This window comes from Nocardia sp. BMG111209 (assembly GCF_000381925.1).
In the GTDB taxonomy this organism is placed as follows: Bacteria; Actinomycetota; Actinomycetes; order Mycobacteriales; family Mycobacteriaceae; genus Nocardia.
This window is the reverse complement of the sequence record NZ_KB907308.1, coordinates 689,048-746,318: the sequence shown is the minus strand read 5'-3', so window position 1 is coordinate 746,318 and position 57,271 is coordinate 689,048. Positions and strand designations below refer to the sequence as shown.

50 protein-coding genes (1 of these 50 only partly in view) are annotated in these 57,271 nt (G+C 70.4%); 31 read left to right on the top strand and 19 right to left on the bottom strand.

All coding sequences use genetic code 11. The features are described 5' to 3' along the window. Both G361_RS0127000 and G361_RS0126995 read right to left on the bottom strand, forming a co-directional pair. A protein-coding gene (locus G361_RS0127000) for an electron transfer flavoprotein subunit alpha/FixB family protein (protein WP_019930247.1) crosses the window boundary here: on the bottom strand, positions 1-649 show its 5' portion. 311 nt of this gene lie to the left of the window's left edge; only the first 649 of its 960 coding nucleotides appear in the window; the start codon lies at positions 647-649; its stop codon lies off the left edge, out of view. 41 nt (positions 650-690) lie between these two features. Further along, positions 691-1,476 carry an electron transfer flavoprotein subunit beta/FixA family protein gene (locus tag G361_RS0126995; RefSeq protein ID WP_019930246.1) on the bottom strand — a complete coding sequence of 262 codons (786 nt, stop codon included), beginning with the start codon at positions 1,474-1,476 and terminating at the stop codon, positions 691-693. A 201-nt stretch (positions 1,477-1,677) separates the two neighbouring features. On the opposite strand from G361_RS0126995, the gene G361_RS0126990 reads away from it, so the two are divergent. The 11 genes from G361_RS0126990 (at position 1,678) to G361_RS45040 (ending at position 14,259) form a co-directional block, all read left to right on the top strand. Then, complete coding sequence (locus G361_RS0126990; RefSeq protein WP_036495547.1) at positions 1,678-2,469, top strand: bifunctional 2-polyprenyl-6-hydroxyphenol methylase/3-demethylubiquinol 3-O-methyltransferase UbiG; 792 nt, start codon at positions 1,678-1,680, stop codon at positions 2,467-2,469. Next, a complete protein-coding gene (locus G361_RS0126985; protein WP_019930244.1) occupies positions 2,466-4,109 on the top strand; it encodes a glycoside hydrolase family 57 protein in 1,644 nt (547 codons plus the stop codon). Before G361_RS0126990 ends, G361_RS0126985 begins: the two co-directional genes overlap by 4 nt. Then, positions 4,106-5,368, top strand: a complete 1,263-nt coding sequence (locus G361_RS0126980) for a glycosyltransferase family 4 protein (RefSeq protein ID WP_019930243.1) — start codon at positions 4,106-4,108, stop codon at positions 5,366-5,368. Before G361_RS0126985 ends, G361_RS0126980 begins: the two co-directional genes overlap by 4 nt. Positions 5,369-5,564: 196 nt before the next feature. Beyond that, positions 5,565-8,159: an MFS transporter gene (locus G361_RS0126975; protein ID WP_019930242.1), complete on the top strand. Its 2,595-nt coding sequence runs from the start codon at positions 5,565-5,567 to the stop codon at positions 8,157-8,159. Further along, positions 8,156-8,980, top strand: a complete 825-nt coding sequence (locus tag G361_RS0126970; protein ID WP_019930241.1) for a YceI family protein — start codon at positions 8,156-8,158, stop codon at positions 8,978-8,980. The genes G361_RS0126975 and G361_RS0126970 overlap by 4 nt, the downstream gene beginning before the upstream one ends. Before the next feature lie 46 nt (positions 8,981-9,026). Further along, complete coding sequence (locus tag G361_RS0126965) at positions 9,027-9,650, top strand: PadR family transcriptional regulator (protein WP_063711884.1); 624 nt, start codon at positions 9,027-9,029, stop codon at positions 9,648-9,650. A 58-nt stretch (positions 9,651-9,708) separates the two neighbouring features. Further along, positions 9,709-10,695 (top strand): ATP-binding cassette domain-containing protein, encoded by a 987-nt coding sequence (locus G361_RS0126960; RefSeq protein ID WP_019930239.1) that lies wholly within the window; start codon positions 9,709-9,711, stop codon positions 10,693-10,695. Next, entirely contained in the window at positions 10,692-11,453 is a 762-nt protein-coding gene (locus G361_RS0126955; protein ID WP_019930238.1) for an ABC transporter permease, read from the top strand. The genes G361_RS0126960 and G361_RS0126955 overlap by 4 nt, the downstream gene beginning before the upstream one ends. A 179-nt stretch (positions 11,454-11,632) precedes the next feature. Next, complete coding sequence (locus G361_RS0126950; RefSeq protein ID WP_026343565.1) at positions 11,633-12,484, top strand: GNAT family N-acyltransferase; 852 nt, start codon at positions 11,633-11,635, stop codon at positions 12,482-12,484. Positions 12,485-12,513: 29 nt separating this feature from the next. Continuing rightward, positions 12,514-13,467: a 1-acyl-sn-glycerol-3-phosphate acyltransferase gene (locus G361_RS0126945; RefSeq protein ID WP_231387104.1), complete on the top strand. Its 954-nt coding sequence runs from the start codon at positions 12,514-12,516 to the stop codon at positions 13,465-13,467. Positions 13,468-13,743: 276 nt separating this feature from the next. Continuing rightward, positions 13,744-14,259, top strand: coding sequence for a hypothetical protein (locus G361_RS45040; protein WP_019930235.1), 516 nt, complete (start codon positions 13,744-13,746; stop codon positions 14,257-14,259). A gap of 110 nt (positions 14,260-14,369) precedes the next feature. Here G361_RS45040 and G361_RS0126935 read toward each other — a convergent pair whose 3' ends face one another. After that, entirely contained in the window at positions 14,370-14,780 is a 411-nt protein-coding gene (locus G361_RS0126935) for an ATP-binding protein (RefSeq protein ID WP_026343563.1), read from the bottom strand. A gap of 203 nt (positions 14,781-14,983) precedes the next feature. On the opposite strand from G361_RS0126935, the gene G361_RS0126930 reads away from it, so the two are divergent. Further along, positions 14,984-15,349 carry an STAS domain-containing protein gene (locus G361_RS0126930; RefSeq protein ID WP_081635673.1) on the top strand — a complete coding sequence of 122 codons (366 nt, stop codon included), beginning with the start codon at positions 14,984-14,986 and terminating at the stop codon, positions 15,347-15,349. 51 nt (positions 15,350-15,400) lie between these two features. Here the strand turns inward: G361_RS0126930 and G361_RS0126925 are convergent, their stop codons facing one another. From G361_RS0126925 to G361_RS45035, 5 genes are all read right to left on the bottom strand, one after another. Beyond that, on the bottom strand, positions 15,401-15,844 hold the full coding sequence (locus G361_RS0126925; protein ID WP_019930232.1) for a response regulator: 444 nt from the start codon (positions 15,842-15,844) through the stop codon (positions 15,401-15,403). Beyond that, positions 15,841-17,472, bottom strand: coding sequence for a CHASE3 domain-containing protein (locus G361_RS0126920; RefSeq protein WP_019930231.1), 1,632 nt, complete (start codon positions 17,470-17,472; stop codon positions 15,841-15,843). The genes G361_RS0126925 and G361_RS0126920 overlap by 4 nt, the downstream gene beginning before the upstream one ends. Next, complete coding sequence (locus tag G361_RS0126915) at positions 17,469-18,704, bottom strand: PP2C family protein-serine/threonine phosphatase (RefSeq protein ID WP_019930230.1); 1,236 nt, start codon at positions 18,702-18,704, stop codon at positions 17,469-17,471. The genes G361_RS0126920 and G361_RS0126915 overlap by 4 nt, the downstream gene beginning before the upstream one ends. A gap of 246 nt (positions 18,705-18,950) precedes the next feature. Continuing rightward, positions 18,951-19,274, bottom strand: coding sequence for a hypothetical protein (locus G361_RS0126910; RefSeq protein WP_019930229.1), 324 nt, complete (start codon positions 19,272-19,274; stop codon positions 18,951-18,953). Then, positions 19,271-19,531: a hypothetical protein gene (locus tag G361_RS45035; protein WP_019930228.1), complete on the bottom strand. Its 261-nt coding sequence runs from the start codon at positions 19,529-19,531 to the stop codon at positions 19,271-19,273. Before G361_RS45035 ends, G361_RS0126910 begins: the two co-directional genes overlap by 4 nt. Positions 19,532-19,761: 230 nt before the next feature. Here G361_RS45035 and G361_RS0126900 point away from each other — a divergent pair, with 230 nt between their 5' ends. Both G361_RS0126900 and G361_RS0126895 read left to right on the top strand, forming a co-directional pair. Then, positions 19,762-20,601, top strand: coding sequence for a SigB/SigF/SigG family RNA polymerase sigma factor (locus tag G361_RS0126900; protein ID WP_019930227.1), 840 nt, complete (start codon positions 19,762-19,764; stop codon positions 20,599-20,601). A 129-nt stretch (positions 20,602-20,730) separates the two neighbouring features. Continuing rightward, positions 20,731-22,695, top strand: coding sequence for a potassium transporter Kup (locus tag G361_RS0126895; RefSeq protein WP_026343561.1), 1,965 nt, complete (start codon positions 20,731-20,733; stop codon positions 22,693-22,695). Positions 22,696-22,819: 124 nt separating this feature from the next. Here G361_RS0126895 and G361_RS0126890 read toward each other — a convergent pair whose 3' ends face one another. The 4 genes from G361_RS0126890 to G361_RS0126875 are packed head-to-tail and all read right to left on the bottom strand — an operon-like array spanning position 22,820 to position 27,061. After that, entirely contained in the window at positions 22,820-24,223 is a 1,404-nt protein-coding gene (locus G361_RS0126890) for an MmgE/PrpD family protein (protein ID WP_019930225.1), read from the bottom strand. Then, positions 24,220-25,041, bottom strand: a complete 822-nt coding sequence (locus G361_RS0126885) for a cyclase family protein (protein WP_019930224.1) — start codon at positions 25,039-25,041, stop codon at positions 24,220-24,222. Before G361_RS0126885 ends, G361_RS0126890 begins: the two co-directional genes overlap by 4 nt. Then, a complete protein-coding gene (locus G361_RS0126880; RefSeq protein ID WP_019930223.1) occupies positions 25,038-25,877 on the bottom strand; it encodes a CoA ester lyase in 840 nt (279 codons plus the stop codon). Before G361_RS0126880 ends, G361_RS0126885 begins: the two co-directional genes overlap by 4 nt. Further along, a complete protein-coding gene (locus G361_RS0126875) occupies positions 25,874-27,061 on the bottom strand; it encodes a CaiB/BaiF CoA-transferase family protein (protein WP_019930222.1) in 1,188 nt (395 codons plus the stop codon). Before G361_RS0126875 ends, G361_RS0126880 begins: the two co-directional genes overlap by 4 nt. A 222-nt stretch (positions 27,062-27,283) precedes the next feature. Between G361_RS0126875 and G361_RS0126870 the strand changes: the two genes are divergently transcribed. From G361_RS0126870 to G361_RS0126830, 9 genes are all read left to right on the top strand, one after another. After that, on the top strand, positions 27,284-28,534 hold the full coding sequence (locus G361_RS0126870; protein ID WP_019930221.1) for an ABC transporter substrate-binding protein: 1,251 nt from the start codon (positions 27,284-27,286) through the stop codon (positions 28,532-28,534). Then, positions 28,531-29,550 (top strand): branched-chain amino acid ABC transporter permease, encoded by a 1,020-nt coding sequence (locus G361_RS0126865; RefSeq protein WP_196814643.1) that lies wholly within the window; start codon positions 28,531-28,533, stop codon positions 29,548-29,550. Before G361_RS0126870 ends, G361_RS0126865 begins: the two co-directional genes overlap by 4 nt. 71 nt (positions 29,551-29,621) lie before the next feature. Further along, on the top strand, positions 29,622-30,683 hold the full coding sequence (locus tag G361_RS0126860; protein ID WP_019930219.1) for a branched-chain amino acid ABC transporter permease: 1,062 nt from the start codon (positions 29,622-29,624) through the stop codon (positions 30,681-30,683). Then, positions 30,680-31,414 carry an ABC transporter ATP-binding protein gene (locus G361_RS0126855; RefSeq protein ID WP_196814642.1) on the top strand — a complete coding sequence of 245 codons (735 nt, stop codon included), beginning with the start codon at positions 30,680-30,682 and terminating at the stop codon, positions 31,412-31,414. Before G361_RS0126860 ends, G361_RS0126855 begins: the two co-directional genes overlap by 4 nt. Further along, on the top strand, positions 31,401-32,102 hold the full coding sequence (locus G361_RS0126850; RefSeq protein ID WP_019930217.1) for an ABC transporter ATP-binding protein: 702 nt from the start codon (positions 31,401-31,403) through the stop codon (positions 32,100-32,102). The genes G361_RS0126855 and G361_RS0126850 overlap by 14 nt, the downstream gene beginning before the upstream one ends. Positions 32,103-32,299: 197 nt before the next feature. Further along, positions 32,300-33,613, top strand: a complete 1,314-nt coding sequence (locus G361_RS0126845) for an MmgE/PrpD family protein (RefSeq protein ID WP_196814641.1) — start codon at positions 32,300-32,302, stop codon at positions 33,611-33,613. Further along, the gene (locus tag G361_RS0126840) at positions 33,613-34,245 is read left to right on the top strand and encodes an aspartate/glutamate racemase family protein (protein ID WP_019930215.1); all 633 of its coding nucleotides are present in this window, start codon (positions 33,613-33,615) and stop codon (positions 34,243-34,245) included. Before G361_RS0126845 ends, G361_RS0126840 begins: the two co-directional genes overlap by 1 nt. Beyond that, complete coding sequence (locus G361_RS0126835; protein WP_026343560.1) at positions 34,245-35,609, top strand: FAD-binding protein; 1,365 nt, start codon at positions 34,245-34,247, stop codon at positions 35,607-35,609. The genes G361_RS0126840 and G361_RS0126835 overlap by 1 nt, the downstream gene beginning before the upstream one ends. 26 nt (positions 35,610-35,635) lie before the next feature. Next, positions 35,636-37,105, top strand: a complete 1,470-nt coding sequence (locus G361_RS0126830; protein ID WP_019930213.1) for a dihydroorotase family protein — start codon at positions 35,636-35,638, stop codon at positions 37,103-37,105. A gap of 96 nt (positions 37,106-37,201) precedes the next feature. Here G361_RS0126830 and G361_RS0126825 read toward each other — a convergent pair whose 3' ends face one another. Then, on the bottom strand, positions 37,202-38,254 hold the full coding sequence (locus tag G361_RS0126825; RefSeq protein WP_155981793.1) for an NAD(P)/FAD-dependent oxidoreductase: 1,053 nt from the start codon (positions 38,252-38,254) through the stop codon (positions 37,202-37,204). A 416-nt stretch (positions 38,255-38,670) separates the two neighbouring features. Between G361_RS0126825 and G361_RS0126815 the strand changes: the two genes are divergently transcribed. Further along, on the top strand, positions 38,671-39,111 hold the full coding sequence (locus tag G361_RS0126815) for a VOC family protein (protein WP_019930210.1): 441 nt from the start codon (positions 38,671-38,673) through the stop codon (positions 39,109-39,111). A gap of 24 nt (positions 39,112-39,135) precedes the next feature. Further along, positions 39,136-40,575, top strand: a complete 1,440-nt coding sequence (locus tag G361_RS0126810) for an NAD(P)/FAD-dependent oxidoreductase (RefSeq protein WP_019930209.1) — start codon at positions 39,136-39,138, stop codon at positions 40,573-40,575. A 34-nt stretch (positions 40,576-40,609) separates the two neighbouring features. Here G361_RS0126810 and G361_RS0126805 read toward each other — a convergent pair whose 3' ends face one another. Then, positions 40,610-41,431, bottom strand: a complete 822-nt coding sequence (locus tag G361_RS0126805) for an IclR family transcriptional regulator (RefSeq protein ID WP_019930208.1) — start codon at positions 41,429-41,431, stop codon at positions 40,610-40,612. A gap of 141 nt (positions 41,432-41,572) precedes the next feature. Continuing rightward, positions 41,573-42,769: an arylsulfotransferase family protein gene (locus G361_RS0126800; protein ID WP_231387103.1), complete on the bottom strand. Its 1,197-nt coding sequence runs from the start codon at positions 42,767-42,769 to the stop codon at positions 41,573-41,575. 111 nt (positions 42,770-42,880) lie between these two features. Between G361_RS0126800 and G361_RS0126795 the strand changes: the two genes are divergently transcribed. Then, complete coding sequence (locus tag G361_RS0126795) at positions 42,881-43,294, top strand: low affinity iron permease family protein (RefSeq protein WP_036495546.1); 414 nt, start codon at positions 42,881-42,883, stop codon at positions 43,292-43,294. A 105-nt stretch (positions 43,295-43,399) separates the two neighbouring features. Beyond that, complete coding sequence (locus G361_RS0126790) at positions 43,400-44,140, top strand: SDR family oxidoreductase (protein ID WP_019930205.1); 741 nt, start codon at positions 43,400-43,402, stop codon at positions 44,138-44,140. Between the two features lie 14 nt (positions 44,141-44,154). Here the strand turns inward: G361_RS0126790 and G361_RS0126785 are convergent, their stop codons facing one another. The 3 genes from G361_RS0126785 to G361_RS0126775 all read right to left on the bottom strand — a co-directional run bounded on the left by G361_RS0126785 (position 44,155) and on the right by G361_RS0126775 (position 47,836). After that, positions 44,155-45,501, bottom strand: coding sequence for an LLM class flavin-dependent oxidoreductase (locus G361_RS0126785; RefSeq protein ID WP_026343558.1), 1,347 nt, complete (start codon positions 45,499-45,501; stop codon positions 44,155-44,157). A gap of 78 nt (positions 45,502-45,579) precedes the next feature. Then, on the bottom strand, positions 45,580-46,677 hold the full coding sequence (locus tag G361_RS0126780; RefSeq protein ID WP_019930203.1) for an ROK family protein: 1,098 nt from the start codon (positions 46,675-46,677) through the stop codon (positions 45,580-45,582). A gap of 91 nt (positions 46,678-46,768) precedes the next feature. Next, positions 46,769-47,836: an NAD(P)-dependent alcohol dehydrogenase gene (locus G361_RS0126775; protein WP_026343556.1), complete on the bottom strand. Its 1,068-nt coding sequence runs from the start codon at positions 47,834-47,836 to the stop codon at positions 46,769-46,771. 85 nt (positions 47,837-47,921) lie between these two features. Between G361_RS0126775 and G361_RS0126770 the strand changes: the two genes are divergently transcribed. From G361_RS0126770 to G361_RS0126760, 3 genes are all read left to right on the top strand, one after another. Beyond that, on the top strand, positions 47,922-48,335 hold the full coding sequence (locus G361_RS0126770) for a secondary thiamine-phosphate synthase enzyme YjbQ (RefSeq protein WP_026343555.1): 414 nt from the start codon (positions 47,922-47,924) through the stop codon (positions 48,333-48,335). A 139-nt stretch (positions 48,336-48,474) separates the two neighbouring features. Then, positions 48,475-53,016, top strand: coding sequence for a HAMP domain-containing protein (locus G361_RS0126765; RefSeq protein WP_019930200.1), 4,542 nt, complete (start codon positions 48,475-48,477; stop codon positions 53,014-53,016). Then, positions 53,013-55,391, top strand: coding sequence for a SpoIIE family protein phosphatase (locus G361_RS0126760; RefSeq protein WP_019930199.1), 2,379 nt, complete (start codon positions 53,013-53,015; stop codon positions 55,389-55,391). Before G361_RS0126765 ends, G361_RS0126760 begins: the two co-directional genes overlap by 4 nt. Before the next feature lie 5 nt (positions 55,392-55,396). On the opposite strand, the gene G361_RS0126755 is transcribed toward G361_RS0126760, so the two are convergent. Then, entirely contained in the window at positions 55,397-56,329 is a 933-nt protein-coding gene (locus G361_RS0126755) for a sensor histidine kinase (protein ID WP_019930198.1), read from the bottom strand. Positions 56,330-56,498: 169 nt separating this feature from the next. Here G361_RS0126755 and G361_RS45030 point away from each other — a divergent pair, with 169 nt between their 5' ends. Next, the gene (locus G361_RS45030) at positions 56,499-57,266 is read left to right on the top strand and encodes an IclR family transcriptional regulator (RefSeq protein ID WP_019930197.1); all 768 of its coding nucleotides are present in this window, start codon (positions 56,499-56,501) and stop codon (positions 57,264-57,266) included. Positions 57,267-57,271: the final 5 nt, after the last annotated feature.

The following is a 57,271-nucleotide window of genomic DNA, read 5'->3' as shown; positions in this document are numbered from 1 at the left end:
CCTTGTGGAAGTTGTCCTCGCTGCCGACGCCGCGGCCACCGGAGACCACGATCGCGGCCTCGGTGAGCTCCGGGCGGCCGCCGGCCACCACGGGCTGCTTGTTGACGACCTTGGTGACGCCCTCTTCCTGGGCGGGCACCTCGACGGTCACCTTCTCGCCGGCGCCGGCCTCGGCCACGGCCTCGATCGCGCCGGGGCGCACCGAGATCACCGGCACGTCGCCGGTGGCCTTGGCGTCCACGGTGAACGCGCCACCGAAGATGGAGTGCTTCGCGCTGCCGTCGGCGTTCACCGCGATGACGTCGACCAGCAGGCCGGAGCCGATGCGCGCGGCCAGGCGACCGGACACCTCCTTGCCCTCGGCGGTGGCGGCGACCAGCACGGCGGCGGGGGAGGCGGACTCCACCAGGCCGGCCAGCACGTCGACCTTCGGGGTGACGAGGAAGCCCTCGACATCGTCGGATTCGGCGATGTAGATCTTCTCGGCGCCCGCGGCGGCCAGCGCGTCGGCCAGCTTGTCGCCGGTGCCGGCCGCGCCGGTCACGACCGCGGCGGCGGAGCCGAGGGTGCGGGCGGCGGTGAGCAGCTGGTTGGTGATCTTCTTGAGGGCGCCGTCGGCGTGCTCGACGAGCACGAGTACTTCAGCCATTTCTGTTCTCCTGGAAGTTCGTCGAAGTCGGTGAGCCGGTGTCAGATGATCTTCTGGGACACCAGGTACTGAGCGATCTGACTGCCGCCCTCACCCTCGTCCGCGGTCTTCTGGCCGGCGGTGCGCGGCGGTTTCGGGGTCACGCCGGTGACCGCGCTGCCCGCGTTGGCCACACCCACGGTCGACGGGTCGATGCCCAGATCGGCCAGGGTGAACACCTGAACTTCCTTCTTCTTCGCGGCCATGATGCCCTTGAAGGACGGGAACCGCGGCTCGTTGATCTTCTCGTTGACCGACACGATCGCGGGCAGCGTGGCCTCGAGGCTGAACACGCCCTCGTCGGTCTCGCGCTCGCCGGTGACCTTGTCGCCGTCGACGGTCAGCTTGCGCAGGTGGGTCAGCTGCGGAATGCCCAGGTACTCCGCGATGATGGCGGGCACCGCGCCGCCGCGGCCGTCGGTGGCCTCGTTACCGGCGATGACCAGTTCGACGCCCTCGACCTGGCCCAGCGCGCCGGCCAGCACCCACGCGGTCTGCACCACGTCGGAACCGTGGATGGCGTCGTCCTTGATGTGGATCGCCTTGTCGGCGCCCATCGACAGCGCCTTGCGGATGGCCTCGGCGGCCCGCTCCGGACCCAGGGCGAGGACCGTGACCTCGCCGCCCTGCGCTTCCTTGATCTGCAGCGCGGATTCGACGGACCGCTCGTTGATCTCGTCGAGAATGGCGTCGGCGGCCTCGCGATCGAGGGTGTAGTCACCATCGGTGAGCTTGCGCTCGGACCAGGTATCGGGCACTTGCTTGATCAGTACGACGATGTTCGGCATTGGTCTGCGTCGACCTCCTGTTCGGTGTGCACGTGGATGGGGTCGCACGATCGGTGTCGCCGTACGTCCACGGTGTGGCTGATTCAGCTCTCTGCGGACATTACCCCACGCTAAGTTACTCATGGGTAACTTAGCGCGTGATGTTCGGCATGACCGGGTCGGGGGGCAGATATGGTAAGCGCAACCGCTAACGTCGGGAGGATGAGCGAGGCTCTCTCTTATTCCCCACCGGCGCCGGTGCCGGGTATGCCGATCGAACCGCTGCCGCTGACCGGCGAGCGGACCGTACCGGGTATTCCGGCGGAGAACTACTGGTTCCGCCGCCACGAGATCGTCTACGCGCGCCTGCTCGATCGCTGCGCCGGACGGACCGTGCTGGAGGCGGGTGCGGGTGAGGGTTACGGGGCCGACATGATCGCCGGGGTCGCCACCACCGTGCTGGGGCTCGACTACGACGTGAGCGCGGCCGCGCACGTCCGCGCGGCGTACCCGCGGGTGGCGATGGTACGGGGCAACCTCGCCGATCTGCCGCTGGCCGGCGCCGGGGTGGACGTGGTGGTGAATTTCCAAGTGATCGAACATCTCTGGGATCAGCCGGCCTTCCTGCGGGAATGCCTGCGGGTGCTGCGGCCGGGCGGCCGGCTGCTGATCAGCACCCCGAACCGGATCACCTTCTCGCCGGGCCGCGACACCCCGCTCAACCCGTTCCACACCCGGGAGCTGAACGCCGCCGAACTCTCGGAACTGTTGCGGGAGGCCGGTTTCCGGATCGAATCGATGGAGGGTGTGCACCACGGGCCGCGGCTGGCCGCGCTGGACGCGAAGTGGGGCGGCTCGCTGATCGACGCGCAGATCGAGCGCGCCCTGGCCGGCGTGCCCTGGCCCGCGGAGCTGACTGCCGACGTGGCGGCCGTGCGGACCGGCGATTTCGAGCTGCACGACGCCGAGGTCGACGCGAGCCTGGATCTGGTGGCCTGCGCGGTGAAGCCGTGACCGCAGCCGTGCCGGGCCGGTTCGCGCTGGTATTGCATTCCCATCTGCCCTGGCTGGCCCACCACGGCCGGTGGCCGGTCGGCGAGGAGTGGCTGTACCAGTCCTGGGCGGCCACCTATATTCCGCTGGCCCGGGTGCTGGGCAGGCTTGCGGCGGAAGGGCGGACGCGGTTGCTGAGCCTCGGCGTCACGCCGGTGCTGGCCGCCCAGCTCGACGATCCGCACAGCCTCGCGGGGATGCACCACTGGCTCGGCAACTGGCAGTTGCGCGCCGACGAGGCCGCCGCCGCGGGCGATCCCGCGCTCGGCCGGTACGAGCACCGGCAGGCCGCCGCGGCGCTGGCGGATTTCGAAAGGGATTGGCGGCACGGCGGTTCGCCGGTGTGGCGGACGCTGATCGAGGCCGGGACGATCGAACTGCTGGGTGGTCCGCTGGCCCATCCCTTCCAGCCGCTGCTGGATCCGCGCCTGCGCGCCTTCGAACTCACCGAGGGCCTGGCCGACGCCGGCTACCGCTGGGGCCACACTCCCACCGGGATCTGGGCTCCGGAATGCGGATTCACCCCCGGGATGGAATCCGGGTACGCCGCGGCCGGTGTGACCCATTTCATGGTGGACGGCCCCGCGCTGCGCGGCGACACCGCGCTGGGCCGTCCGGTGTGGGATTCCGACGTGGTGGCGTTCGGGCGCGATCTCCAGGTCAGTTACCGGGTGTGGTCGCCGCGATCGGGCTATCCGGGCCACGGCGCCTACCGTGATTTTCATCACTACGACCACGTCACCGGCCTGAAACCGGCCCGGGTCACCGGCAAGCACGTCGCGGGTCCGGACAAGGCGCCCTACGACCCGGAACTCGCCGCCGGCGCGGTGCGCCGCGATGTCGCCGATTTCGTCGAGACGGTGTGCCGTCGGCTGCGGGACGAGTCCGAACGGCTGGGCCGGCCCGCGCTCGTGGTGGCCGCCTTCGACACCGAACTGTTCGGGCACTGGTGGCACGAGGGCCCGCAATGGCTCGAACAGGTGCTGCGGGCGCTGCCGGAAGCCGGGGTCACCGTCGGCACCCTCGCCGACGCGCGTGCGGACGGCTATGTGGGACAGCCGATTCCGCTGGCCGACTCGTCCTGGGGATCCGGTAAGGACTGGCGGGTGTGGGCCGGTGACCAGGTGCGGGATCTGGTGGAGCTCAACGCCGAGGTGGTCCGGCTGGCCCTCGACACCCTCGACAAGACCGCCGCCGAATCCGGCCGGGCCGGTCTGCGCGACCGGGTGGCCGATCAGCTGCTGCGCGAGGCGATCCTGACCGTGTCCAGCGACTGGGCCTTCATGGTCAGCAAGGACTCCGCCGCCGGTTATGCCCGTGACCGGGCCCATCAGCACGCGCACGCGGTCCGCGAGCTGGCCGGCGCGCTCGCCGCCGGGCACACCGGGCGGGCCCGGGAACTGGCCGACGGGTGGGCGATCGCCGACGGGGTGTTCCCGGCGCTGGACGCGCGCCGGCTCGGCGCGGATCCACTTCGCGTGTCGGCCCGCGAGACGGTAGCTTCCGTAGGCACGGCGCCGGTGCACCCGGCCCGGACTGTGCCGGTGTACCCGGACCGGGCGGAGTCGATCGGCCCGGACCGGGCGGAGGGACCAGCATGAGAATTCTGATGGTGTCGTGGGAGTACCCGCCCGTCGTGGTCGGCGGGCTGGGCCGGCATGTGCATCATCTCGCGACGGAACTGGCGGCCGCGGGGCACGAGGTGGTGGTGCTGGCGCGCCGCCCGATGGGTACCGACGCCTCGACCCATCCGACCCGTTCGTTCATCGAGGACGGCGTGCTGGTGGTCGCCGTCGCCGAGGATCCGCCCTGTTTCGACTTCGGCGAGGACATGCTGGCGTGGACGCTGGCCATGGGGCACGCGATGGTGCGTGCCGGGATCGCGCTGAGCAAGCCCGGCATCGCCGACGGCTGGACCCCCGAGGTGGTGCACGCGCACGACTGGCTGGTCGCCCATTCGGCCATCACGCTGGCCGAATATTACGACGTACCACTGGTTTCCACGATCCACGCCACCGAGGCGGGCCGGCACAGCGGCTGGGTGTCCGGCCGGGTGAACCGCCAGGTGCACTCCGTGGAGTGGTGGCTGGCCCGCGATTCCGACGCGCTCATCGCCTGCTCGGCCTCGATGCAGGACGAGGTCGAGCGGCTGTACGGCCCCGGGCTGGCCCGGGTTTCGGTGATCCGGAACGGAATCGACGTGGGGGCGTGGACCTTTCGCGCGCGGGCCCCGCGCGGCGGGCCGCCGCGGCTGTTGTACGTCGGCCGGCTCGAGTACGAGAAGGGCATCCAGGACGCGATCGCCGCGCTGCCCCGCATCCGCCGCGCGCATCCGGGCGCCACGCTCACGATCGCCGGTGTCGGAACGCAATTCGACTGGTTGCAGGAGCGCGCCAGGGTGCACCGGGTGGCCCGCGCGGTGAATTTCGTCGGCCGGCTGGATCACGAGGAACTGCTGGGCTGGCTGCACGGCGCCGACGCGATCGTGCTGCCGAGCCGGTACGAGCCGTTCGGGATCGTCGCCCTGGAGGCGGCCGCCGCCGGCACCCCGCTGGTGACCTCGACCGCCGGCGGCCTCGGCGAACTGGTCGTGGACGGCGTCACCGGCGCCTCGTTCGCACCCGCCGACGTGAACGGCCTGGTCGACGCGGTATGCGCGGTACTCGACGATCCGGCGGCCACCCAGGACCGGGCCCGCGCCGCCCGTGCCCGCCTCACCGCGGATTTCTCCTGGGATGTGGTCGCCACCGAGACCGTGCAGGTGTACGAGTCCGCGAAACGGCGGGTCCGCAATCCGCTGGCCCGACCTCCCATTGCTGAACGTCCGCTCCCCGAACGGGATCCGAGCAATCCGCTGTAGTATTCCCCGCGGTTGCTGGACACTTGTCCCGGGTATGTATAGTTTCCGCAATCAAGTACTTGTAGAAGCTAAGTAAATAGTCGACGGAACGACCCGCCCTCGGGATGCCGCCATGCCGGGCCGATCCGCTCGGCCGTTTGATCAGCAGCGTGGAGACGACCACGGCGCAGCCGTACCGAACAGGGCATCAACTTTCATGACGACATCGAGTATCGACACCTCGGCGGCGAGCGCGCCCCCGGCGTTGTCGCATCGCCAGATCCTGACCATTCTCTCCGGGCTGCTGCTGGGCATGTTCCTCGCCGCACTGGATCAGAACATCGTCAGCGTCGCGATCGTGCGAATCGCGAACAGCCTGCACGGTTTCGACCAGCAGGCCTGGGCCACCACCGCCTATCTGATCACCTCGACGATCAGCACCCCGCTGTACGGCAAACTCGCCGACATCTACGGGCGCAAGCCGTTGTTCCTCGCGGCGATCACGATCTTCGTGGCCGGTTCGGCGGCCTGTACCTTCGCCGGCTCGATGTACGAGCTGGCCGGGTACCGGGCCTTCCAGGGACTCGGCGCCGGCGGCCTGATGTCGTTGGTGCTCACCATCATCGGCGATATCGTGCCCGCCCGGGAACGAGCCCGGTACCAGGGCTATTTCATGATGGTCTTCGGCGGTTCGACGGTGCTGGGGCCGGTGCTGGGCGGGTTGTTCTCCGGCTACGACCAGCTCTGGGGGATCGACGGCTGGCGCTGGGTGTTCCTGGTCAACGTCCCGGTCGGCATCCTGGCCCTGATCGTGGTCGCCCGGGTGCTGAACCTCACGCATCAGCGCCGGGCGATCCGGGTGGACTGGTACGGCGCGGTGGCGCTGACGATCTGCGTGGTGCCGCTGCTGATCGTGGCCGAACAGGGCCGCGCCTGGGGCTGGGCCTCGCCGAAGGCGTTGCTGTGCTTCGGGATCGGCGCGGCCGGGCTGGTGCTGTTCCTGATCGCCGAGGCGCTGATGCGGGACGCGGCGCTGATCCCGTTGCGGCTGTTCCGCAACGGCACCTTCACCCTGACCATCGTGGGCGGCTTCATCGTCGGCGTCGCGATGTTCGGCTCGCTCAGTATGGTGCCGCTGTATCTGCAAGTGGTGCGCGGTTTCTCGCCGACCAAGGCGGGCCTGCTGATGCTGCCGATGGTGGCGGGCATCGTGGTGGGCTCGCTGACCAGCGGCCAGGTGGTGCGCCGGACCGGCCGGTACAAGATCCTGCCGATCGTCGGGACGGCCGCCATCTCGGCCGGGGCGGTGCTGTACGCGCAGGTGGCCTACGACAGTCCGCTGTGGGAGCCGCTGCTGATCGCCGTGCTGCTGGGTATCGGGCTGGGTGGCTGTATGCAGACGCTCACCATCGCCGCGCAGAACGCCGGACCCCGGTCGGACATGGGCGTCTCGACCGCCTCCTCCACGTTCTTCCGGCAGGTGGGCGGCACGCTGGGTGTCGCGGTATTCCTGACCATCCTGTTCAACCAGTTGCCGCACCGGATCCTCGCGGCCTTCGGCGGGATGCTGCCGGACGGTTTCGACACCGCGAAACTCGGTGACATACAGGCGAATACGTCGGTGATCGCGGCGCTGCCGGCCGCGGTGCGCGATCCCATCCTGGTCGGTTTCACCGATTCGCTGCACGTCGTGCTGTACTCGACGGCGGGCGTGGCACTGCTGGCGTGCGTGGTGCTGCTGTTCATGAAGGAGATCCCGTTGCTGGACCCCGTGGCGAAGCCGGTCGAGCCGACCCCGGCCGACGACCCCGAGTGGGCCGAGGACCAGGTCTATCTCGGTGCCGCGCAGGCGATCTCCGAACCCGAGCCGATCCTCGCCGCCGATGCCGCGGCCGCGTCGGAACAGGAGCGGTACGCCGCGCTGAGCAGCGGCCTGAAGGCGGCGCTGGCCGGCGGCAACGGATTCGCCGGCGCCGCGCACCGGCCGGTCGCCGATCCGGCGGCGGCGGTGGCGATGCTGCCGGCCGCGCCGCCCACCGGGACCGGCGGCGATCTCGGCGGCCGGGTGCAGCGCGCCGACGGCGCCCCGATCGCGGGCGCGGTGCTCACGCTGATAGATCAACGCGGACATCAGGTTTCGCGGGCCCGCGGCGATCGCGGCGGCGTCTTCGGCCTCCAGCGGCCCGCACCGGGTAACTATGTGCTGATCGTCTCGGCCAACGGGTATCAGCCGACCGCGCTGAATCTGACCGTCGACGACGGCCGGTTGCAGGTGGAGGTCACCCTGCACGGCGCGGGCGAGCTGTCCGGGGTGGTGCGCCGCGCCGGGGACGGCGAGCCGGTGTCCGGCGCCACCGTGACCCTGACCGATATGCGCGGTGAGGTGATCGGGGCGACGCTCAGCGGGCCGGACGGCGGATACTCCTATCAGGGCATGGTGACCGGGGTCTACACCCTGGTCGCGGTCGCCCGGCGGCTGCGGCCCGCCGCGGCCACCCTGACCGTGCCCGATACCGGGGTACTGCAGTACGACATCGAGCTGGCCTCGCTGGCCGTGCTCACCGGCGAGGTCTCGGCCGACGGGCGGCCGGTACCGGACGCCCGGGTGAGCGTGCTCGACGAGTCGGGTGCGACGGTGGGCAGCGCCCGCACCGACGCGGACGGCCGCTACCTGGTACCCGACCTGTCCGAGGGCAGTTATCGCGTGGTCGCGCGGGGCTATCCGCCCGTGACCACGCGGGTGACGCTGGCGTCGGGCGAAATCGACCACAACGTACGACTGGGTTACGACCAGACGGAGGATATGCAGTGACCGGTCTCGATGTGCAGATTCGCACCCCCAACGGCTGGCCGATCCCGGACGCGGTACTGACCGTCACCGATCTCGAGGGCCGCCAGCTGGTCCGCGCCGTCGCCGACGCCTCCGGCGTGGCGGCCACCGGGCCGCTGCCGCCGGGGATGCACACCGCGGTGGTCACCGCGCCCGGATATCAGCCCGAGGCCCGTATCGCCCGCATCGGCGCCGACGGCGGCGGGGTACTCGGCGAACTGCGGCTGGTCCCGGAGGCGACCGCGATCGCGCTGCCGCCGCCGGGCCCGTGGACGATCGATCCGGAACACTCCACCGTGGTCGCGACCGCGCGGCACATGGGCATCGCGAGTATCCGGGGGCGGTTCGCGGAGGTCGGCGGCCGGCTCGACATCGCCGAAACCTTCGAGCACTCCACGGGATACGCCGAGATCAAGGCCGCGAGCATCGACACCGGGGTGCGCATGCGCGACGACCACATGCGGTCCGCGGACTTCCTCGACGTGGAACACCACCCGCTGATCTCGTTCAGCGGCAACGGTTTACGCCGCACCGGCAGCGAAACCTGGGTGATGGCGGGCGAACTCGATCTGCACGGCCGGCGGCGGCCGGTCGAACTCGACCTCACCTACGGCGGTTGCGGCCCGGACCTGTACGGCGGCACCCGCGCCGCCTTCCACGCCGAAACCCTGCTGCACCGTGAGGATTTCGCCATGGACTACAACGCCATGGTGCGCGTCGGCGTCGCGGTCGTGGGCACCACGGTGAAGATCGACCTCGACATCGAACTGGTCCAGGGCGAGAGCCTGCCCTCGGCGGGCTGACCGGTGCCCGCACCCGGGTCGGCCGGCCGTGGGTTAACCTGCGGAGATGGCTGTTCCGACGACCCGCATGCTGGTGTTGTCCGTGGTCCGGCTGCTGCAGCCGGTACACGGATACGACGTCCGGCGTGAGCTGCTGTCCTGGCACGCCGACGAATGGGCCAACATCAAACCCGGCTCGGTCTACGGAGCGCTCAACACCCTGCAACGCGACGGGCTGATCGCCGTCGACGGGGTCGGCCAGGCCCGTAATCGCCCGGAGCGCACCACCTTCCGGCTCACCGCCGAGGGGGCGAAGGAGTTCGACGGGATGCTGCGCGAGGCGCTGTGGTCGGCGGATCAGCCGAAGCATCCGTACTACGCGGCGGTCTCGCTGTTCCCGCATGCCGAACGCGACGAGGTGATCGCCGCACTGCGCAGCCGGATCATGAAATTCGAGGGTGAACTCGCCTTCCTGGAACGGGAGGAGCAGCGCATCCTGGCCGGCAGCGGCGATCCGGTCGAGATGGCGCCGCATCATGTCGCCGACGCCATCCGGCTGTCCGCCGATCACCTGCGCGCCGATCTGAACTGGTCCCGGCGGACGCTCGAGCGCATCGAGAGCGGCGAACTCGACGTCTGGCCGGGGGCGATCCGTCCGGCGTCCGAGCGGGAGGGCCCCGCCGCGGAGTAGTGATCAAGCCTGAATAGTAAAGCTTGACTATCGGTCCCCCGGTTCCTACCGTGGGGACATGGAATCGACGGCTGTTCGTGGCCGCACCCGCGCCCCGGTGATCCGGGCACGCGGGCTGGCACGAACCTTCACCACCAAGACCGGACCCGTGGACGCGGTCACCGGTATCGACTTCGAGGTGTACGAGGGCGAGATCCTCGGCCTGCTCGGCCCGAACGGGGCCGGCAAGACCACCACCCTGCGGATGATCGCCACCCTGCTCGCGCCCACCGCGGGCGAGGCCACCGTCGCCGGCGCGGATCTGCGCACCGACGCGCGGTCGGTGCGCTCCCGCATCGGATATGTCGCCCAGGGCGGGGCGACCGGTGACGAACAACTCGTCATCGACGAATTGATGCTCCAGGCAAGGCTTTTCGGCCTCGGCAAGGCCGCGGCGGCCCGCCACGCGGCGGAGCTGCTGGCCGGGCTGGACCTGGCCGGGCTGAGCCGGCGGCGCTGCCGGGAACTGTCCGGCGGCCAGCGGCGCCGGGTCGACATCGCCCTCGGCCTGGTGCACCGCCCCGGCCTGATCTATCTCGACGAGCCCAGTACCGGACTCGATCCGCAGAGCCGGGCCAATCTGTGGGACCACATCCGCCGGCTGCGCGACGAGGGCACCACGATCGTGCTCACCACCCACTACCTCGAGGAGGCGGACGCGCTCTGCGACCGCATCCTGGTGATGGACCACGGCGAGATCGTGGTCGCCGGCACGCCCGACGAGCTCAAACAGCGCATCGCCGGTGACGTGATCAGCCTCGTCGTCGCCGACGACCGGGCCGAGGAGGTGCTGCGCGTCGCCGGGACGGTCCTGGAACTGCGCTCCCGGCTGCACGCCGACGGCCTGGTCCACCTCACCGTCGACCGCGGCGACGCGGCCGTGGTGCCGCTGCTGCGCGCCCTGGACGAGGCGGGCATCAGCCCGAGCTCGCTCACCGTCAAACGACCCAGTCTCGACGACGTGTTCCTGACCGTCACCGGGCGATCCCTGCGGGAGGCATCGTGAATTTCCTGCGCGAGACCGGCCTGATCTTCTGGTCGCAGTTGCGCACCCAGCTGCGCAATCCGGTGTGGGTGATCATCGGGCTCTCCCAGCCGGTGCTGTATCTGGTCCTGTTCGGGCCGCTGGTGAAGACGATCGCGCCGCAACTGGGCCCGGGTGCGGATCCGTGGAAGGTGCTCACCCCGGCGCTGGTGATCCAGGTCGGGCTGTTCGGTTCCATGTTCGCCGGATTCGTGATGGTGCAGGAGTTGCGCGCCGGGGTGATCGAGCGGCAGCGGGTCACGCCCGCGAGCCGGGCGGCGCTGCTGGTCGGCCGGGTGCTCAAGGACATGGTGGTGCTGATCGTGCAGGCGCTGGTGCTGGTCCTGGTGGCGATGGTGGCCTTCTCGTTGCGGCCCGATCCGGTCGGGCTGGTGGCCTCGGTGCTGCTGATCGCGGTCATGGCGGCCGGGCTGGCCTCGGGCTCCTACGCGCTGGCGCTGTGGGCCCGGTCCGAGGACACCCTCGCCTCGGTGCTGAACAGCCTCACGGTCCCGATCATGTTGTTGTCGGGCATCCTGCTGCCGATGAGCCTGGCGCCGCGCTGGTTGCGGATCGTCGCGGACATCAACCCGTTCGAGCACACCGTGGAGGCCGCGCGGGCGTTGTTCCGCGGTGAGTTCGCGACGGGTGAGGTGTATCTCGGCACCGGTCTCACGGTGGCGGTCGCGGTGCTGCTGATCGTGCTCGGCGCCCGCAGCTTCGCTCGCGAGAACGCCTGATCGACCGGGCCCGTCCGCACGCGGGACGGGCCAGGATCGCGTCCGTTCCGGCCGATGGGCGAACGCCGCGCATCATGCGGGTGAACGTCGCGTGTGACCGCTGTCTCGTTCACCGGACTGGCATCGGGACGACACTCACAGGTTGCCCCGGGGCCGATTCGGGCTGGCTTCATCAGGACATGACAACACCGGCAGTGTCATATCCCAGCCTGCTCTCGCCGTCATCGCCCGCAGCGCCGCGACCGGCGGAACCGGGTACGGAACGCTCACAGTACTCCCTGGTCGTATCGTCCGATCTCGAGCATCGGCGGGCCGCGCAGGGGCTGCGGTATCGAGTGTTCAAGGGCGAGCCCGGATTCGACATCCCCGAGAGCGCCGACGGGCTCGACGCCGATCGGTTCGACGAGCACTGCGACCATCTGCTGGTGCGCGACAACGCCACCGAGGAGTTCGTCGGCTGCTACCGGATGTTGCCGCCGGACAAGGTCGCCGCGGCCGGAGGTTATTACACGGCAACCGAATTCGACCTCACCGCGATGGATCCCACGGGACAGCGGATCGTCGAGATGGGCCGCGCCTGCGTGGTGCCCGACCATCGCAACGGATCCGTGGTGACGCTGATGTGGGCGGGCATCCTGCACTACATCCAGCTCACCGGCTACGACTGGGTGATGGGTTGCGCATCGGTGCCCATGCAGGAGAGCCCGGCCGATCCGATCGGCGCGAACGTGCGCGGCGTGCGGGATCTGGTCCTGGCCAAGCACGCCGCCGATCCGGCGCGGTGGGCCCGCCCCCACAATCCGGTGGTCGTCGACGGCCGCACCCTCGACGAACTGACGCCGCCGGCCCGGCCGAAGCTGCCGCCGCTGCTGCGCGGATATCTCCGGCTCGGCGCCTGGATCTGCGGCGAACCCGCGCACGATCCCGATTTCGGCGTCGCCGATTTCGTGGTGCTGCTGGGCCTGGACACCATCAACCGCCGCTACCTGGAGCGGTTGCAGTCGGCCGCGAACAACTTCGACGGCCGCTAGACCCGGTACTGAGGACGGACGGAAACGCCATGCCCGCCTTGATGTCTCCCGGCACCCCCGGGCTCACCTGCCCGCCGGCCGCGCCGGTGCACGCCTGGATGCCGGTCAGCCCGTGCGTCCCCAGCTGCGTGGATGTCCGCCCGCAGGCCGGTCGGCTCCGGATGGTGGCGCGGATCGCCGCCGTCGCCGGGCTGCTGGCCGGGTTCCCGGCGGTGAATCTGGTGACCCCGCGGCCGCTGCGGGCGCGCCTGCACCGCCGCAGTGCGCGACTTCTGTTGCGCGCCTGTGGAATTCGGCTGCGGGTCGTCGATCTGCGCGGCGCGTCCGCGACGCCCGCCGGTCGCCGGGGCCGGCGGTCCCGGGATCGGCAGGGACTGCTCGTGGTGTCCGCCCATGTCGGCTGGACCGATGTGGTGGCGCTGGCGGCGGTGGATCCGATGGGATTCGTCGCCCGCGGCGATCTGATCGAATGGCCGATGCTCGGCGGCCTGGCCCGGATCATGCGGGTCATCCCGATCCATCGGGAGCGGCTGCGGCAGCTGCCCGAGGTGATCGCGGTGATGTCGGAGCGGCTGGCCGCCGGCGAGCGGGTCTGCATGTTCCCGGAGGGCACCACCTGGTGCGGTCGCGCGCACGGTTCGCTGCGTCCGGCGCTGTTCCAGTCCGCGGTCGACACCGGTACGCCGGTGCAGCCGGTCCGGATGCGCTATGTGGACGCCACCGGTGAGCTCACCACCGTTCCCGGGTTCGTCGGCGACGACACCTTCCTGGATTCGGCCCGGCGCGTGCTGCTGTCCAAGGGGGTTGTGGCGGAGGTCACACTGCTGCCGGTGGAGCAGCCCGGCGCCGATCGGCACGAGCTGGCGCGCCGGTGCGAACAGGCCATGCGGGGCGCGGAGGTGCCCGATATCGACGCGCACGCCACCGCGGTCGGCAGCGGCCCGACCCGGGCGATCGTGCCCGATACGGCCGCGATCAGCTGACCGGGACGGCCGGCGGCGGCTCGCCGCCGGAGACGGGCCGGTGCCCCGGCGGCGGGGCGGCCCGGTCATACCGGTGCCGGATGGTAACCGTACGATCGGACTCGATCATGTCGTCGAGCGGATTTCGCAGCCCGTGGCCGTTTTCCTGGATACCCGATGGGTACGTCTCGGGGAAACGGGACGGACAGAACAGGTTGTGATCGGGTGGTGGACAACACGCGGAGGTCACCGCGACGTGGCGGCGCCGGCCGAGGCCGGCTGCGCAGCGTCGGTCCGGTGGGTGACGGGGCGGAACACGACAGTACGGCGGAGATGCCCGCCGGGGGTTCCGGGAGCGGGCCGACGCATATCGACGGCGGCGGGCCGAGTCGTCCCGATGGCAGTGGGCCGACGTATCTCGGCGAATTCCGGGTACGGGTGCCGGCGGTGGTGTCGCAGCTGGCGATGCTGCGGGCCGTCGCCGAGACCGTCCTGCTCACCGCGGATTTCACGCTCGACGTGGTGACCGATGTCCGGGTCGCGCTGGACGAGGTCGCGACGGCGCTGATGCTGTCCGCCGATGCGGGCCGCGAACTCGAATTCGAGCTGCGCTACGACGCGCGCGGGGTCGAGGTGCGGGTGTCGCTGGTGTCGCGTACGGAGGCGGCCCTGGAGGACGACAGCTTCGGCCGGCACATCGTCGCCGCACTGACCGACTGGCTGGAGGCCGGCTGCGAGCCGTACGACCCGGCGCTGGGCGGATATCCGGTCACCGTGCGCTTCGGACGGCAACGCGATGTGGACGACTTCTGAACCTTCCGCGCCGGTGCGCGGCGGGTCCGAAATCCGATGATCGCCGTGGGTCGGCGTCGCGTGCCATGAGTGGCCCGGCAGGCAGCACGCGCAGCCCCGGCGCGGCGCCTTCAGCGGTGCGAGCGGAGTTCGACGGTGGTGCCGGTGGGACTGGTCGAGATCGAGGTGTCGGGGACCACCGCGCGCATGATCGCGAGGCCGCGGCCGCGGTAGTTGTCCGCGGCGTCGGCGGTGGTCTTCCAGTGGCCGCCGTCGACGATCACGATGCGCAGTTCGTCGTCGAGCAGGTCGCCGTCGACCCGGATCGTGCCGGGTTCCGGGCCGTAGGCATGTTCCACGGCATTGGTGCACGCCTCGGTCACGGCCAGTACGATATCTGCGATGCGGTCGGCATCGAGACCCGCTTGGGTCAGCCACTGTCGCAACGTACGGCGCAACGGAGCGAGTGCGGATGCCAGCGCGGGAAAGGTGAGCCGAAGGGGAGCCGGGGATTCCACCGATCGCGTGTGCGCAGTTGGCATCCTGCACTGTCCTCTCTGCCCGAGTTTCGGAAACCTCTGCACTTTCGGAGACATACCCTTGTGGTGCCGGGTTATGCGGCCGAAAACGGGGGCCGAGTCGGTGATTCGACCGCGCGAGAACGGGTAAGCCGATCCCGGGCGAATGCCGGATCGGTGAGGATCGAACGGCAAGACGGCCGGGAACGACAGAGGAGGAAGTGACCGTGAGCGACGGCGGAGTTTCGCAACTGCTGACCGTGTCGCAGCACCACGAGGGTGACACCGTCGTGGTGGCGGCCGAGGGGGAGATCGACATCACCTCCGCACCGCAGTTGAGCGCTGCGCTCGAGGCGGTCGGAGCGGATGTCACCGCACCGATCGTCGACCTCTCCGGGGTCGACTTCATGGGTTCGGTGGGACTGAGCGTGCTGCTGGCCGCTTCCGAGAAGCTGAAGACCGCGAACGCGGACGCCGGGCAGTTGCGCGTGGTGGTGTCGCCGCAGGTGCGCCGCCCGCTCGAGGTGACCGGGCTGGACAAGGTCCTGGCTTTGTTCGACTCCCTGCAGCAGGCGCTGGCCGCCGGGGCCTGAGGCCCGCGATGCGACCGTCCGGAGGACCGTGGCCCGCGTGCCGGGCGACGGTCACCGGCGCGGCGGCAGCCGCACCACCTGGACGAAGAAGTCGTCGATCTGCTTGATCGCCGCCACGAACTGGTCCAGATCGACCGGCTTGGTGACGTACGCGTTGGCGTGCAGCGCGTAGCTGCGCAGGATGTCCTCCTCGGCCGCCGACGTGGTGAGCACCACCACCGGGATGGAGGCCAGGTCGGGATCCGCCTTGATCCGGGCCAGCACGTCCCGGCCGTCGTATTTCGGCAGATTCAGATCGAGCAGGATCAGATCCGGGCGGGCGGCGTCCGCGTAGGGGCCCTGCCGATACAGGAACTCGAGGGCCTCCGCGCCGTCCGTGCAGACGTGCAGCGTGTTGCCGATCTTGTTGTCCTGGAAGGCTTCCCGGGTCATCAACTCGTCGGCGGGATCGTCCTCGACCAGGAGGATATCGATCGGACGGGCGGAATTGATCATGAGCGCGGTCCTTCGGTGTCGTCGGGGAGAGCGGCACTGCTCTCGTGCTCGGGCGCCGGCGTCGATCCGACCAGGGTGAAGCAGATGCGGGTGCCGGTGGTGTACTCGGTGTCGATCCAGATCCGGCCGCCGTGATGTTCGACGATCTTCTTCGCCATGGCCAGGCCGATCCCGGTGCCGCCGTATTCGTCGCGATTGTGCAGCCGCTGGAAGATCACGAAAACCTTCTCGACGAACTGCGGTTCGATGCCGATCCCGTTGTCCTCCACCGTGAATCGCCAGCCGGGTTCGTCCTCGGCGGGTGCGGCGGTGATGCGGATCTCCGGGACGCGGTTGGGGGCGCGGAACTTGAGCGCGTTGCCGATCAGGTTCTGCCACAACATCGTCAGCAGTACCGGCACGCCCTCGATCCGCGGCAGATCGTCCGGCAGGCCGACCCGCGCGCCGCTGTCGTCGATCGCCGTCGCGAGGTTGGTCAGGGCGCGGCCGAGCGGCTGGGCCAGCTCCACCGGCACGGTGTCGTCGGCCATCCGGCCCACGCGGGAGAAGGACAGCAGATCGTTGATCAGCACCTGCATCCGTTTGGCGCCGTCGACCGCGTAGGTGATGTATTGGGTGGCCCGGTCGTCGAGTTTGTCGCCGTAGCGCTTCTCCAGCAGCTGGCAGAACGAGGCCACCTTGCGCAGCGGTTCCTGCAGATCGTGCGAGGCGACGTAGGCGAACTGCTCCAATTCGGCGTTGGAGCGGCGCAATTCGACGGCCTGCGAGTGCAGCGAGGTCTTCTGCTCCTCGAGCCGGGTCTCCTGGACGCGGGCCGAGTCCAGTTCCGCGACGATGCGGCGGCGCATCTCCTCCACCGCGACGGCGACCGCGGCGATATCGGCCGGGCCGTGCGCGTCGATATGGGAGGTGAAGTCGCCGGCCGCGACCCGCCGCGACGCGGCCGTGAGACCCGCCAGCGGCCGCACGACCAGCCGCCGGACCAGCGTGAGCAGGATGAATCCGGTCGCCAGGTAGAGCACCAGCAGGCCCAGCAGGATGCCGTCGCGCACGCTGCGGGAATGCCGCAGATCGGCGGTGTCGGCGGCGACCGAATCGGCCAGGTGGCCGTTCTGCCGATCGAACAGGGCGCGGATGGTGTCGAAATTCCGTTTGCCCTGGAGCGCGTCGGTATCGCCCTGGGTGCGGGCCGCCGCCGGGGTGGTGATCAGGGGCTGGACATACGCGGTGCGCCAGCGCCCGACGGACTGTTCGATCTCGTCCAGATCGGCGAGCAGCTGCCGGTCGCCGGACAACAGCTGCCGCAGGTGCTGCGCCGACTCGCGTTCGGCGGCCACGCCCTGGTTGTACGGGTCCAGGAACTGCTGCTGGCCGGTGATCACGAAGCCGCGGACGCCGGTCTCCTGGTTGAGCAGCGCCGATTGGAACTGCAGCGCCTCCCGCTGGGCGGGCAGCGAGCGGTCGAGCAGCTGATCGGTGGCGCTCGAGGTGCTCGAGATCACCCGTTCGCCCAGCACTGCCCCCACGACGACCACGAGAATCATCGCGCCCAGCACCGCCTGGAACCAGGCGCTGGTGGTGAGCCGGCCGGCCGGATTGCGCGGATTACGTGGTACGTCTGCGGTCATGGTGCCGTCCGGTGTTGTCGCCAGTAGAGATAGAGGAGCGCGACGTCGTCGTCGAGTCCTCCGGCCGGGGCCGCGAGGCCCTCGACCCGATCGATCAGCGTGTCCAGGAACTCGTCGGGTTCCGTGGCTCCGACGGAACGGGCCAGCGCGAGCAGGCCGTCCTCGCCGAGCCGGTCCCGGCGCTCGTTGACGAAGCCTTCGAACAATCCGTCGGTGAACAGGGTCAACGCCGCGTCCTCCGGGAGGTCGAGGACGGTCTCGGGCCAGGTCAGCTCGTGGCCGGAGCCGATGCCGAATCCGAGTGCCGGTCCGCCCGGCACCTCGACCCAGTCCCAGCCCGCGGCCGAGTGCATCAGCGCGCCCGGATGGCCCGCCCGCAACACCCGGGCGGTGTGTTCGGCCGGGGACAGGGTGAGCATGGTCGCCGTGGCGAAGGTCTGCCGGTCGGAGCGTTCCGCCAGCAGCACCTTCTCCATCAGCCGCAACTGACGAGTACCCGTGACGCCACTGAGAACCAACGTACGCCACGCCAGTCGCAGCGCCACGCCGGTGGCGGCGGCGTCCGGGCCGTGCCCGGACACGTCGCCGATCACCGCGTGCACCGTGCCGTCCTGCTCCTCGACCACGTCGTAGAAGTCGCCTCCGAGCAGGGCGTGCGCGCGTCCGGGCCGATAGCGGGGGACGACCTCGACCGCGCCGCCGGGCCGCAGCAGCGGGGTGGGCAGCAGGCCGCGTTCCAGGCGTGCGTTCTCCTCGGCCCGCAGCTGACTGGCCTGCAGTGCCACGCTGGTGCGTTCGGCCTGTTTGCGCTGGATGGCGTAGCGGACCGCGCGGCTGAACAGATCGGGTTCGACCCGGCCCTTGACCAGATAGTCCTGAGCGCCGGCCGCCATCGCGGCCAGGCCGATGAGCTTCTCGTCCAGGCCGGTGAGGACCACGACGGCGGTATCCGAGACGGTCCGCACCTGCCCCAGGGCCTCCAGGCCCTGCGCGTCGGGCAGATTCAGGTCCAGCAGCACACAGTCGGGGGTTCGCTCGCGCAGGTAGTCGACCGCCTCGGAGACCGATCGGACCCAGTCCAGCCGGATACCCAGGGCGCCGTCCTCGACCAGCGCCTCGACGAGCAGGGCGTCGGCGGGATCGTCCTCGATCAGCAGGACATCGGAGTGTGCGGGTGTCGTCGCGGCCACCGTGCTGCCGATGTCGTCCCTGGCGTCAGGCCACACGGGCATCACCACGACCGGAACCGGTGGCGGCGGATCCCGTCGCGCGGACGGCGTCCGACGGACACCGGCTCGCGGTTTGCCGGTTTCGGCAACGCATGGACTCCCATCACCCGCGATGCGCACAGCGCAAAGTACTGCCCCGCGGCCGGTTTCTGGACCACGGGGCAGTCAGATCGTATCCGATGTTGTGTCGCACGCGCAGCGAACGTCCCTGGACCTCCCGTTTTCGGCCGATGATGCCGATTGCGGACGCTATTTCTTGGGGATCAGGATGCCGGACAGATCGGCGTTGCGGATCGGGGTGTCCGGATTGGCCTGCGCGCGGCACATCAGGGTGATCGCGCCGATGGCTCCGTCGACGGTGTCGGGGGAGGGCGTCTCGGTGACCTTGGTGTCGTTCTGGAGGTATTTGCGGACGGTCACGCGCTGTTTGTCCTGATCCTGCGCGGTGAACTCGGAGCAGGGCGTATCGCCGCCCTTGTTGACCGCCTCCTTCGCCTTGTCGCACCCGCCGAGCAGCAGGGTGGTCACGGCGAGCACGGCCGCCGCGGCGGCTCCGGTACGGGCACGGTTCACGATCGGCCTCCTCGTTCGGTACGGACCCGGGCATACTCGGCGACCATCCAGCCGAATCCCGCCACCAGCGCGACCGCGGTGGCGACGGAACCGCCCAGGACGCGCGGTCCGGCGCCCCCGGTGACGGTCCACCCGAGCGTGGCGACGCCGAGCAACAGCAGCAACAGGCCGGGCCAGTCGAGCTTGTCGAGGATCGCGTCGGGCCGGTCCGGACGATTCGGGGCGGGAGACCGATCGGTCGCCGAGGGTGAGGTCATCGAAAGTTGCTCCTTCGTGGTGGGTCGCGCCTTCCGAGAGTCGGGTGCCCCGCGTGGTCCCGCCGAAACGCGCACCGCCGGGCGCGATCGGCTGTCGAACGGATCACGGCGGGACGTCGATGCCCGAGGAGTTGATCTGTGTCGCTCGTCACACTGGACGATTCGGCTCCGGGGGACTGGGTAACGAACGAATACACGGAATCTACGGATCCCATAAGTGAGGATTGAATATGTCAAGTGGATACGCGGCTCGGTCCGGAACGGCAGTCGCTGCCAAGAGCAAGGGCGATTCATACGACGATATCGAGCCCTGGCTGCAGCGGCTGGCGGATCTGCCGGCCGACGGGGTCGAGCGCGACCGCCTGCGCTCGGAGATCATCGCGAAGTGCCTGCCGCTGGGTGAGCACATCGCCCGCCGGTACAGCGGACGCGGCGTCGACTTCGACGACCTCGCCCAGATCGCCGCGGTCGGCGTCATCCTGGCCGTCGACCGGTTCGATCCGAGCAACGGCGCGCCGTTCCTGTCGTTCGCGGTGCCGACCATCATGGGTGAGGTGCGGCGGTACTTCCGCGACAGCACCTGGGCGGTGCGGGTGCCGCGGCGGATCAAGGAGATCCAGCAGCGGTTGTCCACCGTGGTTCCGGAGCTGTCCCAGCGACTCGGGCATTCGCCCACCGCGCAGCAGCTGGCCGACGAACTCGGTATCGAGCCCGGTGAGGTCACCCAGGCGCTGATCGCGAGCAACTGCTACACCACCGACTCCCTGGACACCGATTCGGGCGGGAACGACGAGGGCGACCGGCCCGTCTCGCAGCTGGAACGACTGGCGGTGGAGGACAACGGGTTCGCCCTGGTCGAGGAGACGCTGACCGCGGGCCCGCTGCTGGCGGCCCTGCCCGAACGCGAGCGCCGCATCCTGATCATGCGCTACGGCCACGGCAAGACCCAGGCCGAGATCGCCCGCGAGATCGGGGTTTCGCAGATGCAGGTCTCGCGCCTGCTGTCGCGCACGCTCGCGGGCCTGCGCGAGGCGGCGCTGAGTCCGCGGGAATTGTCCACGGTGGCCTAGGTTCCGCCCGATATTTCCTTTCCGCCCGCGCACCGGGGAACGAATTTCCCGGTGCGCGGGCGTATTTCCGGGTGGATCCGGAATTCACGTGCGGGCGTGCGGCGCAACGAGTTTCGGGAGGAGCGCGGCATGGTCGAGGTGCAGGGGACCGTCGGTGGCGGCCCGGCGTTCACGGTGCACCGGGCGCCCGGGTCGAAGGTGCGCGACACCGCGCGCTGGGGCCCGGCCGTGGGGGCGCTGGGGGTGGTGTTCGGGGATATCGGCACCAGCCCGATCTATACGTTGAAATCGGTGTTCGATCCCGGTGATCCGCACCCGATGCGGGTCGACGCCGATGCCGTGTACGGCGTGGTGTCCCTGGTGTTCTGGTCGGTCACGATCATCGTCACCGTCACCTATGTCCTGCTCGCGATGCGCGCCGACAACGACGGCGAGGGCGGGATCATGGCGCTGATCACGCTGGTGCGCCGCTGGGGCGCCGGGCACGGGCGGCGGCTGGTCGCGGTGCTGTCCGCGCTCGGAATCTTCGGCGCCGCACTGTTCTTCGGCGACAGCATGATCACGCCGGCGATCTCGGTGCTGTCCGCGGTGGAGGGCGTGAAGGTGGTCCAGCCGGCGCTGGGCGGGTTCGTGGTGCCGATCACCGTCGCGATCATCGTCGCGTTGTTCCTGGTGCAGCGGTGGGGGACCGGTGCGGTGGGGCGGATGTTCGGGCCGATCATGATCGTCTGGTTCGTGACCGTCGCCGCCTGCGGGATCGCCGGAATCGCCCGGCGGCCCGGCATTCTCGCGGCGCTGTCCCCGCTCTACGCGGGGCGGTTCCTCGCCGGGCACTTCGGTGCGGCGTTCTTCGCGCTGGCGGCGATCGTGCTCGCGGTGACCGGGGCCGAGGCGCTGTACGCCGATATGGGGCACTTCGGCCGGCGGTCGATCACCCGGGCGTGGCTGGTGCTGGTGTTCCCGGCGTGCACGCTGAGCTATCTCGGGCAGGGGGCGCTGATCCTGGCCGATCCGGACCGTGCGAGCAGCCCGTTCTTCCTGCTCGCGCCGTCCTGGGCGCGGCTGCCGGTGGTGCTGCTGGCCTGCGCGGCCACCGTGATCGCCGCGCAGGCCGTGATCACCGGCGCGTATTCCGTTGCGTCCCAAGCGGCCCGGCTGGGCTATCTGCCCCGGCTGCGGATCACGCACACCTCGGCGTCGCGGCCGGGTCGGATCTACGTGCCGTGGGTCAACTGGCTGCTGCTGGTCGCGGTGCTGACCCTGGTGTTCGCGTTCCGCAGTTCCGGTGCGCTGGCCTACGCGTTCGGGATGGCGGTGACGGGCACCATCACCATCACCACGCTGCTGTTCTTCTTCCTGGCGCGGGCCCGCTGGCACGTCCCGCGCTGGCTGATCGTGGTGGGTGCGGCGCCGCTGCTCACCGTGGATCTGCTGTTCCTCGCCGCCAACGTCACCAAATTCGCGCACGGCGGGTGGGTGCCGCTGCTGATCGCGGCCGTGGTGTTCGTCGTCCTCACCACCTGGCAGCGCGGGCGGGAGATCGTTGCCGCGCAACGGATCCGGCGGGAGGGGCCGCTGCACCGCTTCGTCGACCGGCTCGTCGCGGGCAGTCCGCCCACGGCGAGTGTGCCGGGGACCGCGATCTATCTGGATCGGGACAAGCACACCGCGCCACTCGCGTTGCGCGCCATGGTCGAACACGCGCACGTCCGGCACGAGCACATCGTGATCCTCGCGCTCGAGGTGCGGCCGGTGCCACGGGTGCCGGAATCGGAACGACTCGTGGTCGAGCATCTGGGCCCGGACCACGATCGGATCGCGCACGTCACGGCCCGCTACGGGTATCTGGAGACACCGGATGTGCCGAAGGCGCTGGCCGGGGTCGATCCGGCCGCCACCGACGGGCCGCTGGATCTGGACGGTGCGTCGTACTTCCTGTCCACCATCGAGCTGAGCGCGGGTCCGGCACGGACCATGATGCGCTGGCGTAAGCGGCTTTTCATCGCCACGTCGTATCTCGCCGCGGATGCCGCCGGATATTTCGGCCTGCCGCGGGACCGGACCGTGGTGCTGGCGTATCAGCTCGAGGTCTGAGCGACTGCCGAACCGAGATTCCGGCCCGCACACCGTGTTCCGGACATGCGGCGGTGGCGGGCCCGAAGGATGCGGGCCCGCCACCCCGGTACACCGATCCTCGTCGATCGGTGGCAGATACCGATCAGGCGTGTAGCAGACCGGTGAGTTCGGTCAGATCCGGCAGATCCGCGAGGCCGTAGGTCAGTTCGGTGATCCGCTCGGCCACCTCCGCGGTGACCACGCGAGTTGCGTTGAGCCGGAACTTGAGTGCCAGTTCGGCGGCGGACAGCGGGTTCGCCGCGCCGCCGCGGTTGGCGTCGACGCGCTCCTCCAGGACCCGGCCGTCGCGCAGTGTGGCGCGCAGGACCGCGGGGAACTGATGCGGGAAGATCTCGTCGCAGCGCGCGTCCGGGACGCAGGTCACCTCGGCCGCCAGTGCGAGCCGGGCAGGGTCGGCCGCGGCGGCATCGGTGAAATCGTCGTGGAACAGGCCGAGTCCGCCGCCGCCGAGCAGCGCCGCCGCGACCGTGTACGGGCCGGAGAAGGCGGCGTGGTAGCCGGAGCTGGGGTGGATCTTGTCCGCGCGGGGTTCGCCGATCGTGCGCAATACCGCTGTCGGCGCGCCCAATTCGAGCGATTCGATATCGGCGGCGGTGACGCCGCGGGCCCGCAGCGCGCGGGCGGCGTCGATACCGGCGTGGGTGAAGTGGTTGCAGGGGTAGGGCTTGAAGAAGATGCCGGGCAGCTCCCACTGGTCGCCGAGACCGCGGGTGATCGCGTCCGGATCGGACCGGTCGCCGCAGAACGCCTGCAGCAGACCGAATCTGCCCTCCAACACGGTCGGCGGGCCGGTGATGCCGAAGCGCGCCATACCCGCCGCGGTCACCGCCGCGTGCGCGGCCCAGCCGCAGTGCACCCGCTTGACCGTGCCGCCGGTCCGATTCGCCTCCAGCAGACCGGAACCCATACTCGCCGCGATGCCGAGGGTGTCGGCGATACCGGCCTCGTCCACCTCCGACAGCATCGCGCACGCGACCGCCGCGCCGAGCGCGCCGCAGATCGCGGTGGCGTGCAGGCCGCGCTCGAAGAACACCGAATTGCCCAGTTGCTCATCGTATCCGGCCATCCCCAGCCGTACGGTGATCTCGACGCCGACGCCGATCGCGTCCAGCAGCGCGGCCCCGGAGACGCCGCGCGCCTCGGCCACCGCGAGCGCCGCGGGCACCACCGACGCCGACGGGTGCAGCACCGACGGCAGATGGGTGTCGTCGAAATCCAGTGAGTGCGCGAGGGTTCCGTTGACCAGCGCGGCGCTCGGCTCGGGCAGCCGGTCGCCGGAGCCGATCGCGGTGGCGCGGCCGGAGCCGCCCCATTCGCGGACCAGCGCGCCGACGGCCTGTCCGGGCTTCTCCACGGTCGCGGCGAGGCTGTTGCCCAGCACGTCCAGCACCCGGCGGGCGGCGTCGGCCCGCAGTTCCGGCGGCAGGCCGTCCGCCCGGACGCCGGTGGCGAATTCGGCCAGGCGTGCCACGATCGTCCGCGTCATGCCGACACCGCCGCGAGCGGGCGGATCGGGGAGCCGGTGCCGCCGACGATGCGCAGCGGGGCGAGCAGGAAGACGAACTCCCGCACACCCGTCTCGGCGATCTCCTCCAGATTCAGGTGTTCCATGATGAAGATGCCCGATTCGACCAGCAGCACCCGGTGCACCGGCAGTACGGCGTGCCCGGCGCCGGCCGGGATCTGCTCGTAGGCGGTGGTGTCCGCGCCGGTGGCGACGATGCCGCGGGACGCGAGCCATTGCGCCGCTTCGACATTCGCGCCGGGGACACCGGACTCCTTGCCCATGTAGGTGGCCGGCTCGCCGAAGTTGCGGGCCCAGCCGGTGCGGATCAGCGCGACATCGCCGGGACCCGGTGTGGCCCCGGCCAGTTCGGCCGCCGCGTCCAGATCCGCCGCGGTGACGCCGTATCCGGGATCCAGGGTCGAAACGCCGTGCACCGCCGCCACATCCAGCAGTACCGCGCGGCGCAGCAGGCCGGGCAGGTTCTCCGCGCCGTGGGTCGTGAACGCGCCGCCGAGCTGGGCCTCGGCCGCGTCGACCTCGCCGTGCAGTTTGCCGCAGTGGCTGACGTGCGACAGCGCGTCGATATGGGTGCCGACGTGCCCGCCGGTCACGATGATCTCGTTGGCCGCCGAACCGCCGTCGGGCCGCTGCATATCGCCGTGCCGGCGGATCAGCGTCATCCGGAAGCCGGGATGGTTCGGCGAGCACGGCATACCGGTGAAGAACGGCTGGCCGAGCTCGATGAGCCGGACCCCGCCCGATACCGCCGCCAGCAGCGGGTCCTGGGTGCGTGTCATGAGAGGTGACCTTCCTGAATGTTCTCGTGCTGGGTGCCGGCGTCGGCGATCTCGAGCACCCAGCGGGCGCGCGCGACGATCGCGGCGTCGACGAACTGTCCGTTGCGGTCGATCCAGGCCGCCCTGGACGCCGCGAGCCCCTCGATCAGCTCACGGGCCCAGGACGTTTCGGCCGGATCCGGGGCGCACACCTCGTGCACGACCGGAATCTGCGCGGGGTGGATCACCGACCGGCCGAAGAATCCGGCGGCCCGGCCCGCCGTGGTGCTCGTGCGCAGGCCGTCCGCATCGCGGACCGCCGTCCAGACACTCTGCACCGGACTGGGCAGCCCGGCCGCGCGTGCGGCGACCACGATCCGCGAGCGCGGCCAGCTCAGCGCCTCGCCACCGGATACCCGCAGGTCGGCGGCGAGATCGGCCTCGCCGAGCGAGATGCCGGCGACCAGCGGGTGCGCGGTCGCGAGCGCGAGCGCGTGTTCGATGCCGAGCGCCGATTCCAGCACCGGGTAGACCGGCACGCGCAGCGTGTCGGCCACCCGGCGCAGCTCGCCGGGGTCCTCGCACTTGGGGACCCGGACCCCGGCGAGCGCTCCGGGGGCGGCGGCCAGCGCGCGCAGATCGGCCGCGCCGGCCGCGGTGTCCGGCGCGTTCATCCGCACGTACGCGGCGTGGCCGTCGGCGAGCGCCGCCAGCACGTTGCGCCGTGCGCCGTCCTTGTCCGCCGCCGACACCGCGTCCTCGAGGTCGAGGATCACCGCGTCGGCGGGTCCGGCCAGGGCCTTGCCGATGCGGTCCGGCCGGTCGCCGGGAACGTAGAGCCAGCTGCGGGGGATCACTTGACGACGCCCTCCTCGCGCAACCGCGCGAGTTCCGCCTCGCCGATTCCGTAGCGGCCCAGCACCTCCGCGGTGTGCGCGCCGAGCGGGGCGCCGGCCGAGGTGATCGCGCCCGGGGTCTCCGACAGCCGGAACAGCACGTTCTGCATCCGGACCGGGCCGAGTTCGTCGTCCTCGACGGTGGCGATGGTGCCCAGCGCCGCGTACTGCGGATCGGCCATCACGTCGGCGGCGTCGTAGATCGGGGCGACCGCGGCCTGGGCCTCCTCGAACGCCCGCACCACCTCGTCCCGGTCGCGCGCGGCGATCCAGGAGCCGACCGCCGCGTCGAGTTCGTCGGCGTGCTCGGCGCGCTGCGCGCCGGTGGCGAACCACGGTTCGTCGATGTACTCCGGATGTCCGACCAGGCGCATGACCCGCTCCGCGATGGACTGCGCGCTGGTGGAGATCGCGACCCAGCTGTCGTCGCGGGTGCGGTAGGTGTTGCGCGGGGCGTTGTTGGTGGACCGGTTGCCGGTGCGCGGCTGCAATTGGCCGAGCTGGTCGTAGGCGATGATCTGCGGGCCGAGCAGGGTGAGGATCGGCTCGATGATGGCGAGGTCGACGACCTGCCCGTGGCCGGTCTGCTCGCGGGCCCGCAGGGCCGTCATGACCGCGAAAGCGGTTGTCAGCGCGGCGATTCCGTCGGCGAGGCCGAACGGCGGCAGCATCGGCGGGCCGTCCGGCTCACCGCTGATCGCGGCGAAACCGCTCATCGCCTCGGCGAGGGTGCCGAAGCCGGGCCGCTTGGCATAGGGGCCGATCTGCCCGAAGCCGGTGACGCGGGCGAGTACCAGGCGGGGATTGATCTCCCGCAGCTGCTCGTAGCCCAGCCCCCAGCGTTCCAGCGTGCCGGGGCGGAAGTTCTCGATCACCACGTCGGCGTCGGCGACCAGCGTGCGGAAGATCTCCTGGCCGGCGGGCGAACCGAGGTAGAGGGTGATGGCTTTCTTGTTGCGGCCCAGCATCTTCCACCACAGGCCGACGCCGTCGCGCTGCGCGCCGTGGCTGCGGACCGGGTCGCCGTTCGGATGTTCGATCTTGACGACCTCGGCGCCGTAGTCGCCGAGCATCGTGGCCGCCAGCGGACCCGCGAACAGGGTGGCCGTATCCAGCACCCGGATCCCGGACAATGCGCCCGCCATGGGAGTACCTGCCTTTCTGGCGTCCCGCCGGCAACTTCCGTCGTTTCGCCAATAGGAACGATTGTGAACTTCAGGTTTCGGGGCGACGGTCCCCGGCTGCTCACCAAGTTCGCACTGATAGTGCGGGTACGTCAAGTTACGAGCAGATATTGACCTGAGGCGAGACGGGTGTCACGATAGCCCGCATCAGACAGAACGTTTCTCTAATCGGAACGAGGTGACATGTCCGCGCGAAAGCTCATCGTCGCGCTCGGTGCGTGCGCGTTGCTCGCGATCGTGGCCGGGTGCGGGGGGTCGGCCCCGATGGGGGCCGCCGACGCGGCCGGCCAACGCGACAAGGGCCCGGTCAAGATCGGGGCGCTGCATCCGGTCAGCGGTTCCAACGCGGTGGACGGCCTGCAGATGCGCCGAGGTGCGCAGCTGGCGGTCGACGCGATCAACGCGGCCGGGGGGATCAAATCCCTCGGCGGCCGCAAGGTCGAACTGGTCACCGGCGATACCCAGGGCAAGGCCGATATCGGCCAGAGCGAGGCACAGCGGCTGATCTCGGCCGGCGCCGTCGGCCTGGTCGGTACCTATCAGAGTGCGGTCAGCACGAACGTCGCCGTGGTCGCCGAGCGCAACCGGGTGCCGTTCGTGATGGACGTGACCGCCACCGACACCATCTTCGCCCGCGGCTATCGGTACGTGTTCCGCGTGCAGCCGGGCAGCAAGGTGATCGCCACGGCCGCGGCCCAGTATCTGAAGCAGGTGTCGGAGCAGTCCGGTAAGCCGGTGCACAAGGTCGCCTTCCTGCACGAACAGAGCGATTTCGGCAGCGGCGCGGCCGACGCGTTCGATGCCGCCGCGCAGCAGCTCGGGATCGCGCTCGGCCCGAACATCAGCTACGACGCGGCCAGCGTCAGCGATCTCACCGCGCAGATCACGCAGGTCAAGGCGTCCGGCGCGGATGTGCTCGCGATCGCGGGCTACTACCGCGACAGCCTGCTGGCGGCCAAGGCGATCGCCTCGGTGAAGCCGGATCTGTCCGCGGTGTGGGGCGTCTCCAACGGCGCCTACGATCAGCCCAAGTTCGTCTCCGACGCGGGGCAGCTCGGCGACCGGTACTTCAACACGAATTACCATTACGACGCGACGAACCCGCAGACCACCGCCCTGCGCGAGCAGTACCAGCGCACCTTCGGTGATCCGATGCGGACCGGCGCGGTGTTGTCCTACGACGCGGTCCAGGTGATCGCGCAGGCGGTCGAGAAGGCCGGCAGCACCGATCCGGAGAAGGTCCGCGACGCGATCGCCGCGGGTCAGGTCGCACCCCTGACCGTGGGCAAGGGCCCGATCGAATTCGCCGGCAACGGCGACAACAGCAACGCCGCGCCGGTCCTGATGCAGGTTCAGGGCGGTCAGGTGAAGCAGGTGTATCCCCCCGAGAAGGCCGAATCCCGGCCCGAGTACCAGGTGACATGGCGGCCATGAACAATCTCGACACAGCACAGGCGGTGGTCGATCCCGACACCGCGCCCCCGGCCCGCCGCTTCCCGGTGGACCGTTCCTTCCTCGGCCGCGCCGGCGTGGTCGCCGTGGTCCTCGTCGTCGCCGTCGTGGTGGCGTTGCTCCGCTCCGGCAGCGGGCTGGTGGTCTGGCAGTCGGTGGTCACCGGCATCCTGACCGGCGGGCTGTACGGCCTGATCGCGATGGGCCTCACGCTGATCTTCGGCGTGCTCGACATCGTGAACTTCGCGCACGGCGCACTGCTGGCCGTCGCGATGTTCATCTCGTTCGGGCTGGTGGACACCACCGGGATGCATCCGTATCTCACGCTGCTGATCGCGACCCCCGCGCTCTTCCTGGTCGGCGCGATCGTCTATCGTGGCTTGCTGTCCGGTAGCGGTGCTCGCTCTCTGGAGAATCAGCTGCTGATCACGCTCGGTCTGTCGCTGTTGCTGGAGAACGGTCTGCTGATGTTCTTCGGCGCCGAGCCCAAGAGCATCAAGCTGCCCGGCGAGTTCCAGTTCTCGCTGTTCGGCGCGGTCGTCGCCGGATCGCGGCTGTACGCCTTCCTCGGCGCGATCGCCCTGGGCGGGGTGCTGTTCTGGTTGCTGCGCCGGACCCGGCTGGGCACGGCGATCCGCGCGGTCGCCGCGAACGGCACCGGTGCGCAGCTGGTGGGCATCAACGTCCGCCGCATCCACATGGTGACCTTCGCGATCGGCACCGCGTGTGCCGGCGCGGCGGCCGCCCTGGCCGGACCGCTGGTCACGGTGTCGCCCACCCTCGGTGAGCAGTTCAACATCACCGCGTTCGTGGTGGTGGTGCTCGGCGGGATGGGCAACGTCGTCGGCGCCCTGGTCGGCGGCCTGCTGATCGGCCTGGTCGAGCAGCTCACCACCATCTACCTCGGTGGCCAGAGTTCGCTGCTGGGTGTGTTCGTGGTGTTCGTGCTGGTGCTCTTCCTCCGCCCGCAGGGACTGTTCGGAAGGAAGACGGCATGAACGCGTCAGGGCCGAAGGCGGCAGCGGAGCGTCACCACGCAGGCCCCGCGGGCATGCCTGATGGACACGGCATGACCGCGACGATGAACTCTGGTGCCATCACCATCGCCGGTCCGGCGGGCGCGTCGACCAAGGCGCCGCCGCTGCGGCCCGCGAACCGGCAGTTCGCGATCCTCGCCGTGCTGGTGCTGCTCGCGATCCCGCTGCCGGCGATCCTGCCCTCGGCGCAGGGCGCGGTCGCGGTGCGGATCCTGATCTTCGCGCTGATGGCCGTGGGCTGGAACATCATGAGCGGCTTCGGCGGCATGTTCAGCTTCGGTCACGCCGCCTACTTCGGGGTCGGCGCCTACACCAGCGCGTATCTGCTGGTGAAGCACAACGTCTCGCCGTGGATCGGGATGCTGGCCGGGATGGTGGTGGCCGCCGCGGTGGCCGTGATCATCGGGTACTTCTCGTTCCGCTACAAACTGCAGGGCGCCTACTTCGCGCTGGCCACCTTCGCCTTCGCCGAGATGCTGCGGCTGATCGTGACCAGCAGCAAATTCGCCAACAAGTCCGTCGGCTTCAGCGTGCCGCTGATCCAGGGCTCCTCGCTGTGGAAGTTGCAGTTCCCGGCCGATTCGCACGCCTACTTCTGGGTGGCGCTGGTGCTGGCCGGGGCCGCGGTGGCGATCAGTATCGCCTTCCTGCACTCGCGGGCCGGCCGCTACGTCACCGCGATCCGCGACGACGAACTGGCCGCCGCGGCGCTGGGCACCCCGGTCATGCGCTACAAGCTGATGACGGTCGCGCTGTCGGCGGCGATCACCGCGGTCGCGGGCGCCTTCTACACGCAGTACTACCTGTTCGTGAATCCGGACCTGGGCTTCGGTTCGGCCGTGTCGATCCAGGCGATCGTGCCGGTCGTGATCGGCGGTATCGGCACCATCTGGGGTCCGATCGTCGGCGCGATCATCGTCGGTTCGCTGACCGACGTGACCGCCACGCTGCTGCGCACCCCGCCGGACTTCCTGGACTTCCTGAAGGGCCGCAGCGGACTGGACGTGGTGCTGTACGCGGTGCTGCTGATCCTCATCGTGCGGCTGCTGCCCAAGGGAATTGTCGGAACGATCGCGGCGAGGTGGCGGCGATGAGCATCGTGAAGGTCGACGGGGTCGGCAAGGCGTTCCGGGGCCTGCGGGCACTGTCCGACGTGGACTTCCACGTCGGCGAGGGCGAGATCCTCGGCATCATCGGCCCCAACGGCGCCGGTAAGACAACGCTGTTCAACGTGGTCGCCGGCGCGATCCGGCCCGATACCGGCCGGGTGTCGTTCGCCGGGCGCGACGTCACCGGCGCCTCGCCGGAGCGGATCGCGCGGGCGGGCATGGTCCGCACCTTCCAGCTGATGCGGCCCTTCGGCAGCATGACCGTGCTGGAGAACGTGAGCCTCGCCGCGCAGCATCACCGGCTCGGCGCCCGCGAACTGCGCGCGCACGCGCTGGACGTGGTGGAACGCGTCGGGCTCGGCCCGTGGGCCTACCGCCTGTCCACCGAACTGCCCACCGCCGGGCTCAAGCGCCTGGAACTGGCCCGCGCGCTCGCGTCGCGGCCCAAGGTGCTGCTGCTGGACGAGGTCCTCGCGGGTCTCGTGCCCGCCGAACGCGAACCGGTGCTCGACCTGCTCGCGTCGCTGCGCGAACAGGAGGGCGTGACGCTGCTGTTCATCGAGCACATCATGGCCGCGGTCATGCGGCTCGCGGATCGGGTGCTGGTCCTCGACCAGGGCCGGGTGCTCGCGGTCGGCTCACCGGCAGAGGTCACCAGCGACCCCCGGGTCATCGACGCCTATCTCGGTGAGGAGCCGACCCATGCTGACGCTTGAGCGACTGTCCGCCGGCTACGGCCGGATGCAGATCCTGCACGAGATCGACCTGCGCGTCGGCGCGGGGGAGATCGTCGCGCTGGTCGGCGCGAACGGTGCCGGTAAGACGACCACGCTGCGCAGCATCTGCGGCCAGATCGCCCCGCTGTCCGGCCGGATCACCTTCGACGGCGCGTCCACCGCCGGCCGGCGGCCCGACCAGCTGGTTCGTGACGGCCTGGTCCACGTGCCGGAGGATCGCGCGCTGTTCGGCACGCTCACCGTCGAGGAGAACCTGCGGATGGGCGCCTGGACCCGGACGGCCGAACAGGCCGAACAGTCCCTCGCCGAGGTGTACCGGCTGTTCGAGATCCTGTCCGAACGCCGGACCACCGTCGCGGAGACCTTCTCCGGCGGCCAGCAGCAGATGCTCGCGATCGGCCGCGCCCTCATGGCCGGCCCGAAACTGCTGATGCTGGACGAACCGTCGACCGGCCTGTCCCCGAAGCTGACCTGGCTGATGCTCGAGGCCGTGCAGCGCATCCGGGACACCGGGGTTTCGGTGCTGCTGGTCGAGCAGAACGCGAAACAGGCCCTGGCCATCGCGGACCGCGCCTATGTGCTGGAGAGCGGTTCGATCGTGTTGCAGGGCACCGGCAGTGAACTCGCCGACGATCCCCGAGTCCGGAAGGCGTACCTGGGCCTGTGAATTCCGAATCCGCGTACGACCCCCGCAGCGCTGGGGCTGCGAACGCCGAAACTATCGGTGCGGCAGCAACTTCCGGTCGCCCTCCGGGGTCCGAATCGGTCTCGGGACAGCTGGTTTCGGGGGCCGACGGAGCTCCGGAGCACGGATCGGACCCGGGTGATGCGGCTGCCGCGGCGACGGCGGCCTTGGGCGCCTGGGTGTCCGGGCTCGATGCCGGGAGCGTGCCCGATGCGGTGATCGAACGGTTGTCGCTGGTGCTGCTGGATGTTCTCGGGGTGACGGCGGTCGGTGCCTCGTTGCCGGATCATGGTGCGCTGCGCCAGGTCTGGGGTGCTCCGGCCGGGCCGGCGCCGTTGATCGGGGGCGGCCGGACGGTGTCGACCGACGCCGCGGCCTGGTTGAACGCGATGGCGCTGGTCTCGCTGGAGCTGGACGAGGGCAACAAGTTCGCCAAGGGACATCCGGCGGCACACGGGTTCCCGGCCGTGCTGGCACTGGCCGCCGAATTGGACAGCAGCGGTGCGGAGACCGTGGCCGCACTGCTCGCCGCCTACGAGGTGGCGTCCCGGTTCGGGAGGGCGACCAGCGCGCGGCCGGGTGTGCACCCGCACGGGAACTGGGGTGTCGCTGGGTCGGCAGCGGGATGTGCACGGCTGCTGGGACTTTCGGCCGAGGCGACGGCCGCGGCGATCGATACCGGTGCGGGGATGGCGATCGCCGGGCACTTCGATTCGGCGACCGACGGCAATCCGGTCCGCAATGCGTGGATGGGGGCCTCGGCGATGTCCGGACTCGCGGCCGCGCGGATGGCGGCGGCGGGGATGGCCCGTAATACCGGCACGGCCGCGCTGTCGCTGGGAACCCTGCTGGGACAGTTCGATTCGGCGCAGCTCATCGACGATCTCGGTGCGCGCTGGGATATCACCCGGGGTTATTTCAAGCGGCACGCGTCCTGCTCGTTCACCCATCCGGCGGCCGACGCGCTGCTGGATCTGCGTGGCGAGCCGGGATTCCGGGCCGACGGTATCGCCGAGATCCTGGTGGAGAGCCATGCGCTCGGCGCGGGGCTGACCGGCACCGAATGGACGAACCGGCTGTCGGCGATGTTCTCCACGCCGTTCGTGGTGGCGACCGCGGCCCGGACCGGCCACGTCGGACCGGACAGTGCGCTCGACGATCCGGCCGTGCGCGCGCTGGCCCGCCGGGTCCGGCTGGTCGCGGCCGACGACCTGACCGCCCGGTTGCCCGCCGAGCGCGCGGTCCGCGCCACCGTCCGGTTCGCCGACGGCGGCACGCTGACCCGTGAGGTGCCGAACCCGATCGGCGACGCCGATCACCACCCACTGAGCGAACAGGACGTGATCGCCCTGTTGCGGGGCTGGCTGCCCCGGCAGCCCGAATTCGTGGATCGCGCGGTCGCGCTGAGCCACGCCCTGCCCGGCCTGCCCCGCGTCGGCGACGCGCTGCGCGAGCTGGCCGGTACGGAAGAGGAAGAGAAGGAGACGAACTGATGCGTGCCTTCGCGGTGACGCCCATCCACCTGCCGCCCGAGGAGATCCGGCGGCGGCAGGACCGCTACGACCGGCTCGCGCCGCCCGGCCTGCGGATCGAACTCCGCGACGTCGGCGCCGCCGCGCCGACGTCGCTGGACACGGGCGAATCCGTGCGGGCCTCCGAACGCGAGGTGGCGGCCGTACTGGCCACCGCCGGAACGGATTTCGACCTCGCCTTCCCGGACTGCGTCCTGGACCCGGCGGTCCCCGACACCGTCTCCGAGACCGACGTGCCGGTGCACGGCATATTGAAACTGTCGGCGACCCACCTGGCGGGCAAGGGAATCCGCTTCGGCGCGGTGGTCCGCAACGAGGCCATCGCCGCCGAGTTCGACAAGCGCATCGCCGATTACGGACTCGGCGCACACTACGTCGGCAGCCGCGTGCTCGACCTCCCGTTCAGCGCCATCGCCGAAACCGAGGTCTGGAACCGGGCTCTCGGCGAAGCCGTTCGCGACCTGGCCGACCAGGGTGCGACCGCTGTCATCAACGGCTGCTCCGCCGTCGACGTCGAACCCGCCGACCTCCCCGCCCGCATCGTCGACCCGACCGAACTGGCGCTGCGCGTGCTCGCCGTCGAGGAGGTGTGATGAGTGACGGACCCGATCTGATCGTCGCCGGGGCCGGTGGCGGTCTCGCCGGTGCGCTGCGCGCGGCCGAGCTCGGCCTGAGTGTGCTGGTCGTGGAGGCCAGTGAGCATTTCCGGCGGGGTAACAACACGTCCATGTCGACCGCGATGTTCCCCGGTGCGGGATCCCGGTGGCAGCGGGAGGCGGGAATCGAGGATTCGCCGGAGACCTTCGTCGCCGACATCATGGCCAAGACGAAGGGGCAGGCCGAGGCGCGGTTGTCCCGCACGTTGGCCGGGGTCAGTGCGGAACTCGTGGAGTGGCTGCACGATTCGGTCGGGCTGCCGCTGTCGCTGGTGACGGACTTCAACTATCCCGGTCACGCGGTGCCGCGCTGTCATTCGATCGAGGGGCGGCACGGGTCGGGGGTCATCGACCATCTGGCCCGCCGGGTGGCCGAGCACGAGAACATCGAGATGCTCGTGCCCGCGAAGCTGGTCGACGTGCTCACCGATGCCGAGGGGGTGCGCGCCGCCGTGGTCCGCTATCCGGACGGGGTCGAGGAGGAGATCCCGACCCGCGCGGTCCTGTTGGCCACCAACGGTTTCGGCGCGGATCGCGATCTGGTGCAACGGTATCTGCCGGAGATCGCGGACGCGCTCTACCAGGGCAGTGACCAGTCGCTCGGTGACGCACTGCGCATCGGTGAGAAGCTCGGCGCCGCAACGGGATTCCTGGACGCGTACCAGGGGCACGGGGCGGTGTCGGCCATGGCGGGTACCTTGCTCGGCTGGGCGACGATCATCCACGGTGCGGTGCTGGTGGACACCACCGGGCACCGCTTCGGCAACGAGACGCGCGGCTACTCCGAGTACGCCGCGGAACTGGCGGCCCGGCCCGGCGCGACCGGCTGGATCGTGTTCGACGAGAACGTCTTCGGGCAATGTCAGCCGTTCCAGGACTTCCGGAACGTGGTCGCCTCGGGTGCGGTGGTGTGGGCCGACGACGCGACCGAGCTGGCGGCGGCGACCGGGTTGCCCGCCGCCGCGCTGGTCGCGGAATTGGCTGCCGCGCAAGCGATCGCGCGCGGCGAGCAGGCGGATCCGTACGGGCGCACCAACTGGGAGCGGCCGCTCGGGGGCCGCTGGGCCGCGGTGCGGGTGGTGCCCGCGCTGTTCCACACCCAGGGCGGGCTGCTCGTGAACGAGCATGCCGCCGTGGTCGACGCGCAGGACCGGGCGATTCCCGGCCTCTACGCCGCAGGTGGCGCCGCGGCGAGCATCTCCGGTCACGGCGCCGCCGGATATTTGCCCGGTAACGGGCTCCTGCCCGCCTTCGGGCTGGCTTACCTGGCCGCGGGCGACGTCGCTCGCCGCGCGGCCTGAATTTCACGCGAAGGAATTTGACTGACATGGCAACTACGGAACTGCTCATCAAGAACGTCCGGGTCGTGCGGCCCGAGGATCCCGACACCGCGCAGCCGGCGCTGCTCGACATCGCGGTGAACGACGGCAAGATCGTCCGGGTGGCCGCGGATCTGCCCGCCGACGACGCGGCGCGGGTGGTCGACGGCCGCGGGCTGCTCGCCTTCCCGGGTGTGGTGGACGCGCACCAGCATTGGGGCATCTACAACGAGCTGTCCGAGGACACCCGCACCGAGAGCCGGGCCAGCGCGCAGGGTGGCGTCACCACCTCGCTGACCTACATGCGCACCGGGCAGTACTACCTGAACAAGGGCGGCAGCTACCGGGACTTCTTCCCCGAGGTGCTGAGCCTGTCCGAGGGCAACGCCTACGTCGACTACGCCTACCACCTCGCCCCGATGAGCTCGCAGCACATCGAGGAGATCCCGTTCCTGGTCGAGGAATTCGGCGTCACGTCGTTCAAGATCTTCATGTTCTACGGCAGCCACGGCCTGCACGGCCGGTCGACCAGCCAGAGCGACTTCCTGATGATCCCGCCGGACGAGCGCTACGACATCGCGCACTTCGAATTCGTCATGCGCGGCGTGCAGCAGGCCCGCGAGATCCTCACCGAGTACGCGCCGCACATCTCGCTGTCGCTGCACTGCGAGACCGCCGAGATCATGACCGCCTACACCAAACTGGTGGAACAGGACGGCTCGCTGACCGGCCTGCGCGCCTACAGTGCCTCGCGCCCACCGCATTCGGAGGGCCTGGCGGTCACCATCGCCTCGTACCTCGCGCACGAGACGCAGCTGCCGAACATCAACCTGCTGCACCTGTCCTCGGAGAAGGCGCTGTCGGCCGCCCTCACGATGCAGAAGGCGTTCCCGCACATCGACTTCCGCCGCGAGGTCACCATCGGCCACCTGCTCGCCGACGTGGACACCGCCGTCGGCATCGGCGGCAAGGTCAACCCGCCGCTGCGCGAGCGCGAGGATGTCGAGGCGCTGTGGCGGCACATGCTGGCCGGCGATATCGACTGGGTGGTCAGCGATCACGCCTGCTGCCGGGACGAACTGAAGTTCGGCGCCGACCGCGGTGACGTATTCCTCGCCAAGTCCGGCTTCGGCGGCGCCGAGTACCTGCTGCCGGGCCTGGTCGGCGAGGGCACCAAGCGCGGCCTGTCGTTGCAGCGGATCGCGCAGCTGTTGTCGGCCAACCCGGCTCAGCGCTACGGCCTGCGGAACAAGGGCACCATCGCCGAGGGCTACGACGCCGACATCGCGCTGGTCGACCCGAACGTCCAGTGGACCGTCCGCGCCGCCGATTCGGAGTCCACCCAGGAGTACACCCCGTTCGAGGGTTTCGACATGACCGCCAGGGTCACCGACACCTTCGTCCGCGGCAACCAGGTGTTCGCCGACGGCAAGGTGGTCGGCGCCCCGATCGGCAGGTTCGTGCGCCGCGGTCGCTGATCCGAGGCGGCCGCCGGGGCCGGGAACCGATGTAGCTCATGGGGTTTCGGTCCGGCGCCGCCCGCGCGGGCGGCGCCACGGCGATCGGTGTTGCCGTTACGTCCTGCGGGGCGCGCCGCGGCGGGTGGCCGCGCGGTCGGCGAGGATCCGGGTGCGGCGCTCGGCCATGGCGGCGGCGGGGGAATCGCCGGTGAGCAGGGCCGCGAATACGGCGTCGGCGTCCTCGAGGGCGTCGCGGGCGCCGACGCCGGCGGCGGGGGTGATGGCGTGGTCCGCGTCGCCGATCAGCAGGATCGGGTCGCTCGGCGGCCGGGCGCCGTCCAGCGGGACGTTGCGCGCATTGCTGACGTGGACGACCTCGGTGCGGGCGAGGAAGGACTCGGCGAGCGCGCGCCGGGTGGGGGTGGCGGCCAGGACGGCGTCGGCCCAGTCGCCGACCGGCCGGAGGCCGAGATCGTCGGCGGCGCCGGGCAGGGGTGGGCGGGCGATGCGGACGAACCACCACGCGGTCTCGTCGCCGGGGCGCCAGAGGTGGCCGAAGGTGGCGGCGCCGGTGCCGTCGGCGGCGATCTCCGCGTCGAAGTGCAGGACCGCGGGGGTGGTCGGCAGATCGGGTACCGCCGCGGTGGTCATGCCGTAGAGCACGACGTCACCGGCGTAGACCGGGACGCGATCCGGTTCGAGCCGGGTGCGGACCACGGAGTCGATGCCGTCGGCGGCGATGATCGGGCCGTCGGCGGCGATATCGCGGCCCTCGGCGCGCAGGATGTGGCCGTCGCCGTCGCGATCGAGTCCGGTGACGGGTTCGCCGCGCCGGACGTCGGCCCCGGATTCGTCCGCGAACTTCTCCAGCAGCGCGATCAGCTCGCGGCGCAACCAGAATCGGTGTCCCCGCGACGGCATCGCGCTGCGCACCCCGCGACTGTCCGCGTAGTCCAGTCCGTCCAGCGGATACGAGGCAGCGGCCACCTGTTCGTCGTCCAGCCCGAGGTGGCGCAGCGCCGCATGGCCCCGGCCGTCCACGAACAGGAATGCGCCCCCGGCGGATCCGGTGCTCTGCTGTTCGTGGAGGGTTACCGGGATGCCGTGCCGGGCCAGCCCGCCGGCCAGGGCGGATCCGGCGATACCGCCGCCGATGATGGTCACCATGAGATCGTCTCCTGTCGTGCCGTGCCGGACACCGGTGCACGCGAATCCGCGATGTTCGGAAAGCGTTGTGCCGCTGGCGATCACCGATGCCGGTGGAATTGTGGAACACCCGATCGGATCGCGGGAACGATGCACCGGTCGATAGTAGAGGCTCCGCCACCACCGAGCGGCCGATCGGCTGATCCTCCGGTTCTGCGCGCATCGCGACCGCACCACCGATGGGCAGATCCGATCGGGACGATTTCGGCGCTCATGGAGCTGAGCGAAGCCTCTTCGGAATGATCCCCTGCCGGTACGCAGCGGCCCGCGGGATTACGTCGTCACAGCGTCATCCGACCGACGCGATCGGCATGCGTACTCCGGGACAGTGGGAACCGCCCCGCCCACGAACCTCCGAGGAGAACACCGCTGTGGACATGAAACTGGAAGTCGTCGTCGTACCCGTCGCCGATGTCGATCGCGCCGAGGCGTTCTACGTCGACCGGCTCGGATTCCGCCTCGACGCCGATTTCCCGATCGGCGACGATTATCGCGTCGTGCAGGTGACCCCGCCGGGTTCGGAATGTTCGATCATCTTCGGCACCGGTGTAGCGTCCGCCGAGCCGGGTAGCCTGCAAGGGCTGCACCTGATCGTCACCGATATCGAGCGGGCGATCGCGGAGTTGACCGCGCACGGCGTCGCGGTCGACGGCCCGTTCCGCGATGCCACCGGCGCGTTCCACCACGCCGGGACCGCGGCCCGCGTGCCGGGTGCGGATCCGGAGCGTCGCAGCTACGGTTCGTTCGCCGCGTTCGACGATCCGGACGGCAACGGCTGGTTCCTGCAGGAGATCACGCAGCGCGCACCCGGCCGCTGATCCGACAAACCGGAAGGTGAAACCGTGTCCGACAACGAAATTCGCACCTACGACGTCGTGGTGATCGGGGCCGGGCCGGTCGGCGAGAACGTCGCCGACCGGACCCAGGCAGCCGGGCTGAGCACCGTGATCGTCGAATCCGAACTGGTCGGCGGCGAATGTTCGTACTGGGCCTGCGAACCCAGCAAGGCGCTGCTGCGGCCCGCGCTGCTCTACCGCGAGGCCGCCGGATTCCCGGGGGTCGGCTCCGTGGTCACCGGTCCGCTGGACGCGGCCGCCGTACTGCGGCACCGCGACCGGATGGTCTCCGACTGGAACGACGCGGGCCAGGTCGAATGGCTCGAGTCGGTGAAGGTCGAACTCGTGCGCGGGCACGGCCGCCTCGACGGACCCCGGCGGGTCAGCGTCCGCACCCCGGACGGCGGCACCGTGCGGCTGGCGGCCCGGCACGCGGTGGCGGTGTGCACCGGCACCGGCGCGGCCATGCCGCCGCTGCCCGGCCTGGACGCGGTGCGGCCGTGGACCAGCCGGGAGGCCACCGGTGCGCACGCGGTGCCGGGCCGGTTGGCGATCCTCGGGGCCGGGGTGGTCGCCACCGAGATGGCCACCGCCTGGCAGGCCCTCGGCGCGCAGGTCACCCTCGTCGCCCGCGGGTCGCGGTTGCTGGGCCGGGTCGAGGATTTCGCTGCGGATCTGGTGGCGGAACGGCTGCTGGCGGCCGGGGTGCAACTGCATTTCGGTACCACGATCACCGCCGCCGAGCGCGGCGCCGACGGCGCCGTGCACCTGACCCTCGCCGACGGCAGCCGGCTCGTCGCCGACGAACTGCTGGTCGCGACGGGCCGCACGCCGCGCACCGCGGACCTCGGCCTCGAGACCGTCGGCCTGGCGCCGGGCGGCTGGCTGCCCACCGACGACTCCTACACGGTGACCGGGGTCGACGGCGACTGGCTGTACGCGGTGGGGGACGTGAATCACCGTGCGCTGCTGACCCATCAGGGCAAGTACCAGGCGCGGATCGCCGGTGCGGTGATCGCGGCCCGCGCGCAGGAACAGCCGCTGGACACCGGACGCTGGGGCCGGCACATCGGGACCGCCGACGCCGAGGCGGTGCCGCAGGTCGTGTTCACCGATCCGGAGATCGCGGCGGTCGGCCTCAGCACCGCCGACGCCGCCGCGGCCGGGCGCGCGGTGGACGTGGTCGACTACGACATCGGGCAGGTGGCGGGCGCCGCGCAGTACGAACCGGAATACCGGGGCCGCGCGCGGGTCCTGATCGATCCGGACCGCCGGGTGCTCCTCGGCGCCACCTTCGCCGGGCCGGGCGTCGCGGAACTGCTGCATTCGGCGACCGTCGCGATCACCGGTGAGGTGCCCGTCGACCGGCTCTGGCACGCGGTGCCGTCGTTCCCGACGATCAGCGAGGTCTGGCTGCGACTGCTGGAGGCCTACCGGGACCGGTAGTCCCGTCGCCGGAAGTCGTTGTCGCCGTGCGGGTTCAGTCCTGACCGGGCCGGGCCCGCAGCCAGCTCCAATCGGTCCGGATCTCCTCGGCGGCGGCGCGGATCAGCGCGCGGTAGTGCTCGATCACCTCGGGGGTGAACCGGTACTGCGGTCCGCAGATGCTGATCGAGCCGTGCACCTCGCCGCCCGGTCCGAACAGCGGCGCCGCGACCGAGCCCGCGCCGGCCTGCCGCTCGCCCAGGGAGACGGCCACCCCCTCGCGGGTGGCCTCCGCCAGGGCCGCGCGCAGCGTCACCTCGTCGGTGATGGTGTTGTCGGTGAGCGAATCCAGCGGCCGGTGCAGCAGCGTCTCCCGCCGCTCCTCGGGCAGGAATGCCAGGATCACCTTGCCGGAGGATCCCGCGTGCAGCGGGAAGCGCCGGCCGAGTTCGACGGTCATCTTGATCTCGCGCGGGCTCTCGAACTGGTCGAGGTAGACGCGCTCGTCGCCGACCAGGCCGGACAGCGTGGTCGTCTCGCGGGTCTCGTCGCGCAACCGCCGCAGCACCGGCGTCGCGACCGTCCGCGCGTCGAAGCGCCGCAGCGCGCTGGCCCCGAGCGCGGCCGCCGCCGCGCCCAGCCGATAGCCGGAGACCCCGTCGTCGGTGGCGAGTACGTCCCGCGACACCAGCGACTGCAGGATCCGGTACACCACCGCCTTCGACAGGCCCAGCTCGCGGCTGATCGCGCTCACCCCGAGATAACGGGGACCACCGGTGAACAGCAGCAGGACATCCGCCACCCGGGCCGCGGCCTCGGTACCGGCGTTGTCGGCGGCCGGCGGGGGCCGGCGCCCGGCGGTACTCTTGATCGTCACAGTCGGCAGTCCTCGGATCAGCGTTTCGCTGGTGGAAACGTTTGTGGTCCAGTCAGCACACACTCTACCGTTCGCCGGGCCGATCGTTCCGGTGGGCGGCACAAGATGGGTGCGGCCGATCCGAGGCGCCGATGCCTCCGGTCAGGGCCAGGCGTCGAGATAGGCCCGGTAGGTGCCCGAGGGCAGGCGCGCGTCGTAGAGCAGCTGCCCGTTCGCGGCGAATTCGGAGATGTGCGAGGCCGTACCCCAGCCGACCAGGGTGCTGCCGTCGGGCAGGGCCTGCGCGTTGCCCATCGCGTAGGCGGTGATCTGCTGTGGATGCGGCTGATCCCGCACCAGCGTCGCCTGTCCGGTCGCGAGATCGAGGTGGATCCACTCGACGCTCGACGGTCCGAGCGAACTGGTCGGATCCGCGGAGTTGTTGTCGAACAGCCGCAGCGTGGTGTCGTCGGCGAATTCCGCGTCGTGCTGATACGCGAACTGGACGCCGGGCCCGAGTGCGAATGTCGAACGCGCGCCGCCGAGCTGCCAGCGGATGTCGCCGGTGTGCGTGTCCACGTCGTACACGGTGGAGGTGTCCCGCATCGAGATCACCAGATTCCCCTGCGGATCCAGGGCGATCGAGTTCATGTGGTACGGATCCGGCGCCGTGCCCGGGGTCTGCGGCTTCGGTATCCGGGTGTCGGTGAGCGGGACGTGGTCCAGCGCGCTCCAGCGGAACAGCACGTTCCCGGACGCCACGTCGACGATCGAGGCGACGGTGTCCAGTACCGTGCCGTCGGCCGGGCCGCCGATCGCGGTCAGGTCGGCGGGCACCTCGCGGTAGGAGGTGATCAGCGCCCGGCCGTCCGGGGTGAGCCGGAATTCGTGCACATCGGAGGTGTAGCCCTCGCCCGGGGTGACCGTGGCGATGATGTCGTAGTGCTCGTCGGCGATGTAGTCGGCGCCGCTGCCGTGCCCGATCCCGGTGGTGCCCTGCCACCAGGTGAGCACCTTGTGGCCCTGATAGGTCTGGGTGCGGAAATTGCTGACATCCTGGCCCGCCGGCGGCTCGTAACGCCACACCACGTGCCCGTCCTTGTCGGCGATGACATTCGCCGGCCGCGCACCCGGTAATACCGTCGCGGCCTCCGCGAGCGATTTCGGCAGTACCGCGGCGGCGCTGAGCCCCTCGGAATAGAACACCTTGCCGTCCGGATTCCCGTCGGGCACATTCACATCGACGGTATAGGCCGCGACACCCGCGGTCAGGGTGGGCGGCGGCCCGGCCTGGGCCGCGGCCGGCAATACCGCGCACACACCCGCGACCACCGACAACGGACGCAATAACTTTCGCACGGCGGAAAAGATAACCGGAGTTCGTGAGAAAGCTCTGGCAACCGTCCGGTCCGGTTTCCCGCACGCCACCCGGGGTATCGCGGGCACGTCCGCCGAGTCACAGGAGTCGCGATGTCCGGCAACAATTCTCATCCCCACCATCCGATCATGCCGTCCGAGGCGGGTACGCCGTCGGTCTTCGATCGCTTCGCGACCACCGTCGGCGACCATGTCTCACAGGCCTGGTTCTTCTGCCTGTGCGTGCTGATCGTGGTGGTGTGGGCGCCCACCCTGTCGTTCACCGATCTGGACACCTGGCAGCTGATCATCAACACCCTCACCACGATCATCACCTTCCTGTTGGTGGCGCTGTTGCAGAACACCCAGAAGCGGTCCGACGCCGCGATGCAGCAGAAGCTCAACGCCGTCGCCGACGGACTGGCCGATCTGATGCGGGCCCTGCACAGCGACGATCGCCCGCTGGCCGCCGACCGCCGCGAACTGCTCGCCGCCGTCGGCCTGGAGAATCGCGAGAGTTCGGACTGAGGCAGCGATGTTCCGTGATCGGGGTGCGTCGGCGTGTCCTGATCGATTCCGCAGGACCTTCGCGATCGGATCGAGCCGGAGGTCCCCATCGGACGGAGGTTCGTCATGACCATTTCCGGCAAGGTCGTCGCCGTCACCGGCGCCAGTAGCGGTATCGGCGCGGCGACGGCGCGGCATCTCGCGGGGCTCGGTGCGGCCGTGGTACTCGGCGCGCGCCGGACCGATCGGCTGGACCAGGTGGTGGCCGAGATCGAGGCGGCCGGGGGCCGGGCCGCGGCGGTGCGCGTCGACGTCACCGATCCGGGTGATCTGCGGTCGCTGGTCGGCCGCGCGGTCGAGCGGTTCGGCCGGTTGGACGTCCTGGTGGGCAATGCCGGGGTCAGCCGGATCGGTCCGGTGGCGGATCTGGACGTCGCGGGCTGGTCGGCGATGGTCGACGTGAACGTGAAGGGCATCCTGCACGGGATCGCGGCGGCGCTGCCGGTGTTCCGGGCGCAGGGCAGCGGTCATCTGGTCACCGTCGTCTCGACCTCCGGTCTGAAGATCGTGCCCACCCAGGCGGTGTACGCGGGGACCAAGAACGCGGTCCGCACGCTGCTGGAGGCGCTGCGGCAGGAGAGTACCGACGGGGTGCTGCGGACCACGTCGATCTCCCCGGGTTACGTCCGCACCGAACTCGTCGACCACGCGGTCGACGATCCGGAGGTGCGGGCGCGGGTGCAGCGGAACATGGCCGAGCTGGGGATCGACCCCGAGGCGGTGGCGCGCGCGATCGCCTTCGCGATCGACCAGCCGGACGATGTGGAGATCGGGGACCTCACCATCCGGCCGACGCGCCAGGGCTGACCGGCGGGGTCCGGTCAACTCACCGCCACCGGCTGCGCCGCGAACCGGTTGGCCGGACGCTCCAGGCCGTAGTGGCCGCGCAGGGTGGTGGCCGTGTACTCGGTGCGGAACAGGCCGCGGTGTTGCAGGATCGGCACGACGTCGTCGACGAAGCGTTCCAGTCCGGACGGCAGCACCGCCGGCATGATGTTGAATCCGTCGGCCGCCCCCGCCTCGAACCACTCCTCGATGGTGTCCGCGACCTGGGTGGGCGTGCCGGCGAAGGTGCGGTGGCCGCGGCCGCCGCCGAGGCGGGCGATCAACTGCCGCAACGTGAGTCGTTCGCGGCGGGCCAGATTCACGATCAGCGAGTACCGGCTCTTGGCGCCCTCGATCTCGTCCTCGCCGGGCAGGATGTCGGGGAGTTCGGAGTCCAGGTCCAGATCCTCCACCGGCAGGTGGAAGCTGCGGGCCAGCTGTGCGCGGGCGAACTCGGGGGAGATCAGGCGCTCCAGTTCGGCGTCCAGTTCGCGGGCGTGCGCCTCGGTGTCGCCGATCACCGGCACGATGCCGGGCAGGATCTTGATCGTGTCGGGGTCGCGGCCCAGTTCCACCGCGCGGCGTTTCAGGTCGGTGTAGAAGGCCTGCCCGTCGGCTAGGGTCTGCTGTGCGGTGAACACCGCCTCGGCGTAGCGGGCGGCGAAATCCTTGCCGTCCTCCGACGAACCCGCCTGTACCAGTACGGGATACCCCTGCGGCGGCCGCGGCACGTTCAAAGCGCCTGCGACCCGGAAGAATTCGCCCTCGTGCCCGATCGGGTGCACCCGGGACGAATCGGTGTGGATGCCGAGTTCCTTGTCGGCGATCGTGGAGTCGTCCTCCCAGCTGTCCCACAACTTGGTGGACACCTCGACGAATTCCGCGGCCTTCTCGTAGCGGCGGCGATGTTCGGGGGCGCCGTCGAGCCCGAAGTTGCGGGCGGCGTCGTCGCCGGCGGTGGTGACGATGTTCCAGCCGGCCCGACCGCGGCTGACCCAGTCCACCGAGGCGAATCGGCGGGCCAGGTTGTAGGGCTCGTTGTAGCTGGTGGAGGCGGTGGCGATCAGCCCGATCCGGCTGGTCTGCACGGCCACGGCGGTGAGGATCACCGTGGGTTCCAGGGTGCCCAGCGGCCTGCGGGCCGGATCGCCGAGCAGGGCCGGGCCGTCGGCGAAGAAGATCGAGTCCAGTTTCCCGCGTTCGGCCAGCCGGGCCAGCCGGACGTAGTGCTCGATGTCGACGTGCGCGTGCGGATCGCTCTCCGGCAGCCGCCAGGCCGCCTCGTGATGGCCGACCGACATCAGGAAGGCATTGAGATGCAACTGCTTTCGATTCCCGGACATATCGGCCCTTTCCGCGATCATTCTGCTGTCGGAACGATCGTCGCGAATATCGTTGCGGGCCGTCAATTTTCGTCCGACTTAAAATAACGCGGATTTCAATTGCGCCAGGGGAGTGGCGAACACCTCGTGCAGCGCCACCGCACCCGCCGACAGTTCCAGCACCCGGCCGTCGAAGGAGGTGGCGGTCACCACCTCCTCGGGCCGATCGCACACCGCCGAGAATTCCCGTACCGCACCGAGATACGCCTCGTGGACCTCCGGCACGCTGTCCAGCGCGCGGTCGACCACGACGACGGTGTCCGGGCCGATCAGATCGATCACCACGGCCAGCACCTGCCCGAGCGCTCGCGCCCGCTCCAGCAACAGGTTCCGTGCGGGCGGATCACCGGCCGCGGCCGCGGCCACCAGCGCGGCGAAGTCCGGATGCGGTGAGCGCGCCAGCAGCGCCCGTTCGGTGTAGTCGCCGAGCGGGCGCGACGCGCCACCGAGCATCCGGCCCAGCGATCCGGCGCCGGACCGCGGCCCGTAGTGCACGTTGCCGTGCACCGTCAGCGCGGCGTCGATCACGTTGCCCACGAACAACACCACCGCGCAGTCCACGCCGCGGATGCGCCCGAACAGCCGCTCGGCGTGGACCAGCCCGCGCGCGTGACTGTCCAGACCGGTGGGCAGTCCGGTGCGGTCGGCCAGCCGGTCGCGCACCGGCACATCCCGCCAGCCCAGCGCCGGATGTTCGACGACGGTGCCGCCGGCGCGGTCCACCCAGCCGCCGGTGGCGACCCCCAGGCCGAGCACCCGTTCGCTGATCTCGTCGCGCCACTGCGCGACCCGCTCCGCCGCGGCGTCGAGGATCGACTCCGGACCGGCGCCGAGATGCGGGATGCGGTCGGTGCGCCGCACGGTACCGGCCAGATCGACCACCGCCACCGAGGTCACGGTGGCGGCCACGTGCACCGCGAGCACCACGTTCGACGCGGCGAGGGCGAGCGGATTGGTCGGCCGTCCGACCGCCCCGCCGACGCCGGGCAGTTCGGTCAGCAGTCCCGCGGCCAGCAGCGACCGGCTGGCCGAGGTGACGGTCGCCGGCGACAGCCCGGCATGCCGGGCCACGGCCGTGCGCGGCGCCGGCCCGACCTCCAGGACCGCGCGCAACACGGCGCCCGCACTGTCCGCCATCGCCCGCTCCGTTCGCCGAGCCCAGGGTAGGGGCCCGCCGATTCCGCGACCAGACTTCCGCGCAGCCGGATCGGTACCGCGCACCACCCGCTCAGTCGAAGACGATGACCTGCCGTCCGATGATCTCCCCGCGACCCAGCGCCGCCAGATTCTCGTTGATGTCGTCGAGCCGGACCGTGGTGACGTTGTGTTTGATCAGCCCGGCCTCGGCGAGGGAGAGCACCTCGACGAGATCGAGATGACTGCCCCAGAACGAACCCAGATACGACAATTCCATTCCGACGAACGGGAATTGGCGATGTTCGACCCGGTCGCTCATGAGGCCGACGGCCGCCAGCGCACCCTCCGGGCCGAGCAGATCGAATCCCATCGCGACGGATGCCGCGCTGCCGACGCAGTCGAGCACGGCGTCGACGGTCCGCCGCCCGGTCGTCCGCTCCAGCTCCGCCTGGATGTCTGTGACCGCGCGGTCGCGGACGTTGATCCCGTGGTCGGCCCCGTTGTCCTTCGCCACCACGAGTTTGCGGTCCGTGCGCGCCAGCGCCACCACGGTCGCGCCGCCGCCGAGCAACTTCGCGTACTGGATCGCATAACTGCCCAGCCCGCCGATCCCGGTGACCACGACCGTGCGGCCGGGGCCGAGTTTGCCCGCGTCGCGCAGCTTGCGCATGGCCCGGTACGGGGTCATCCCGGCATCGGTCATCGGCGCGAGCACCTCGGGTTTCCGCGCGGCCGCGGCCGAGACCGGAACGGCGTGGCGGTATTCCACGGTCAGGTATTCGGCGAATCCGCCCGGCGGCCCGAACCCCACCCAGCGGCCGTGACCGCTGCAGAGTTGTTCGTTGCCCTCGCGGCACTGCCGGCAGGTGCCGTCACCCCAGCTGGGGTCGACCACCACCATGTCGCCCTCCGCGTAGTCCACGGTCGAGAGGACGGCGCGCCCCAGGCCCGCCACCCGCCCGGCGATCTCGTGCCCGGGAATATAGGGGAATTCCACCGGGAACGGCCGTTGGAAGTAACCGTCGAGAAGTTGATAATCGCTGCGGCACATCCCCGCCGCCGCGACCTTCAGCAGGATCTCCTCGGGAGCGGGTTCGGGTATCGGAACCTCGTCGATGCGCAGCGGTTCCCGATAGCCGTACATTCGCGCTGCTCGCATATGTGTCACCGATGCCTCCCTCGTGACCGGGTGGCGGACCTCACCGATTCTACCGGCGCGGTGATCACGGAGGACGATGGTGGTCATGCAGAGCGCGCTGATCGACGTGCGGACCGGCTCCCGGGAGACCGTCCACGACCTCACCCGGCACTGTTCGGACTTCCTCCGGGAGGAGGCGAGCGGACGGGACGGTCTGTTGCACGTGTTCGTCCCGCACGCGACCGCGGGTATCGCCCTGATCGAACTCGGCGCGGGCAGCGACGACGATCTCCTCGCCGCCCTGGGCGAGCTGCTGCCGGCCGACGATCGCTGGCGGCACGCTCACGGCGCCCGCGGGCACGGCCGTTCGCACGTCATGCCCGCGCTGATCGCCCCCTATGCGAGCATCCCGGTCCTGGCCGGTGCGATGGCGCTCGGCACGTGGCAATCGGTCGCGCTGGTCGACCTGAACGTCGACAATCCGGCCCGGCACGTGCGGTTGTCGTTCCTGCCCGGCTGATACCGCCGCGCGCCGGGATCGGTCCCGGACGGGAGGACCCGCCACGGTGTACCGTCCGCAATCACGGGAATGGTCACGTTTCGTGGCCGGTTCAGTGGGTAGCCGCCCGTGTCGGAACTGTTTCAGAGCAAGGGTGACGATGACGGACACGACGGCGGCCGCGGTACCGGCCACTTCGGAGCAGGCCGGTGCGGCCGCGGGACAGGGCGAGCTGCATCAGTTGCTGGCGGGTTTGACGGCGGTCCGCGACGGGGATTTCGGCACGCGGCTGCCGACGGACGCGGACGGGCTGCTCGGTGAGATCGCCACCGTGTTCAACGGCATGGTGGACCAGTTGTCGCAGTTCACCTCGGAGGTCACCCGCGTCGCGCGCGAGGTCGGCACCGACGGCCGGCTCGGCGGCCAGGCCGAGGTGCCCGGGGTGTCCGGCACCTGGAAGGACCTCACCGATTCGGTGAACGCGATGGCCGGGAACCTGACCAGTCAGGTCCGCGATATCGCCCAGGTCGCGACCGCGGTCGCCCGCGGCGATCTGTCGCAGAAGATCGATGTCGACGCCCGCGGCGAGATCCTCGAGCTGAAGAACACCGTCAACACGATGGTCGACCAGCTGTCCGCCTTCGCCGACGAGGTCACCCGCGTCGCCCGCGAGGTCGGTTCGGAGGGCCGGTTGGGCGGTCAGGCCGAGGTGCCCGGCGTCGGCGGGGTGTGGCGCGATCTCACCGATTCGGTGAACTTCATGGCCGGCAACCTGACCTCGCAGGTGCGCAACATCGCGCAGGTCACCACGGCGGTCGCGCGCGGCGATCTGAGTCAGAAGATCACCGTCGGCGCGCGGGGCGAGATCCTGGAGCTCAAGAACACGATCAATACGATGGTCGACCAGCTCTCGTCGTTCGCCGACGAGGTCACGCGCGTATCCCGCGAGGTGGGCACCGAGGGCATGCTCGGCGGCCAGGCGGACGTCAAGGGTGTCTCCGGCACCTGGCGGGACCTGACCGAATCGGTCAACGTGATGGCCGGCAACCTGACCGCGCAGGTCCGCTCGATCGCGCAGGTCGCGACCGCGGTCGCGCGCGGCGATCTGACCCAGAACATCACCGTGGACGCGCGCGGCGAGATCCTCGAGCTCAAGAACACGATCAATACGATGGTCGACCAGCTGTCCTCGTTCGCCGACGAGGTCACGCGCGTATCCCGCGAGGTGGGCACCGAGGGCCGGCTCGGTGGTCAGGCGGATGTGAAGGGCGTCTCCGGTACCTGGAAGGACCTCACCGAATCGGTCAACGTGATGGCCGACAACCTGACCGCGCAGGTGCGGTCGATCGCGCAGGTCACCACCGCGGTCGCGCGCGGCGATCTGACCCAGAAGATCCGGGTCGACGCCCGCGGCGAGATCCTGGAGTTGAAGGAGACCATCAACACGATGGTCGACCAGCTGTCCTCGTTCGCCGACGAGGTCACCCGGGTGGCCCGCGAGGTCGGCACCGAGGGCAATCTCGGCGGTCAGGCGACGGTCCGCGGGGTGTCGGGCACCTGGAAGGATCTGACCGACAACGTCAACGTGATGGCCTCCAACCTGACCGGTCAGGTGCGCTCGATCGCGCAGGTCGCCACCGCGGTCGCGCGCGGTGATCTGAGCCAGAAGATCACCGTGGAGGCGAAGGGCGAGGTCGCGGCGCTGGCCGGGGTGATCAACACCATGGTCGACACGCTGTCCGCCTTCGCCGACGAGGTCACCCGCGTGGCCCGCGAGGTCGGCACCGAGGGCATCCTCGGCGGTCAGGCGCGGGTGCCGAACGTGGCCGGGACCTGGAAGGACCTGACCGACAACGTCAACTCCATGGCGAACAACCTGACCAACCAGGTCCGCAACATCGCCCAGGTCACCACCGCGGTCGCCCAGGGCGATCTGACCCGCAAGATCGACGTGGACGCCCGCGGCGAGATCCTCGCGCTGAAGACCACGATCAATACGATGGTCGACCAGCTGTCCGCGTTCGCGGCCGAGGTGACCCGCGTCGCGCGCGAGGTCGGATCCGAGGGGCGGCTCGGCGGCCAGGCGGAGGTCGAGGGCGTCTCCGGCACCTGGAAGCGGCTGACCGAGAACGTCAACGAGCTGGCGGGCAACCTGACCCGGCAGGTCCGGGCGATCGCCGGGGTCACCAGCGCGGTCGCGGAGGGCGACCTGACCCGGTCGATCACCGTCGAGGCCTCCGGCGAGGTCTCGGAGCTGAAGGACAACATCAACGCGATGGTGGAATCGCTGCGCGAGACCACCCGCGCCAACCGGGACCAGGACTGGCTGAAGACGAATCTGGCCCTGATCTCCGGCCTGATGCAGGGCCAGCGTGATCTGAACGTGGTCGCCGAGCTGATCATGGACGAGCTGGTGCCGCTGGTCTCCGCGCAGTTCGGCGCCTTCTATCTGGCCGACGATGCCGCCGAACGACCCGAGCTGCGGTTGATCAGCTCCTACGGCAGTCCGGGCGAACCGGTCGGCCGGTCCCGGCTGGCGTTCGGTCAGTCGCTGGTCGGGCAGGCCGCCCGCAGTCGCCGCACGATCGCCGTGGACGACGTGCCGGGCGACTACGTCACGATCTCCTCCGGGCTGGGGCAGACCGTGCCGGTCAACCTGCTCGTCCTGCCGATGGTGGTCGAGGATCAGGTGCTCGGCGTGATCGAGCTGGCGTCGCTGCACCGGTTCACCGGGACCCACCGCGATTTCCTCGACCAGTTGATGGAGACGGTCGGGGTCAACGTGAACACCATCGTCGCCAACGCGCGCACCGACGAACTGCTCGACGAATCGCGCCGGCTGGCCACCGAATTGCAGGTCCGCTCGGAGGAACTGCAGGTGCAGCAGGAGGAGCTGCAACGGTCCAACGCCGAACTGGAGGAGAAGGCGGCGCTGCTGGCCACCCAGAACCGCGATATCGAGGCCAAGAACCTGGAGATCGAACAGGCCCGCCAGGAGCTGGAGACCCGCGCGCAGGAACTGGCCCTCGCCTCGAAGTACAAATCGGAATTCCTGGCGAATATGAGCCACGAGCTGCGCACCCCGTTGAACAGCCTGCTGATCCTGGCGCAGCTGCTGGCCCAGAACCCGAGCCGCAACCTGACGCCGAAGCAGGTCGAGTACGCGGGCATCATCCACTCGGCGGGGTCGGATCTGCTGCAGCTGATCAACGACATCCTCGATCTGTCCAAGGTCGAGGCGGGCAAGATGGACGTCTCGCCCGAGGCGGTCCCGCTGCGCAAACTGCTGGACTACGTGGAGGCCACGTTCCGGCCGATGACCACGCAGAAGAGTCTCGGTTTCCGGGTCACCACCGCACCAGGGCTGCCGGTCGATCTGCTCACCGACGATTCGCGGTTGCGGCAGGTGCTGCGCAATCTGCTGTCCAACGCGGTGAAGTTCACCGAGACCGGCTCGGTGGAACTGCGCATCGAGCCGGCGCCGGTGCCCGAACTGCCGCCCGCGGCCCGCCGGCACGGCCCGGCCATCGCGTTCCGGGTGATCGATACGGGTATCGGCATCGCCGAACATCAGCTGGATTCCATCTTCGGCGCCTTCCAGCAGGCCGACGGGACCACCAGCCGCAAATACGGCGGCACCGGCCTGGGCCTGTCGATCAGCCGGGAGATCGCCTACCTGCTCGGCGGCGCGATCACCGCGCACAGCACGCTGGGCAAGGGCAGTACGTTCACCTTCTTCCTGCCGGTCGCGCGGCCCGATTTCCACGATCTGCCGCTGGTGGACGCGCCGGACGCGCCGCAACTGCTCTCCGCCGAACACTCGACGGCCCCCGCCGCACCGCATCAGCCCCGCCGGCTGCTGGTCGTGGAGGAACGGCCGCAGGGCCTGCTGTCGCTGGTCGCGCAGAGCGCGGTGGCCGATCTGGCCGACCGCACCGATCCCCGCGGACCCGTGCAGGTGGTCACCGTGATCGGGGTGCAGGAGGCCGCGGCGGCGATGGCCGCGGAGGCCTTCCACTGTGTGGTGCTCGAACTGGATATGCCCGACCTCGCGGCGCTGCGCCTGCTGGAGACCATGGACGGCGACGCGGCGCTGAGCACCGTCCCCGTCCTGGGGCACAACAACCGCCGCCTCGACGCGGAACAGGAACGCCTGCTGCAACAGCGGGCCGTGGGTCATCCCCTGGAACTGCTGTCCAGCCTGGACGAGTTGCGCGAACGCATCGCGCTGCACATCACCGCCGAGGCGCCCGGCGACGTGCTGCCGCTGGTGCGCGGCGAGGAGACGCCGGCGGCCGCGCCACAGCGTTCCGACGGCAAACTGGCCGGCCGGACGGTGCTGCTGGTCGACGACGACGCCCGGAACCTGTTCGCGCTCAGCAGCATTCTCGAACTCCAGGGCGTCACCGTGCTGCACGCGGAGAACGGGCGCGAGGGGATCGACACCCTGCTCGCGCATCCGGAGACCGATCTGGTCCTGATGGACGTGATGATGCCCGAGATGGACGGCTACACCGCGACCGCGAAGATCCGCTCGATGCCCCGCTACGAGGGGTTGCCGATCATCGCCGTGACCGCCAAGGCCATGCTCGGCGACCGGGAGAAGAGCCTGGCCTCCGGCGCCAACGACTACGTCACCAAGCCGGTGGACGCGGACGCGCTGCTCGCCTGCATCCAGCAGTGGCTGGGAGCCGGCCGATGAGCAATCCGGATCCCGCCGGCGATACCGCGGCGCCGGACCAGCGCCGCCCCGGCGAACCCGCGGTCACCCGCCTCGCCGCGACCGTCGAGCGGCTGCGCGGCGAGATCCGCGAGGCCCAGGCCACCGCCGACGGCCGCGCGCTGATCGAGATGGCCAAGGGTGTGCTGATCGAACGGTTGCGGTGCGGGCCGTCGGAGGCGGCCCGGCAGCTGGAGGTGCTGGCCGGGCAGGCCGGGGTCACCGCGCTGGAACTGGCCGCCGATCTGGTCAACCAGACCGCGCGCGACCAGCTCAGCGCGGTGGTGGACGAATTCCTGCTGCGTACCGCCGCACCCGGGAAATCCGCGACGGCCGTGCAGCTGCGCACCGCCGAGAGCGGCCTGCTCGCGGCGGGGGACGCACATCGGGTCGCCCGGTCCGTGCTGGAACACGCGCTCGCGCCGCTGGGCGCCACCGCGGTGGCGCTGTGGGCCGCGGGCGCCGACTCCTCGCTGTCGCTGGCCGGTTTCGCCGGGATCGATCCGCAGGAGGCCGAACGCTGGCGTTATGTGCCGCCGGGCGTATCGACCCCGGCCCGGCTGGCGCTGGTGGAACGGCACGCCCAGTGGATCGCGGATCTGGCGGGATCGGGTCTGCCGTCGATCGGTGACCGCGAGGGTGGCCGGGCGGCGATCCCCGCGGGGACCGGGGGGAAGCTGATCGGTGTGCTGGAGGTGTGCTGGCCGCATCCGCTGGCCCCGCAGCCGCCGCAGGTCCGCCGGCAGCTGGAGGCGCTGGCGGAGCTGTGCGCGCACACCCTCGAGCCGGAACCCGCCCCCTGCACCTCGCCGGACCGCCACGATGTCGCCGATCTGGTCCGGCTGGCGGACGGCCTGTTCGACTCCGCGCTGGTGCTGGTCCCGCAGCTCGGTGACGAGGGCACGGTGATCGACTTCCGGATCCGGCACGTGAACCGGTACTTCACCGATCCGGCGGGCCGGCCGGGCGGCCTGGTCCAGGGCGCGTCGCTGATCGAGGCGTATCCGCTGGCCGCGGGCGAGGGACAGCTGTTCGAGCAGAGCGAGCACGTCTTCGCCACCGGCGAGACCTACCGGGCCGACCGCGTCCTGCTCACCGAACTGGTCGACCGGATCCCGCTGACCGTCTCCGCCGCCCTCAGCATCAGCCGGCATCACGAGGCGCTGCTGGTCGTGTGGCGGATCGAGGACGAGACCGCGCGGCTGGCCGCCCTGCTGCAACACGCCCAGCGGCTGGGTCGGGTCGGCGGCTTCGAGGAGAACGCGGCCACCGGCGACATCACCTGGAGCGCCGAGCTGTACGCGCTGTACGGGCTGCCCCCGACCGCGGACCCGATCCCGCTCGCACGGCTGGCGGGGCACGTCCACGACGACGATGTCGAGGCCGTGCAGCGGCTGCTGCGGACCCTGCTGCGCTACCGCCGCTCGGCGTCCGCGGCGTTCCGCCTGGTCCGGCCCAACGGGGAGAACCGGCACATCCGCGTCATCGCCGAACCGATCGTGGACGACGCCGGGCATCTGCACGGCGTCCGCGGCGCCTACCAGGACATCTCCGCTCAGCACTGGACCGAGGCGGCGCTGTCGGCCAGTCAGGATCGGCTCGCGCACACCGAGCAGCACGCCGCCGAGCAGAGTCGGCTGGCCCGGCAGTTGCAGCAGGCGATCATGCCCGCCGCGACCCCGGTCATCGACGCCTTCGGGCTGCGCATCGCGGTCCGCTACCAGCCGACCGAACAGGATCACATGGTCGGCGGCGACTGGTACGACGCGACCGTGCTGCCCTCGAAACAGATCATGATCTCGGTCGGGGACATCACCGGGCACGGGCTCGAGGCCGCCACCGGCATGGTCGTCCTGCGCAACGCCCTGCGCGGCCTCGCCGCCACCGGCGCCGGCCCGGGACAGATGCTGACCTGGCTCAACACCGTGACCCGGTCGCTGACCGACCACATCTTCGCGACCGCGGTCTGCGGCCTCTACGATCCGCAGACCCGCGTGCTGCGCTGGGCGCGGGCCGGTCATCTGCCGCCGGTGCTGATCCGGGCCGGCGTCGCCACCGCGCTGCCGGCCCTGGACGGGATCATGCTCGGCGCGGTGGAGGAGGCCACCTATCAGGAGGCCGAACTCCAGCTCGAGTCCGACGACATCCTGCTGCTCTACACCGACGGCCTGATCGAGCGCCGGGACCGGCCGATCGACGACTGCGTGGACAAGCTGCTCGAGGTGTCGGCCCGCTTCCGCGGAACCCTCGACGCCTGCCTGGACTACCTGCTCGACCACAGCGAGGCCAACGCCGACGATGACACCTGCGTGGTGGGCATCCAGGTGGGGCTGGGGGACAGCCCGCCGCCGGGCTGACCGGGCTACACCGCCAGCTCGACGTGCAGGGTCGTACCCTCCGGGCGGGTGTGGATCCGCACCAGGTCGGCGAGGTGGTTGATCAACAGCAGCCCGCGGCCGCCGGGGGTGGACAGGGCGGCCGGGAGCCGTCCGGCCAATGGATCGGCGATATGTCCGCGGTCGCGGATCCGGCAGCACAGCTGGCCGTCCGCGCACCACAGCGCGAGGGTGCCGCCGCCGCCCGCGTGCACCACGGAGTTGGTGGTCGCCTCGCCGACGATCAGCTCCAGCTCGGCGACCCGGCGCTCGGACAGCCCGGCGGCGCGCGCGAAATCCGTCGCGTGGTGCCGGACCCGGGCCAGGGTGCCGCCGTCGAAGCCGAGCACGGTCGCGGTGGCCGGCGGATCCGGCAGCGGCCGGTTGTAGGTGTCCACGATGTGGTCGGGATCGTATGCGGCGCTGGCGATCTCGCCGCCGGGCCCGATCACGCACGGGTGGGTGGCCCGCGCGTCCGCGATCATGTGCGCGGGCAGCGCCGCCAGATCGTAGGGGCACAGGATGGTGACGTCCCGGCCGCGGAACGCGGCGTTGATCAGCGCCTCGTGCTGGGCGCACGCCGGATATTCCATCGCCGACCGGCCGGCCCAGACCGGTTCGCCGACGATGCGCACCCGGCCGGTGGCATGCCGATCGGCGAACGCGCACAGGACGGCCGGGATGATCCGGCCCGGATTACGCCCCTCGACGGTCATGTCGAGCATCCGGACCGCGGCCACGTCGGTTCCCAGCGCGGCGCGCAGCAGCGCGAGTTTGGCGGCCGGCACCGAGACCGCCACCGGCTCCCCGGCGGCCAGGCCCGCGCGGACGAAATCCATTGTGCCGGTGAGATACTCGTCCGAGTTCCGGTAGAAGAAGGCCGGGTGGCGGAACGGTCCGGCGTGGGTCGCGGAGATCATGCGCGGACCGCGCCGGCAGCGGGCGGACCGCCACGTGCCGGGTTCGGTGACGTCGATCTCACCCGTACACCGTAGACCCGGATGTCCCGGTGGTCCGGATCGCCCCGGCCGTGGGGACAGGCCGGTGCAAATTTCCGAACCGGGTTCCGCATTCCGGTACGCTGCGGGGATGGAGCCTGATATCGACCCGAAGAACATCGTCGGGTCCATCATCAAGGGGTCGCGCCTGCTCGACCTCTACACGACGGACCGCCGCGAGCTGTCGCTCGGCGAGTTCACCCGGGAGACCGGATACAACAAGACGACGACCTACCGGCTCCTGCAGACCCTGGTGGCGGTGGGCTGGCTGGTCCGGTCGGCCAAAGGCGACTACCGCCTGGGCCCCCGGCTCCTGGTCCTGGGTGCGATCGCGCGCGCCGATCTCGACCTGCGCAACGAGGCCCTGCCGTTCATGCAGCGGTTGGCGGACGAATTCGGCGACACCGCCTTCCTCATGGTCCCGGGCCAGCACGGCGCGGTGACGATCGAGACGTGTGTGGGCAGCAATCCGGTGCGCGTGCACGGCCTCGCGGTCGGGGCCGTGATCCCGTACCACGTCGCGGCCGGGCCCGTCGTGCTGGCGGCGTTCTCCCCGGAGCTCGAGGCGGCCGCCCTGGCCGGTGAGCGCCGGCGGTTCACCCCCGGCAGCACCACCGACGAGGCGGCGCTGCGAGCCAAATTCGCCGAGGTCCGCGCGCAGGGCTACGCGTTCAGCACCGAGGACTACATCGAGGACGTGTGCGCCGTCGCGGCCCCCGTCTTCGGTCCCGACGGCTGTGCGGTGGCGTCGCTGAGCGTCGGTGGCCCGGCCAATCGCTTCGCCGACGGCCTGCGCGAGCGGGCCGTCGCGCGCGTCGTCGAACTCGCCGCCGACCTCTCGGCCCGCGTGAATTCCTGATCGCC

What these genes read in the sequence shown, in the direction of transcription:
- G361_RS0126755 (WP_019930198.1), bottom strand. Translation starts at nt 56,329, where the DNA reads ATGATCTCCGCGACCCACGCCGGACCGTTCCGCCACCCGGCCTTCTTC.
- G361_RS0126995 (WP_019930246.1), bottom strand. Translation starts at nt 1,476, where the DNA reads ATGCCGAACATCGTCGTACTGATCAAGCAAGTGCCCGATACCTGGTCC.
- G361_RS0126960 (WP_019930239.1), top strand. Translation starts at nt 9,709, where the DNA reads ATGGAATCGACGGCTGTTCGTGGCCGCACCCGCGCCCCGGTGATCCGG.
- G361_RS0126975 (WP_019930242.1), top strand. Translation starts at nt 5,565, where the DNA reads ATGACGACATCGAGTATCGACACCTCGGCGGCGAGCGCGCCCCCGGCG.
- G361_RS0126795 (WP_036495546.1), top strand. Translation starts at nt 42,881, where the DNA reads ATGTCCGGCAACAATTCTCATCCCCACCATCCGATCATGCCGTCCGAG.
- G361_RS0126945 (WP_231387104.1), top strand. Translation starts at nt 12,514, where the DNA reads ATGCCCGCCTTGATGTCTCCCGGCACCCCCGGGCTCACCTGCCCGCCG.
- G361_RS0126825 (WP_155981793.1), bottom strand. Translation starts at nt 38,254, where the DNA reads ATGGTGACCATCATCGGCGGCGGTATCGCCGGATCCGCCCTGGCCGGC.
- G361_RS45030 (WP_019930197.1), top strand. Translation starts at nt 56,499, where the DNA reads ATGGAGCCTGATATCGACCCGAAGAACATCGTCGGGTCCATCATCAAG.
- G361_RS0126865 (WP_196814643.1), top strand. Translation starts at nt 28,531, where the DNA reads ATGAACAATCTCGACACAGCACAGGCGGTGGTCGATCCCGACACCGCG.
- G361_RS0126990 (WP_036495547.1), top strand. Translation starts at nt 1,678, where the DNA reads ATGAGCGAGGCTCTCTCTTATTCCCCACCGGCGCCGGTGCCGGGTATG.
- G361_RS0126895 (WP_026343561.1), top strand. Translation starts at nt 20,731, where the DNA reads ATGGTCGAGGTGCAGGGGACCGTCGGTGGCGGCCCGGCGTTCACGGTG.
- G361_RS0126785 (WP_026343558.1), bottom strand. Translation starts at nt 45,501, where the DNA reads ATGTCCGGGAATCGAAAGCAGTTGCATCTCAATGCCTTCCTGATGTCG.
- G361_RS0126815 (WP_019930210.1), top strand. Translation starts at nt 38,671, where the DNA reads ATGAAACTGGAAGTCGTCGTCGTACCCGTCGCCGATGTCGATCGCGCC.
- G361_RS0126840 (WP_019930215.1), top strand. Translation starts at nt 33,613, where the DNA reads ATGCGTGCCTTCGCGGTGACGCCCATCCACCTGCCGCCCGAGGAGATC.
- G361_RS0126980 (WP_019930243.1), top strand. Translation starts at nt 4,106, where the DNA reads ATGAGAATTCTGATGGTGTCGTGGGAGTACCCGCCCGTCGTGGTCGGC.
- G361_RS0126780 (WP_019930203.1), bottom strand. Translation starts at nt 46,677, where the DNA reads ATGGCGGACAGTGCGGGCGCCGTGTTGCGCGCGGTCCTGGAGGTCGGG.
- G361_RS0126935 (WP_026343563.1), bottom strand. Translation starts at nt 14,780, where the DNA reads ATGCCAACTGCGCACACGCGATCGGTGGAATCCCCGGCTCCCCTTCGG.
- G361_RS0126890 (WP_019930225.1), bottom strand. Translation starts at nt 24,223, where the DNA reads ATGACGCGGACGATCGTGGCACGCCTGGCCGAATTCGCCACCGGCGTC.
- G361_RS0126920 (WP_019930231.1), bottom strand. Translation starts at nt 17,472, where the DNA reads ATGACCGCAGACGTACCACGTAATCCGCGCAATCCGGCCGGCCGGCTC.
- G361_RS0126790 (WP_019930205.1), top strand. Translation starts at nt 43,400, where the DNA reads ATGACCATTTCCGGCAAGGTCGTCGCCGTCACCGGCGCCAGTAGCGGT.
- G361_RS0126885 (WP_019930224.1), bottom strand. Translation starts at nt 25,041, where the DNA reads ATGACACGCACCCAGGACCCGCTGCTGGCGGCGGTATCGGGCGGGGTC.
- G361_RS0126860 (WP_019930219.1), top strand. Translation starts at nt 29,622, where the DNA reads ATGACCGCGACGATGAACTCTGGTGCCATCACCATCGCCGGTCCGGCG.
- G361_RS0126830 (WP_019930213.1), top strand. Translation starts at nt 35,636, where the DNA reads ATGGCAACTACGGAACTGCTCATCAAGAACGTCCGGGTCGTGCGGCCC.
- G361_RS0126950 (WP_026343565.1), top strand. Translation starts at nt 11,633, where the DNA reads ATGACAACACCGGCAGTGTCATATCCCAGCCTGCTCTCGCCGTCATCG.
- G361_RS0126900 (WP_019930227.1), top strand. Translation starts at nt 19,762, where the DNA reads ATGTCAAGTGGATACGCGGCTCGGTCCGGAACGGCAGTCGCTGCCAAG.
- G361_RS0126915 (WP_019930230.1), bottom strand. Translation starts at nt 18,704, where the DNA reads ATGCCCGTGTGGCCTGACGCCAGGGACGACATCGGCAGCACGGTGGCC.
- G361_RS0126850 (WP_019930217.1), top strand. Translation starts at nt 31,401, where the DNA reads ATGCTGACGCTTGAGCGACTGTCCGCCGGCTACGGCCGGATGCAGATC.
- G361_RS0126855 (WP_196814642.1), top strand. Translation starts at nt 30,680, where the DNA reads ATGAGCATCGTGAAGGTCGACGGGGTCGGCAAGGCGTTCCGGGGCCTG.
- G361_RS0126875 (WP_019930222.1), bottom strand. Translation starts at nt 27,061, where the DNA reads ATGGCGGGCGCATTGTCCGGGATCCGGGTGCTGGATACGGCCACCCTG.
- G361_RS0126870 (WP_019930221.1), top strand. Translation starts at nt 27,284, where the DNA reads ATGTCCGCGCGAAAGCTCATCGTCGCGCTCGGTGCGTGCGCGTTGCTC.
- G361_RS0126770 (WP_026343555.1), top strand. Translation starts at nt 47,922, where the DNA reads ATGCAGAGCGCGCTGATCGACGTGCGGACCGGCTCCCGGGAGACCGTC.
- G361_RS0126835 (WP_026343560.1), top strand. Translation starts at nt 34,245, where the DNA reads ATGAGTGACGGACCCGATCTGATCGTCGCCGGGGCCGGTGGCGGTCTC.
- G361_RS0126775 (WP_026343556.1), bottom strand. Translation starts at nt 47,836, where the DNA reads ATGCGAGCAGCGCGAATGTACGGCTATCGGGAACCGCTGCGCATCGAC.
- G361_RS0126765 (WP_019930200.1), top strand. Translation starts at nt 48,475, where the DNA reads ATGACGGACACGACGGCGGCCGCGGTACCGGCCACTTCGGAGCAGGCC.
- G361_RS0126925 (WP_019930232.1), bottom strand. Translation starts at nt 15,844, where the DNA reads ATGATCAATTCCGCCCGTCCGATCGATATCCTCCTGGTCGAGGACGAT.
- G361_RS45035 (WP_019930228.1), bottom strand. Translation starts at nt 19,531, where the DNA reads ATGACCTCACCCTCGGCGACCGATCGGTCTCCCGCCCCGAATCGTCCG.
- G361_RS0126760 (WP_019930199.1), top strand. Translation starts at nt 53,013, where the DNA reads ATGAGCAATCCGGATCCCGCCGGCGATACCGCGGCGCCGGACCAGCGC.
- G361_RS0126965 (WP_063711884.1), top strand. Translation starts at nt 9,027, where the DNA reads ATGGCTGTTCCGACGACCCGCATGCTGGTGTTGTCCGTGGTCCGGCTG.